This is a genomic window from Mesorhizobium ventifaucium (assembly GCF_935822925.1).
GTDB classification, from domain to species: Bacteria; Pseudomonadota; Alphaproteobacteria; order Rhizobiales; family Rhizobiaceae; genus Mesorhizobium; species Mesorhizobium ventifaucium.
Genome location: NZ_CAKXZS010000024.1, coordinates 56,124 through 99,785 on the forward strand (window position 1 = coordinate 56,124; position 43,662 = coordinate 99,785).

Sequence of the window (43,662 nt, forward strand, 5' to 3'; positions counted from 1 at the left end):
TGCGCGCGCCGCGGCCGGCGTGGCAGGATCGGCCAGCACGGGGCTGTCAATCCCTAGCGCAGCGAGGGCCACCAGTTGCGCCGGCCCGTCGTGCAGGTCCGCGCCGATCCGCCTGAGGTAACGTTCGTTAAGCGCCGTGGCGCGCTGCGAAGCACGTTGCACCCGCAGCCTCAACATTCTGTTTTGAGCAACCAGGACGGAAAGTTCGGCAATGCGCTGCTTCAAGGAGCGGCTCTGCGAACGAATCGTGCGGCTGCCACGAAAAACGATCACCGAAAGACCGAGGAAAAAAACCGCGGTGACGGCTGCGACATCGAACCAGGTCCGAACGAGTGCCTGCCGGAGATCCTTTTCAAAATCGGTGGCGATCTCGTCGAATTCCAAAACAGCCACGACTTCGCCCGACCAAGGCTGAAGCATCGGATTATAGATCTCAAGAAGATGCAAGCCGCTGTCCCTCTCAGCCTGGTCATCATAGTGCTTGTCCAATTCAGCAACTATGTCGCCTGCGAATGCGGCCCGGAGATTGTCGCTGAGTGGAAAGCGCTTCCCGACCAAATCCTTATTGGTAGAATAGAGGATGGTGCCATCGCGGCGCCAGAGCTTGAAGGATTCGAGCCTTGTGCCGAGTGCGCCTTGCCCCAGCGTCTCATCCAGCGCGTGCGCAACGCTCTCGTCGAGCATCTCGCTCCTGCGCATATCGGGAAGCAGCGGCGCGATGACGCTGTCGACGTAGAGAGCGGTGGCAGAAGCCGAGTTGCGGGTGACGGCGGCTTCTATCTGGCTCGTCACGGAAATTCCCACCACGATCATCGCCGACAGCGAGAACAGCCCGCCGGCGAGCAGAAACTGAGTGGCCAGCGACAGTGCATTCCACCGATCGATCAGTCTTGTCGCTCTGTATGGCGCCATATCCCCACCGGCCTGGTCGGCGGCGCGTCGCGCCAGCGGCACGATTCGAGAGAACCAGCCAATCTGTCGTCGAACGACGCTAAGTGACGCCATCTTTGATCTGCACCGATCAATAACAAGGGAACTTAGGGCCTGCGGGCTGGACGAAAACCGCAACCTTGCGGTTTTTTTGCGCAAGCGCGACCGCCCTGGTTGAGCGAGGCAGCAAATATGACGCCTCAACCACGATGCTACCGGCACAGATCGACACCTGTCGCCCCTGGCAGCGGCGGAAGGTGCTGCGTACTTTCACTTCCGGTCGCGCAATGCTCTCACCGCTTGAGTAAGGGTCATCCGATCGTTGCCGTTCTTTTTGATCAGCCTACTGACCTGGCTGGACGAAACGCCATTTTCTCGCGCGAAATGCTCCACCTCGTAATACTGGTCCACCGACAGGCGGTCGCGGTCGAGAAAAGATCGATTTTTGTTGTCGTCCATTTTCGTTTTCCCACTAAAGCTCGTTTGAACATTGGACGCAAACGAGGGACTACCCGCCAAATCGAGGAATGGCGGGTGGTCCCTTATCGGCGCAAAGGGACGTAGCTGCGCAGATACCTCGCCCATCAGACACATCGTTAAGTTCATCGCTCCTCAGCTGACAGCTATCCCAATTGCCAGGAAGGCAATGGAGACAGCGAAGACCGGTGCAAGTAGCCAGCGGGCTTGGTGAACACTATTCTCCATCGATCCCTCCCGTGAACGCACGGCGGGCAACGAGTGCTGGCAGTCGTGGTTCCGGGCCACACTCCATCGTCGCCCTTTGCGCACAACAATTCAGACTTAGGTCCAACGGCACGGCGTCTCTGGTCGGACCGAAGCCCAGCCGCGGAACGTTTGCAGCTGTCTCGTTGTTGAAGGTGAGCTTGGCGCGACGAAGATGCGTCCCAGCGCAAGACAGCTCATCAGGAAGGAAAAACTTATGAGAATGCATCTTTCCACCGCAGCCGCAGGATTTCTGCTGCTGGCAAGTGTCGGCGCCGTGGCTGCCCAGGACGTGATCATCCAGCCCGAACAGGAGACCGTCATCAGGGAGTATGTGAAAAAGAAGCCGCTTGCCTCGGTGAACCTGCTTGGCGTGGAGCTCAATATCGGCTCGGCGCTGCCCGAGACGGTCGAGCTTCATGAAGTTCCCGACGTCGAGTATCGCTACGTCGTCGTCGACAATCGGACCGTTCTTGTTGATCCAGGCACACGCAGGATCGTTAAAATCATCGACTGACTGGATGATTTGGGGAGGGGAAGCCCGCCGCTTGGAGGCGGCGGGCCTTTTGCCGTTCCGCTGTCGCCTACGGTTCATATCGCCAGGGTTCATAGCACGCAGGGTTCATAGCGGGTGAAGCGTGCAGTCGGTGCGGCCGAAACCCGCGGCATCGCCCTTGCGCGCGACGCGTCAGACTTCGGTCCTACGGAAAAGCCCCGCCGAATCGGACCGAAGCCCAGCTAAGGAACGTTTGCGGCTGCCTCAAGTTTGGGTGAGCAAGGCGCGGATGCCGTCCAGCGCAAATGGGCTAACAAGTCATATCACATAAAGGAGGCACTTATGAGAATGCATCTTTCTACTGCAGCCGCGGGACTTTTTCTGCTGGCCAGCGTTGGCGCTGTTGCCGCTCAGGACGTGATCATCGCGCCTGAACAGGAGACCGTGGTCAGGGAATATGTGAAAAAGAAGCCGCTCGCATCCGTGGAACTCCCTGGGGTTGAACTCAATATTGGTTCAACGATACCCGAGACGGTCGAGCTTCATGAAGTTCCCGACGTCGAGTATCGCTACGTCGTCGTCGACAATCGCACCGTTCTTGTTGATCCCGGCACACGCAAGATCGTCAAGATCATTCAGTGACCTGAACGCGAGGGGAGGAGACGCCCGCCGCTTCGAAACGAGCGGCGGGCGACTATGCTATGGGCAGCGTCAAATGCGAACAATCAGCAGACTTTTCGATTCTCGCGACCAAGCAGCGCGTGCCGTTGCCGCGCTTCAGGCGGCAGGAGTTTCCTACGAACAGATCAGCGTCATCGGACCTTACGACGACGAGATCAGGGCTGTCCTGCGCGGTCCGGGCGGTGCCGCGCTTGGCGCGGCCGCTGGTCTGTTAATCGGCCTGGGTGCTTTTGAGGCCACCGGCATGGATCCTGTCGGAGCGGTGGCTGGCCTAACTCTCGTCGGTGGGGCATGCGGCGGCTTTGCTGGTGGGCTTCTCCAGGCATCTGCCGATGTAGCCAAACAGCCGGGTGAGCCGAACGTTGAACAAGGCGTCATTTTTGTGATGGCGCAGGTCGATGAAGAGCAGGCCGACACCGCGCAGGCAGTGCTGGAAAATCCCGTTCCCGTAACGCAACTCGTGGCCACGGTCGGGTGAGATGCGTCGGGTTGGTTGACTACTCGCGGCTTATCGCCCGCGAAGCGCATTCAGATCAGGATTTCCCGCTGAGCCGTCAGTTTCCCTCTGACGGTTCACGAGGCGGGAAGCGTCTGCTCGACCAGATTGACGTAGTAGCGCAGCACGGTCGGCACGATCTCGTCATTGAAGACGTAGCGGTCGCCGTGCAGGCCCTCGCCGGGCCCGACATCGCCGACGCCGATCCATGCGTAGCAGCCGCCTGCCTCGCGGATCATGAAGGCGAAATCCTCGCAGCCGAGGCTCGGGTTGAACTCGGTCGAGACGCTCTCGCTGCCGACGGTGGCGGCGGCTGCCGCGATGGCGCGCGCCGTGGCAATCGCCGTGTTGATAAGCGGCGGATAGCCCTTGTGGTAGTTGAGCGTGGCCTCAAGCGCATGGGCGACGGCAATGCCCCGGGCGATCTCGCCGATCAGCTTCTCGCAACGATCGGAATGACCGGGCTCGAAAAACCGGCAAGTGCCTTGCAGCCAGACCCTGCCCGGCACGATGTTGCCGACATTGCCGCCATGGATCTGGGTGAGGCTGACGACCAGCGCGGTTTGCGGATCGACCGAGCGGCTGACGATGCGCTGAACGGCCTGGACAAAGGCGCCCGCGGCCAGGATCGGGTCGTCGCCGAGCTGCGGCATGGCGGCATGCGCGCCGAGACCCTCGAAGGTCAGCTCGAAATTGTCGACGGCCGCCATCTGTGCTCCAACGCGAGCGGCGATTGTCCCCTGCCCCAAGCCCGGCCAGTTGTGGACGGCATAGATCGCCTCGACCGGGAAACGCTCGAACAGGCCGTCTTTGATCATGCGCAGGCTGCCACCTTCGTTTTCTTCGGCTGGCTGGAAGACGAAGTAGACGGTGCCGTCGAAGGCGCGGGATTGGCTGAGCAGTCTGGCCGCGCCGAGCAGCATGGCGGTGTGGCCGTCATGGCCGCAGGCGTGCATCACGCCCTCGTTCCTGGACGCATAGGGCAAGCCGGTCCTCTCCACAACCGGAAGCGCGTCCAGCTCGGCGCGAAGACCGATGGCGCGTGTGCCCGTGCCGCTGCGCAGGACGCCGACAACCCCGGTGCCGCCGATCCCCTCATGCACCTCGTCGAAGTCGAAGGCGCGCAGTTTCTCGGCAATGAAACGTGCCGTTTCGTTCTCATCGAATCCGAGTTCGGGATTGCAATGGATATGGTGGCGCCAGGCTATGACCTCTGGTGTCAGAGCGGCGATCGGGTCATTGTGCAGCACGATACTCTCCTTTCACGCCGGCAAACGGCGGGTTTGATCCGGGGGATCACGATTAGAAGATCGCACAACAGGCGTCTTGAACCAGATTGACCGCAGCGGGACGAATGACGTGGACGCGACAGAGATCAGGAAATACTGGCGCCATCCCTGCTTTCCTGAGCTTGGCCTGTTCAAGGCGCGCTTCACGCAGCATCGCTACGAGCTGCATACGCACCCAACCTATGTGATCGCGCTGATCACGGCTGGCTGCGAACGCATCCGCATCGGACGCCAAAAAATTGTAGCTCCGGCAGGCACCATTGCGGTTGTCAATCCCGAGGAGTGGCATGACGGGGAACAGGGTGCGGATGAAGGCTGGGCCTACCGGACATTTTATCCCCCGGTGCCGCTGTTGGCGGGCCTCGCCCACGAGCTGGGCAGGGCTGACGCGCCGGTCTTCTCACGTCCGAATATCGACGACAGCGATCTCGCCGCAGCGTTGATGGCAGCACACCAGAGCTCGACCTCACCGGACGCGATGCAAGCCGAGACGTCGCTTCTCGTCGCCTTGAGGTGTCTTATCGTTCAGCATGGCGATTGGAGCGGGCGGGTAGAGGAGATCGAAAGCTCGGGATCGCGACGGAGGTTCTCGCTGTACGAGAACCTCATCGAAAGCGACCTTGGCTCGCCGTTTGACTTGCAACGGCTTGCCGACGCCGCGCGCGTCACCCGGTTCCAGGTCATCCGGGATTTCAAGAAAGCGATTGGTCTGACGCCTGCAGCTTATATCCGCGACCGGAGACTGCGTCGCGCCAGCACCTTGATCGAACAGGGGCTCGGCCTCGCCGAGGCCGCCATCGCGGCAGGTTTCGCCGACCAGAGCCATCTTTCCCGTGCGTTCCGGGCTGTGCATGGCATGACGCCAGGCATGTTCAGGAGAGGCAAAGCTCCGGACTAAAACGATTTTCACATCGAAAATAAAATGATCGGGCAGTGGCAGGACCACCAATGTCGGCGCCGATCGGTGCCCGGCGCAGCTTGCGTTGTCATTTCGCCGCCGCGCCCACCCGGCCCGCAGCGGCGGCCAGCACGGCGCGGTCGCCCTCCGCGCGGTGCGGCGAAGGCGCTGGAGCCGAACGCGACGGCGGTTGCCGTGGCCAGCGTCAGGATTTTCCACATCGCAAGCCCCTTTTGGCCAGGAGCGAAAAGCGCGGCGCGACGGATTGAAGGCCGCCGTCTCAGCGATCATCCGCCAGTCGGCCGGGCAGTGGCTTCAGCGGGTAGTGCGCCCAGTAGAAGGCGTCCGACTGGTGCATGTCGGTCAAAAAATTCTGCGCCTCGGTGAACTTGCCGTCCCGTATGCGAAACATCAGGGCGTAGAGCTGGTCGATCTCGGGACCTGAGCCGACGTTCGACCAGCCGCGATGGATGTCGACGACGAGATCGCCCTCCGCCTGGAAGAAAATCGGCTCAGCCCTAAATTTGCCGTCGGCCAGGCCACGGAAGAAGGCGACCACTTCCTCCGGCCCGCGCTTGTCGCCGGCAAGCGGATGATGGCCGGGAATGCGCCACACGATGTCGGGCGCGAGGAAGGGCCGAACGGCCTCCGGGTTCCCGGTCGCATAGGCTGCGTAATAGTCCTTGATCAGCTGGATGTTGCGGTCTTCCTGCGGGCGGCCGTTCGCGGGGGCGGCGGACACCGCCAGGAGAGCGCCGGCGGCGAGCGAAGCGAGCCTGGTCATCGGTCCTGTCTCCTTGCCTTCGGGCCGTCGCGACAGCGGAGCCCGTTCGTCGGACCAACATGACGCTTCCTGTTCACTGGAAAAACCAGTATAGTTCGACAAGGCTATTTGGAATATCCTCACAATGCGCCTCGACCAGTTCAGCGGCATCGTCGCCTTCGTGGAGGTTGCGGAGGCCAGGAGCTTCACCGCGCCGCCGCCGAACTCGGTGTCGCCCCGGCCTCGCTCAGCGAGGCGGTCAAGGGGATCGAGGAGCGTCTCGGGGTGCGGCTCCTCAACCGCACGACCCGCAGCGTCGGCCTGACCGAAGCCGGCGCCCACTATTTCGACCACGTGCGCCCAGCGGCTGAGGAGATCCGGGCGGCCGGCGCAGCACTGCGCGAGACCCGCGACCGCCCCGCCGGCACGCTGCGCCTGAGCCTGCCGTGGATCGCCGCGCCGCTGCTGATCGAGCCGCTGATGGGGCCGTTCATGGATGCCTACCCGGACGTGCGGCTTAGCCTGATCTTCGACGACAATTTCGTCGATATCGCCGGGCAGGGCTTCGATGCCGGTCTGCGGATCGGCGAGCTTCTCGAGAAAGATATGTCGGCGCGCGGCTGGGCGGGCCGCTGCAGACGGTCGTGTTGGGCAGCCCGGACTATCTGGCGCGTAACGGCACGCCGAAGCGGCCCGCCGACCTCGCCGCCCACCGCTGCATCGCCTTCGCTTTCACCCGCACCCGCGCCATTTCGCCCTGGGAGTTCGTCGTCGATGGACGCCAGGTCGAGTTCACGCCCGACGCACGTCTGGTCGTGAACACACTGCCGCTCTGCATCACCGCCGCCGCGCAAGGGCTTGGCCTGGCCTTCGCCGTCGACGGCCTCGCTGCGCCGCTTCTCGCCTCAGGCGCGCTGGTCAAGGTGCTGGAACCTTTTTGTCCCACCTACGAACCGCTCCACCTCTATTATCCCAGCCGCCGCCTCGTCCCGCCAAAGCTGCGGGCCTTCATCGATTTCGTCCGCGCCAACGCGCACAATTTGCGGATCTGAGTGCACGGCCGCGAAAAGTGGCAATGCAAACGGCAGCGACCCGTCCCGTTGAGCCAACAGTTCCGACTTTCGCGGCAAGGAGCCCGATGCTAGGGCTGCACGTCTTGAATCAGCAACGGATCGCCTTGTGACCGACACCGAACGCCCTCGCCTGCCGCTGATCGAAATCTGCGTCGAAGGCATAGATGGCCTGCTCGCCGCGCAAGCCGCCGGCGCCGACCGGGCCGAGCTCTGTGCCAGCCTCGTCGAGGGCGGCGTCACACCGAGTTTTGGCATGGTGCGCGCAGCCCTCGAACTGGCGACGATCCCGTTCCACGTCATCGTGCGGCCGCGCGGCGGCGATTTTCTCTACAGTGACGCCGAGTACCGTTCGATGCTCGCCGATGTGCGCGCGCTGCGCGAGCTTGGCGTGGCCGGTGTCGTCGTCGGCTGCCTAAATGCCGACGGTACCATCGACGAAAGGCGGATGAGCGAATTGGTGCAGGCGGCAGGACATTTGAACGTCGCCTGCCACCGTGCCTTCGACATGACGCGCGATCCGGCCGAAGCGCTGGATGCGCTGATCCGCAGCAAGGTCGGCCGCGTTCTGACCAGCGGCCAGCGCGACACCGCATTGGAGGGCGCGGCCTTGCTGGCGGACCTCGTCCGGCAGGCGGGGAAGCGCATCATCATCCTCGGCTGCGGCGGGCTCGACCCAAACAACATCGCCGAGGTGCGGGAAAGAACCGGACTGACCGAAATGCACTTCGCCGCACTCAAGGACGTGCCGAGCGCCATGCGCTATCGCAATCCCCGGGTCGGGATGGGCGGCACCGACCTCGACCGCGAGTACCGCAACACGGTGACCGACGCGGCGCTGGTGGCGGTGACGATTGCGGCGGCGAGAGCATGATCCCGAAGCAAGAAAACACGCGAGCACGCTTGCCGATCGACCGGGTCTCGCCGCAGGACGAGCCCGCCATCCTCGCCCTCAACAACGAGCACGCGGCCGAGTTGTCGTGGCTTGAGCCAGAACGCCTGTCCTTCCTGCTCGGCGAAGCGTTCTATGCGCGCCGCGTCGGCGCGCTCGAGGCCTTCATCATGACCTTCGACCAGGACGCCCGCTACGACAGCCCGAACTTCCTGTGGTTCCGCGAGCGCTATCCGCACTTCGTCTATGTCGACCGTGTCGTCGTCGCGCAAGAAGCGCGTGGCCGCGGCCATGCCCGACGGCTCTATGAGGATCTGTTCGACCATGTCTCGCGTGCCGGCCAGACGATCGTCACCTGTGAGGTGAATGCCGACCCGCCCAATCCGGCTTCAGATGCCTTTCACGCAGCGCTCGGCTTCGTCGAGGTCGGCGACGCGGTGATCCACGGCGGCAAAAAGGCGGTGCGCTATTATACCAGGCCGATCAGCGGCTGAGGCGACGGTCCTAGCAGTTGCGGTTTTCAGGGAGCCACTTGTGTCGTGCGTCTCTTCCTTCTCCCCTTGTGGGAGTAGGGCAGCACGTTTACGCTGCTCGCCGACCCAGCCAATTTTTCCTTTTCCCTATTCCCCTACTGACCTACTCCCCACAAGTGAAGAAGGAAGAAGATGCCTTCAGGCGTTGGCGGCAGCCACTGCGCGCTTGGCCATCACCGCGATCAGATTGGCCCGGTAGTCGGCCGAGGCGTGGATGTCGCTCATCAAGTCATTCGCCGGCACTTTCACTCCGTTGAGGGCGGCGGCGTCGAAATTCGTGGCAAGCGCCGCCTCGATTTCCTTCGAACGAAAGACGCCGCTGTCGCCGGCCCCGGTCACGGCAACGCGGACTCCGTCCGCGCCGTTGGCCACGAACACACCGACGATCGCATAGCGCGATGCCGGATTGCGGAATTTTTCATAGGCCGCCTTGGCCGGCGCGGTGAAGGTCACCGCGGTGACGATCTCGCCGTCCTCCAGCGCCGTCTCGAACAGGCCTGCGAAGAATGCGTCGGCGGCGATCTCGCGCTTGTTCGTGACGATGATGGCGTCGAGGGCAAGAAGAGCTGCCGGATAATCGGCGGCGGGGTCGTTGTTGGCGATCGAGCCGCCGATCGTGCCCTTGTAGCGTACCGCCGGATCGCCGATCCGGGACGCCATATGGGCGAGCGCCGGACACGCCTTCTTCAGCTTCTCGTCGCTGGCGACATCGTGATGCGTGGTGGCGGCGTGGATGGTTATGGTGGAGCCCGCCACCTCGATGCCTTTCAATTCCTCGATGTGCGAAAGGTCGACGAGATCGGACGGTGCGGCAAGCCGCGTCTTCATCGCGGGGATCAGCGTCATGCCGCCCGACAAAAGCTTTGCATCGCCGGTCTCGAGCAGCTTGACGGCATCGGCGACCGAGGCGGCACGGTGATAGTTGACTGGGTACATTTGTCTTTCTCCCTTCGGGGGAAAGGAGCGAATAGGGAGTAGTGAGTAGCGAATAGGCCCTATCCCTTCGCACGCTCTTTGTTCCCTATTCGCTACTCCCTATTCGCTATTTGCTTATCAGTGTTTCGTTGCCCGGATCGCTGCCCACACCGTGGACGGCGATGCCGGCATGGCGATATCGGTGATGCCGATGGCGTCGGTGATGGCATTGATGACAGCTGGCGGCGAGCCGATGGCGCCGGCCTCGCCGCAGCCCTTGATGCCGAGCGGATTGCCCGGGCACGGCGTGTTCGAGGTCGAGACCTTGAACGACGGCAGGTCGTCGGCGCGCGGCATGGTGTAGTCCATATAACTCGCCGTCAACAGCTGCCCGCTGGCATCGTAGCGGGTGCCCTCCAGCAGGGCCTGACCGATGCCTTGCGCGATGCCGCCATGCACCTGGCCTTCGACGATCATCGGGTTGATGATGTTGCCGAAATCGTCGGCCGCGACGAACTGGACGATCTCGGTCACGCCGGTGTCCGGATCGATCTCGACCTCGCAGACATAGCAGCCGGCGGGGAAGGTGAAGTTCGACGGATCGTAGAATGAGGTCTCCTTCAGCCCCGGCTCCATGCCGCTTGGCAGATTGTGGGCGGTGTAGGCAGCAAGCGCCATCTGGAACCAAGGCACTTGTCTGTCGGTGCCGGCGACCTTCAAGGCGCCGTTTTCGATGACGATGTCGCCCTCGTCGGCCTCGAGCAGATGGGCTGCAATCTTCTTGGCCTTGGCCTCGACCTTGTCGAGCGCCTTGGCGACAGCCGACATGCCGACGGCGCCCGAGCGCGAGCCGTAGGTGCCCATGCCCATCTGCACCTTGTCGGTATCGCCGTGGACAATGGAGACGCTGTCGATCGGCACGCCGAAGCGCTGGTTGACCAGTTGCGCGAAGGTCGTCTCATGGCCCTGGCCGTGGCTGTGCGAGCCGGTCAGCACCTCGATGGTTCCGGCGGCGTTGACGCGCACCTCGGCACTTTCCCAAAGGCCGACACCCGCTCCAAGACTGCCGACCGCCGCCGACGGCGCCAGCCCGCAGGCCTCGATATAGCAGCTCATGCCGATGCCGCGCAGCTTGCCGCGCTTGGCGGCGTCGGCCTTGCGCTCGGCAAAACCGGCATAGTCGGCAGCCGCCATCGCCGCGTCCAGCGAAGCGGCATAATCGCCGGCATCATAGTTCATGATGACCGGTGTCTGGTGCGGAAACGCCGTGATGAAGTTCTTTCGGCGAAGCTCCGCCGGCGACACGCCCAACTCGCGTGCGGCGGTCTCCATCGCGCGTTCGAGCAGATAGGTGGCCTCTGGCCGCCCTGCCCCGCGATAGGCGTCGACCGGCGCGGTGTTGGTGTAGACGGCGCGCACATTGGCGTGGATCGCCGGAATGTCGTACTGGCCCGACAGCAGCGTCGCGTAGAGATAGGTCGGTACACAGGACGAGAACAGCGACATGTAGGCGCCGAGGTTGGCGATGGTGTCGACCTTCAGCCCGGTGATCCTGTTGTCCATGCCGAAGGCCATTTCGACTGTCGAGACATGGTCGCGGCCATGGGCGTCGGTAAGAAAGCTCTCGGTGCGGTCGGCGACCCATTTGACCGGCACGCCGGTCTTCTTCGAGGCCCACAGGCAGATGATTTCTTCCGGATAGATGTAGATCTTCGAACCGAAGCCGCCGCCGACGTCCGGCGCTATGACGCGCAGCTTGTTCTCCGGCGCGACATTGTAGAAGGCGCTCATCACCAGGCGCGCAAGATGCGGGTTCTGGGAGGTCGTCCAGCAGGTATAGTGGTCCTCGGCCTTGTCGTAGTGACCAAGCGCGGCGCGCGGCTCCATGGCGTTGGGCACCAGCCGGTTGTTGACGATCTTCATGCGGGTGATGTGGGCAGCCGCCTTGATTGCCGCGTTGGTCGCCGTGCTGTCGCCGAGCTCCCAGTCGAAAATCAGATTGCCGTCGGCTTCCGGATGGATCTGTGGCGCACTCCTTTCGAGCGCCTTCGGAGCATCGACAACTGCCTTCAGTTCCTCGTAGCTGATCTCGACCGCTTCGGCCGCGTCGCGCGCCTGCCCCTTGGTCTCGGCGACCACGACGACCACCGCGTCGCCGACATAGCGGACCCTGTCGAAGGCCAGCGGCGACCACGCCCCCATCTTCATCGGCGAGCCGTCCTTGGAATGGATCATCCAGCCGCAGATGATATTGCCGATGCCGTCGGCCTTGAGCTCCTTGCCGGTCAACACGCCGATGACGCCCGGCATGGCCTGCGCCTTCGTAACGTCGATGTTCCTGATCTGCGCATGCGCATGCGGGCTGCGCACGAAGGCCGCATGCTTCATGCCGGGAACCACCATGTCGTCTACATAGCGCCCGGCGCCGGTAATGAACCGCTTGTCTTCCTTGCGCGCTACACGAGCGCCAACACCTTCAATGCCCATCGCAGAAATTCCTCCCGAAAAAGTAGGGGAATAGGGGAGTAAGGCAGTAGGGCAGTAGGGAATTAAGAGCCAGATCGTTTACTCCCCTACTCCCCTATTCCCCTATTCCCTTCATCCCTCATGCCGCTTGCCTGACCTTGCCCTTCGAAGACATCGTCTCCGATGCGGCGAGGATCGCCTTCACAATGTTGTGGTAGCCGGTGCAGCGGCAGATATTGCCTTCGAGCTCGGCCCGCACCGTGGCCTCGTCGAGGCCTTCGGGATGGCGGTTGACCATGTCGGTCGCCGCCATGATCATGCCCGGCGTACAGAAACCGCATTGCAGCCCGTGATGCTCCTTGAACGCCGCCTGCATCGGATGCAGGTCGGCGCCGTCCGCCAAGCCTTCGATGGTCACGACGCTCGATCCTGAGGCTTGCACCGCAAGCATCGTGCAGGATTTTACCGCCTTGCCGTCGACATGGACCACACAGGCGCCGCATTGCGAGGTGTCGCAGCCAACATGCGTCCCGGTCAGGCCGAGATTCTCCCTCAAGAAATGAACCAGAAGCGTGCGGTCTTCGGCTGCGCCGCTGACCCGCTTTCCATTCACTGTCAACGATATCTCCGACATGAAACCTCCCTGGGTGCTATCTTGGTCGTTTTTTTGGCGTCGGTGGTGCCCGAGCCCTCCATCTGTCCACTATTCTTATACCGCATAAAGCCCGTCTTATACCGCATAAAAGCCCGGGAAAAAGTGCCGCGAAATGCCGAGATTGCGAGAATGCAGCTCGCCCCAGAAACCGCCTATTGTACTTTCGGTCACGCAAAGACAGGCAAACGGCGGAGCGAAGCGAAACCACGGTCGCCTGGCGATGCCGCCTTGCGGTCATGAGCGGCAATGGTGCTGGCCAAGCCAATTTCAGCCGATGCCGTGTTTTCTGAGAACCTCCTGCTCGTCGCCTGACACCCAGCCAAATATTTTAGGCTCTCCGGCCAGCTTCTGCACGAGGTAGTGGACGTCGAAATCGATCGTGACGTCCGGTCGGATGAAGGCGGCGGCATAGACCGATGTCATTTCGTCCATGTCGGCATCACCGGCGAGGGATTTCCGGAAAAGCCGCTCGTACCGTTCGAATAGCTTCCTGGCCTGGGCGTCCATGGATCACTCCGCTGTGGTTTTGGATCTGAAGTTTCTGAGCGCTGATGCCGTCAAAAAACAGCAGAAAATTCAATTCCGTCATGTTCGCTCATTGCCAAAGTAGCACTTGAAGACAACAATGACTTCGACGCCGGCGCGCCAGGAGCACAAAAAAGAGCCGCGCACAAAAAGAGCGTCGGAGGAGATGGAGGAGGAAGCCGCTGGCCAGTTCACGGACGCGCTATGCATGCGGCCTATCGGTTCTCACCACCGACGAACCCGACGCGGATGCGTTCGCCCGGGCGGTGGCAGTGGAAGCCGCGGCGATCGATGCTGGGTTTGCCCTGCTGTTTTTCTCGCAAAGCCTCCTCGATGCGGCGGCCCTGTCGGACGCACTGAAGATCAACGCGCCGGCACTCCGCTATGCCGGCTGCTCGACGGCCGGCGAGATTACGCCCAAAGGCCTGGAGGACGGCCAGGTCCTGGCCCTGCTGCTTCCCTCGGCATCTTTTTCGGCAGCCAGCACCATGGTCGAAAATCTGTCCTCATCGGGCATGGACGGGATCACCGGCGAAGTCGAGGCGCTGAGGCGTTCGTTACGCGGCCGCGTCGGACACGAGCGAGCCGACAGCACTTTCGCGCTCTGCCTCATCGACGGGCTGTCCTATGCCGAAGAAGCGGTTACCTCCGCCATCCATTGGGGGCTCGACGATATTCCGCTGATCGGCGGGTCGGCCGGCGATGATTTGAAATTCGAGACGACGCGGCTGATCTCGAACGGCAAGGTTGCCTGCGACAGCGCCATCATCGTGCTGATCACCACGGAAATTCCTTTCCACGTGTTCAAGACCGACAATTTCGTTCCCACCGACGAGAAGCTGGTGGTGACCGCGTCCGACCCCGATCACCGCACCGTGCGCGAATTCAACGCCACCAATGCCGCCGAGGAATATGCCGCCTCGGTCGGCGTAATCCCGCAGATGCTGACGCCGCTGAGTTTCGCTTCGCACCCGGTGGTGGTGAAAGTGGGCGGCGAATTTTACTGCCGCTCGATCCAGAAGATGCACGCGGACGGCTCGCTGTCGTTCTTCTGCGCCATCGACGATGGCGTCGTCCTTTCCATCGCCCGCCCCAAGAACATGGTTGAATCGACGCGTGCCGCCTTCAGGGATGTCGAGGAAAGGCTTGGCGGCATCGACATGATCCTCGCCTTTGACTGCGTCCTGCGCAGGCTCGATGCGCGCAACCGCCAGGTCTTTCGGGAGATTTCGGAACTCTACAAGGTCAACAACGTCATCGGCTTCGGCACCTATGGCGAGCAGTACCGGTCGATGCATCTGAACCAGACCTTCACGGGCATCGCCTTCGGAGAGCGGCAGGCGGCGGAGTAGGAGGTTTTATGCCGCTCAGGAACATCAACGACCTGGAGAAGCTGAAGAAGATTAACGCCGCCCTTGTCAGCCGCGTCGAACGCTCGATGGACCAGCAAGGCAACGCGTTCTCGCTGTTCCAGACCGCGATTTCGCTCGAGAATCGCGTGCGTACGCGCACCGAGGAACTGCACTCGACACTGCGGAGATTGGAACAATCCAACATCGATTTGAGCGCAGCCAAGGAAAACGCCGAACTGGCGAACCTGTCCAAGACCAGGTTCCTGGCCGCCGCCAGCCACGACGTATTGCAACCGCTGAACGCCGCGCATCTCTCCGTCTCGGCGCTCGCCGAAGTGCAGACCAGCGACGAGGGTAAAAAACTGGTCCGGCAGGTCGAGCGGTCGCTGGAGACGATGGAGGATCTGCTTCGCACCCTGCTCGACATTTCCAAGCTCGACGCCGGCGTCGTGCAGCCCGATATCGGCGACGTCAGCCTGGAGATGCTGTTTTCGTCGCTGCGCTCGGATTTTCTGCCGGTCGCCGAATTGAAGGGCCTGACGCTAAAATTCCGGCCGGTCAACGCCGTCGTGCGTTCGGACCGCACCTTGCTGCGCCGCATCCTGCAGAACATCCTTTCCAACGCGCTGCGCTACACCCGCTCCGGCGGCGTACTGGTTGGCACCAGGCATCGCGGCGACACGATCCGCATCGATGTCGCCGATACCGGCTGCGGTATCCCCGACGACCAGCGCGAGGCGGTGTTCGAGGAATTCCACCGCGGCACGATCCCGACCGATGCCGGGCCTGCCGGCGGCGGGCTGGGACTGGGCCTGGCCATCGTGCGCCGCATCGCCGCCGCACTCGGCCATCCCGTGACGTTTTCGTCGAAAGTCGGACACGGCACGATTTTCCATATCGACGTTCCGGTCGGGATCGGCGCCAGCGTCGATGCCATTGCCGGCACCGCCGACATGGAGCGGCCGCGCGGCTACGGTCTGTTCGGTACAAAGGTGCTGCTGGTCGAGAACGACGTCGAGGTGCTGCAGGCGATGACGTCGCTGCTCGAGCGCTGGCAATGCCTGGTGCGCCCCGCCACCTCGACCGATGCTGCGCTCGAGATGCTCGGCGATACGGACTGGGTGCCGGACATCGTCATCGCCGACCAGCATCTCGACGGCGGCGACCTCGGCACCACGACCATCGCCGAGGTCCGCGATTATCTCAGCCGCGCCGTGCCGGCGCTGATCGTCACCGCCGACGGTTCGGAGACCGTCGCCAAAGCCGCTCGCGCCGCCGGCATCGAGCTGATGCGCAAGCCGCTGAAACCGGCACAGCTACGCGCCCTGCTGGCGCATTTGCTGGCTTGATCCCAAAGACATTGGCAGTAGACCGCGAGCGACAAGAAATGGCGCACCCCTCACCGTGATTTCCCGTCCTTCGACGGAAAAGGTAAGTTCTTGGTCAAGGTTGTCGTCCTAACGGGTGCGCCTAAAACCCCGCCTGGCCGCGGAACAGCTCGGCACTGTCGAGTTTCGAAACCTCGATGACGGCTTGCGTCCGGCTGTAGACGTTGAGCTTGCGCAGGATCTCGGAGACATGTGCCTTGACGGTGGTTTCGCCAACCTGCAGCTCGTAGGCGATCTGTTTGTTGAGCAAACCCTGGCGCAGCATCTGCAGCACCCGCAATTGCTGCGGCGTCAATTTGGCAAGGCGCTGCACCATCTCGGCGCGGTCGGTGCTGTTGGCGTCCGGCGGCTGGCCTTCGTAGGTTTCGGGCACGTAGATCGCACCTTCCATCACCGAGCGGATGGCGGCGGCCAGATCGCTTTTGCGCGCCGACTTCGGGATGAAGCCGGCTGCGCCGTAGGACAGCGCTTCGGAAATGATCTTGGGCTCTTCATGCCCCGAAACGATGACCACCGGCAGGCGCGGGTAGCGGGTCCGAAGCTGCAGCAGCCCGTCGAAGCCATGCACATCAGGCATGCTGAGGTCGAGCAGCGCGAGATCGAATGGCTTCGCATCCGCCAGAAGCTCAAATGCCTCGGTGATCGAACGCGCCTCGACAGTGTCGACGTCCGGATAGGCCATTTGCACAGCGCTGTGTAGCGCCTCGCGAAACAGCGGGTGGTCGTCGATGATCAGAAACCGGGCGCGATCGTTGACTGCGGTCATGGCGTTCGTTTCACTTCAAGGCAGGATAGAATAGCCCAGCGACCATGGCCAGATTATTGGCAAATAGTACATCGCCATCCCTGGCCGAAGGACGAAGATGACAATTTCGAGACCACCATGCCTTGCCCGGCCGTCCAAATCGGCCGAATGTGCAGGAATGAGCGACTTCGTCCTGCATAACTACTACCGCTCCTCCACCTCCTACAGGGTGCGGATCGCGCTGGAGATGAAGGGCCTGACCTACCAATATGTGCCGCATCATCTGCGCCATGGCGAGCATCTCGAGCCCGCCTATCTCTCGGTCAATCCGCAAGGACTGGTGCCGGCGCTGATCCTGGGCGACGGCACGCTGCTGACGCAATCGCTGGCGATCATCGAATTTCTCGACGAGACCAGGCCCGAACCGCCGCTTTTGCCGCAGGACGCACTTGGCCGGGCCCGCGTCAGGATGCTGGCGCAGATGATCGCCTGCGACATTCATCCGGTGAACAATCTGCGCGTGCTGACCTCACTGCGCACGCTGTTCGGCGCTGGCGACGAGGACGTCGCCAACTGGTTCCGGCACTGGGTGAACGAAGGTTTCCAGCCGCTTGAAAAGATTCTGGCTTCCTCGGCCGATACCGGGACATTCTGCCATGGCGACACGCCGGGGCTGGCCGACATCTGCCTGACCGCCCAGGTCACCAGCAATGCCCGTTTCGGCGTCGACCTGACGCGCTACCCGACGATCGCACGCATCCGCGCCGCCTGCATGGCGCTGCCGGCCTTCCAAAGGGCGGCGCCGGAGAACCAGATCGATGCCGAGTAGGGCAAGTTGGATAAAAGCATGAGGAATTGCCGATGAGAGCGGTTGTCTTCGAAAAATTCGGCGAGGTGCCGACGATCCAGACCGTTCCCGATCCGGAGCCGGCACTGGGCGGCGTTGTCATCAAGGTCGAGGCGACCGGGCTCTGCCGCAGCGACTGGCATGGCTGGATGGGCCATGACGACGGCATCCGCCTGCCGCATGTGCCGGGCCACGAGCTTGCCGGCGTCGTCGTGGCCGCCGGCAGCCAGGTGACCCGCTGGAAGACCGGCGAGCGCGTCACCGTGCCGTTCGCCGTCGGCTGCGGCCGCTGCTTCGAATGCAGCTCGGGCAACCATCAGGTCTGCGAACACCAGACCCAGCCCGGCTTCACCGCCTGGGGCTCGTTCGCCGAATATGTCGCCATCGACCATGCCGACACCAATCTGGTCCGCTTGCCGGACGAGATGGAATTCGCCACCGCCGCCAGTCTCGGCTGCCGCTTCGTCACCTCGTTCCGCGCCATTGTCGACCAGGGCCGGGTGACACCAGGCGAATGGGTGGCCGTGCATGGCTGCGGCGGCGTCGGCCTGTCGGCGATCATGATCGCCAGCGCCATCGGCGCCAACGTGATTGCCATCGACCTGACCGACGAGAAGCTGGACTTCGCCAGCAAGATCGGCGCGGTGGCGACGATCAACGCCGCCAAGACACCGAATGTGGTCAAGGCGGTCAAGCAGATCACCAATGGCGGCGCGCACATGTCGATGGACGCGCTCGGCCATCCCAGTACCTCGTTCAACTCAATCGCGAACCTGCGCCGGCGCGGCCGCCATGTGCAGGTCGGCCTGATGCTCGGGGACCACGCCAGGCCGCAGGTACCGATGGACAAGGTGATTGCCTTCGAGCTCGAAATCCTCGGCAGCCACGGCATGCAGGCCTACCGCTACCAGGCTATGATGGAGATGATCCGCACCGGCAAGCTGAAGCCCGAACTGCTGGTGGGCAAGCGGATCAGCCTCGACGAGGCGCCCGCGGCCTTGATGGCGATGGGCGGCTTCGAAGGCATCGGCATCGGCGTGGTGACGAAGTTCTAGCCGTGCGGCTCTACCTTCTCCCCTTGTGGGAGAAGGTGGATCGGCGCGCAGCGCCGAGACGGATGAGGGGTGTTGGAAGAAACACGACCTAAAATATCGAAAGATTTTAAGCGGTTACGTCTTCAATGGAGTGATCCGGCCAGCACCCCTCATCCGACCGAGCTTCGCTCGGCCACCTTCTCCCACAAGGGGAGAAGGGAGAAGGGCCGCCGCCTCTATCTCGCATATTTCTTCGCACCGACCACGCAAAGCACCACGGCAGCGGTGACGGCGATCATGGCGGGGCTGACCGGCTCGTGCAGCAGCATTGCCGCTAGGCCGAGGCCGAAGAAAGGCTGCAGAAGCTGCAACTGCCCGACCGCGGCGATGCCGCCTTGCGCCAGCCCGCGATACCAGAACACAAAACCGATCAGCATGCTGAACAGCGAGACATAGGCCAGGCCGATCCAGGCGGCCTTGCCGACATTTTCGAGCGACGGTGGCATGGTGATGAGCGTCAAGGCCAGCATGACCGGCAGCGACAACACCAGCGCCCATGAGATCACCTGCCAGCCGCCGAGTTTGCGCGACAGCGTGGCGCCTTCCGCATAGCCAAGTCCGCACACGATGATTGCGGCCAGCATCAGCATGTCGCCAAGCGGCGACGCCGAGACACCTTGGGTCACCGCAAAACCGGCAACAAGGACGCTGCCAAGGCATGAAAACAGCCAGAAGGCCGATTTGGGGCGATCGCCGCCGCGAATAACGCCGAAGATCGCGGTCGCCAGCGGCAACAGTCCGATGAAGATGATGGAATGGGCCGAGGTGATGTGCTTGAGCGCCAACGCGGTCAGCAGCGGAAAGCCGACCACGACGCCGAGCGCCACGATGGCCAGCGAAAACAGATCCTGCCGTTCCGGACGCTTCTGGCGAAAAACGAGCAGAAGCGCGAGGCCGAGGATGCCTGCCGTGGCAGCGCGGGCGACGGTGAGGAAGGCCGGATCGAAATCCATCACCGCAACCCGCGTTGCCGGAAGCGATCCGCTGAAAATCAGAACGCCTACGAATCCGTTGATCCAGCCGCCCGCCGTCTTGTCCATTGCATGCTCCTGAAGTTCTCGCCCTCTATCGGGCCGGATCTATGGCGCCGCCAGAGACAATGAGGTACAATTTGACAAAACTGTCATGGTAATTTGAGCAGTACGGATGGACGAGCAGACGACGGCAAGTGAGAGCAGCGGGACGCTTGTCGAAAGCGTCATGGCGACGATCAGGCACAGGATCGCCGCGCGCAGCCTGACACCGGGGACACGACTGCCTTCTATCCGGGCTTTCGCGAAGACTATGCAGGTTTCCAAATCCACCGTGGTCGAGGCCTATGAACGTCTTGCCGCGGAAGGCAGCATCCGCTCGCGTCCCGGCTCGGGTTTTTATGCCGCCGGACCACTGGCTCCCTTGTCACTGGCCGAGATCGGCCCCAGGCTTGACCGTGCCGTCGACCCGCTCTGGGTTTCGCGCCAGTCGCTGGAATCCGGCGACGGCGTGCTCAAACCCGGCTGCGGCTGGCTGCCTGCCTCATGGATGCCGGAGGCTGGATTGCGCCGGGCGCTGCGGACAATGGCACGCGGCGATGATGTCACGCTGACCGATTACGGCACCCCGCTCGGACTGCCGCTGCTGCGGCATCTGCTCGCCCGGCGCATGGCAGAGCACGGCATCGAGGCGTCTCCCGACCAGATCATGCTGACGGAATCGGGCACCCAGGCCATCGATCTCCTCTGCCGGTTCCTGCTCGAGCCGGGCGACACGGTGCTGGTCGACGATCCCTGCTATTTCAACTTCCATGCCCTGTTGCGCGCTCACCGGGCCAAGGTGGTCGGCGTTGCCTATACGCCGTCGGGACCGGATATCGAGCTGTTTACGCAGGCGCTGGTCGAGCATCGGCCGCGTCTCTACATCACCAATTCCGCGCTTCACAATCCAACGGGTGCAATTCTGTCGCCGGTCGTCGCCCACCGATTGCTCAAGCTCGCCGACCAATCGGATCTGACGATCATCGAAGACGATATCTTTGCCGACTTCGAACACACGCCCGCACCCAGGCTGGCGGCGTTCGACGGTCTTGGTCGCGTCGTCCATATCGGCAGCTTTTCCAAGACGCTTTCGGCGTCGGTGCGCTGCGGCTTCATCGCGGCTCCGCGCGACTGGATGGAAGGGCTGACCGATCTCAAGATCGCCACGTCCTTCGGCAGCGGACGCCTTGCCTGCGCACTGGTGCTGACGCTGCTGAAGGACGGCAGCTATCGCAAGCACGTCGATGTGCTGCGCACGCGGCTTTCCCGCGCCATGGCTGAGACAAGCACCCGACTGAAGGCGATCGGCATCGTGCCGTGGATCGACCAGCCGACCGGCATGTTCTTGTGGTGCAGACTGCCGGAAGGCGTCGATGCAGCTGAAATAGCCCGCCGCGCCTTGTCGGCCAATGTTGTGCTGGCGCCCGGCAATGCGTTCAGCCTGTCCCAAACCGCCAGCCGTTTCCTGCGCTTCAACGTCGCGCAGTCGGCGGACGAGAGAATTTTCAGGACGCTTCAAGAGGCGATGTCGCGTTGATTTTCGCTGTCACGAAATGCAGGCCTTGGCGCTTCGCCCCTCACGCCCCTGCCCGCCTGCGCCGCCGCTCATAGAGCATAACCAGCGTTTCGGCGGTCAGGGCTGGCTTCTTCTCACCTTCGATCTCGACGATGTTGGCGGCCTTCATCAGATACTGGCCGGGACCTTTATCCTCCATGGACAACAGCGTGATGCGCAGCCTGATGCGCGCGCCGGCCCTGACCGGCGCCAGGAACCGCACCTTGTCGAAGCCGTAGTTGAAGACGGCTTGCGTGTTTTCTGGCACGATGCCCATGTCGAGCGCCAGCGCGCCGATGATCGACAGCGTTAGATAGCCATGCGCGATGGTGGCGCGGAACGGGCTTTGCCGCTTCGCCCGCTCTGGATCGACATGAATCCATTGGCGGTCGCCGGTGCATTCGGCGAACTGGTCGATCCGGCTCTGGTCGACCGTCGTCCAGTCCGACACGCCAAGCTCCTGACCTGTCATCGTCCGGAGCTGTTCGTAGGTCGGCGGCGGCCTCAGCCGTATTTGCGTCATTCCTGCTTTCCCGATCGCTTTCCCTGCCTCCGGACCACGAACCGGCCGCCCCTGTCAATTCGCTGGGCGTGTTCCGCTGCGATATCCTCGGCCGGATCGCGCCAGTGCCGGCTCAAGTGCCGTGTCCAGCGCCGGAAACAGGATTATCGGGCAAGAGGAACTTTGTGCGCCTCGGCGGGCCAAGGACCAACACCAAGGCTTTCACCAGCCGGGATGACGGGAGAAAAGTCCAACTGCTCGGGAGCGGCCTACTTCTTGTCGTAGCCGCTGCGGATTTCCTCCATCGCCTCCTTGATGCGCTCGCGCAGGATCTCGACCGATTCGGTCCCGGATTTCTTGGCCAGCTCGGCCACCTCGCCGGCATTCTTCAATGCGGTTTCGAAGGATTTCCTGGCGAACGCCGTTTGCTTGGCCATCAACTCCCGAGGATCGCCCGGAGCCCTGTAGCTCTGCGCCATGTCGGCGATCTCGTGCAGCGTGTCCTGCAGCATCTCGCGCTGTCGGGAGAGCAGCGACGACGCTCCGGCAGCACTTGCCCTGGCCGACTTTTCCAGTGCTTCGAGGTTCTTGCGATGATGGTTGAGGATCGCGTCGACATCGACGTTCGGCAACTTCAGATCGCGGCCGAACCTGCCGAACATGTCCATGAAGGAGTCGGAATCCGGTCGCTTTGCCATGGTGGCGTCTCCCCTGTTGCTGCGAATGCGGCACCTGAAGAGAACAATAGGGCACTGGAGCCTCACGGTCCATTCGGCCGCGCAATACATCGCGGCTCAGTCGACGAGGAACAGCCGTTCCAAGGTATGGAGCACGACGCCGGCCAGGCCGCCGATGACCATGCTGTTGAAGCGGATAGTTGTCAGGTCCCTGCCGATGTCCATTTCGATCAGCCTGGTCAGTTGGGCAAGGTCCCAGCGCTTGACCTGATCGGCGGCGCGTCAGTCGCTAGAGGGATTTCGATTCGTCCGATTGGCTGGCGCTTGCATTTCGGGGCCGGAGCCGGACAGCTGCCTGACGACGAACGCATAGAAGAGGAGGGATGATGCCGATCCCGCCCATCGGCCCCTTGTCAATTGCAGAACTCCAAGGCCGCCAAAGACGAGCGCAATAAATGGATTCTTGAGAATTCGTAGCGCACCGAACGCATTCCAGAAGTTTTCGGTGGCGGGCCCCAATCCATGGCCTCGCGTCGCCCGGTAGGCGGCCAGACCCAACAGGCCGATTACGGTCGCTCTGCCCCCTTCCAACGCTGGGTTCCTGTCGTCCGCCTTGTCTCCGCTCGGAGCGGGCGGCTCTCGGCGAGGCGGCGGCGAAAATGTCTCCTGCAGGTCGAACACTTCGCCGTTGGCCGCAATTTGGCGAATCGAGGGCAAATCCGTCTTGTGCTCGATGATAAAGCTTCCGGTCATCGGGTTCGCCCTCAAACCGGCAATCTCCGGATAGTTCGAGAGCTTCTCGATTGCCGAGCGGAAATAGGACACGTCGCCGCGGAAATCGGAAACTTTCACCCGAAGGCGCCCCGGCATGGTGTGTTCGACTGTCGCTTTGGGAAGCATGACTCGCCTGCTCGTTGGAAGCCTGTTTGCGCCCCGATGCCAGCTGGTCTTTTCGCCGCACTCCTTTGTATTGCCTTCAGCCTCGCATATCGAGGAGTCTTGCACCAGAGCACTCTGCTCACTGATTATACAGGAGTCTCGGTATGCCGGCAGAATCGTCCTCTCCCCTTTCAATCTCCGAACAAGCCACTGACGTGAGCGCCGGGGACGACCAAATCGCCATCCGGCGCCAGCGTCGCAACCGCGCCTTCGCTAACGGCCTCCTTGGCTCAATGGCAGCAATCGTCGTAAGCACGCATTGGGTCGATAATCCAGGCTTCGCCACATTGCTGCTGCGGTCAGGCGCCGAGGCTGGCCTGGTCGGGGGGCTGGCGGACTGGTTTGCCGTCACGGCGCTGTTTCGCCACCCTTTAGGTGTCCCGATTCCGCATACCGCTATCATCCCGAACAGCAGGGATCGCATTGCGACAACGCTTGGGCGCTTCATCGAGCGGCATTTCCTCACGGCGGACACTGTCCTTGCCAAGTTGCGCAGTGTTGGTGTCGGACACCGCTTCGCCACCTGGATTGCTCTTCCTTCCAGTGCCGATGCGATCGCCGACACGATCGTCGACGCACTACCATACCTGATCCGATCTGCGGGAAGCCCGGACCTGCTGAATTTCGCCCATCGCACGCTTGGCGAGCAGCTTCGGCAAGCCGACTTTACGCCTGTCCTCGGCCGCGTTCTTCATGCGCTGACGGTCAGCGGAGAAGCCGACGTCGTATTCGACCGCGCCATCCAGGTTGCCGAAAAATTACTCCAGGAGAACAGCGGCCAGATCGAAAAACTTGTGCAGGAACGCAGTCGCTGGTGGATTCCGAAAGCCATAGACCGTCGGATAGCTGCCGCGCTTGTTTCAGGTGTGATCGAAGTATTGCACAAGCTGCAGGAGCCTGAAGGTGACGCGCGGCTGAAATTCCGGAAAGCAATTTTGGACCTTGTTCACACCCTGCAAACGTCTCCCGAGCAGCGGGAGCAGATAAATGCAGCCAAAAACCGTTTGCTCGAGCATCCCGGCATTCAGGCATGGCTCGGTTCAATCTGGACCGAGCTGTCAGAGCTTGCTCTACAAGATTTGCAAACGCCCTCGTCGAAGACGCGCGCTAGCCTTCAGCGTGGGCTTTCCCTGTTCGGACAGGCGCTTGCAACCGATGAGGCGATGCAGAAACACCTCGACTCTGCGCTGGAACGCTTAGCGCTTTATATCGTCACGTGGCGCAGCGAGATCAGCTCCTTCTTCAGCGACGTCGTCAGGAACTGGGACACGAAAGCGCTATCTGACCGCCTCGAACTGGTTGTCGGGAGCGATCTCCAATACATCCGCATGAATGGAACCATCGTGGGCGCGCTCGTCGGATGCCTACTCTATCTCGGGACATGGGCGATTTCCTAAGAAATCGCGCCGCCCACAAAGCCTGCGACTGTCATCAAGCTTTTGTGAAAATCTCCTATCTCGCTCGCGAATGGCCGCCTCGGCGGCATCAAAGTGAGCGAATCGAGATGCATCTTCAAAAAACCGCCCGTGTCGTTCACCGCACAGCGGGCCGTCTACGGATCAAAATTCCCGCAGCGCGCTATCAGGTCGCGTTTTTCGCCAATCTGCAGCGAGACCTTCTCGGTGCGGAGGGCATATCCAGCGTGACCGTCAATCCTACGGCCGCAAGCCTGGTGATCGTGCACGATAACAGTGTCGATCCGCTGGCTGCCTGCCGCGGCATTCCGTATCTGACAGTCGAATCGACTCTTCATCCGCTCGTCGTGGCGAATGGTCGGACTGACGGCATGAGCGGGCGCGAACTGGACCTGGTGTTCCTGCTGGCAAAGTTCCTGCCTATCGTCTTCGCGAGGCATCCTGCTGCCCAACTGGCAGAGGTCCTGGCCGAACCGGTACTTCGTGCGGTTGTCGGCACCATGATGCGGCCTCAATCGCATCGATCGTCGACTGTGACGCATGAGCAAGCCGAAGAACCTATGCCGATCGCAGCGTAGGGCGGCGGTGCAATTACACCGGCGCCGGAAGGTTCGCCTGCTCCTTCGCGCGCGTCCACACCAACTCGCCATCGACGGTATCACGTCGCGATTTCATCCATTCCATTGCCAGGAAGGGAAGAGTTCCGCCGGCGAGGGTAATGATGGCGTCTATTCCGGTGATCGGCGCTATTCCGAGAAGCCTTCTGAAAAACGGTATTAGGAGGCAGCCGGCCTGAACGGCCATCGACCCACCAATGATCAGCGAGAGCGCGCGATTGGGCGGTCGCGGGCTGCGATCAAAGAGGCTGTGCCTGTCGGAACGCGATGTGATGGCATGAAGAAGCTGGGCCATCACCAGGCTTTCGAAAGTCATGGTCCTCGTGATTGGAGAATCCAATCCATAGCGCGTGGCGCCGAGAAGGCTCACCGCCATCGCTCCGCCGCTTATGATCGCAGACTGAGCGGCAAGCCGCCCGATTTCACCGCGCCGCAATATCGCCGTGTGGTCTTCTTTCGGTGCCTGCCGAAGAATGTCGGGTTCAGGCGCTTCCATCGCCAGTCCGATGCCGGGCAGCACGTCGGAGATCAGGTTTATCCAGAGGAGCTGCATCGGCGAGAGCGGTGCTCCGATGCCGACCGAAGTACCTGCCAAGACCAGCAGCACTTCGCTGAGGTTAGTGCTGACCAGGTAGCGAATGGTTTTCCGAATGTTGCGGTGGGTCGTGCGGCCTGTTTCGATGGCGGTGGCGAGACCGCCGAGGCCACCGGTGTGGATGATGACATCCGCGATTTCCCCTGCGGCATTCATGCTCTGCTGCTGGCCGATCGCAACGCCCACGTCTGCAGCCTTCAACGCAGGGCCGTCATTCACTCCGTCACCAACCATTGCTACGGTTACACCTGCTTCCTGAAGAGAGCGAACGATTTGCAGCTTTTGCGCCGGGCTGACCCGACTGAACGCATGCGCTCGCCGAGCGGTCTGGGCAAGCTCGCCCGAAGACATGTCTTCGAGGTCCGCGCCATCGACAATCTCCACCTCGCCCCGACCGTTCAGCCCGATAAGCTCGCTAACGGCAGCCGCCGTTGCCTTCTGATCACCCGTGAGCATAATCGTCTGAATGCCGGCCCCGTGCAGTTGGCTCAGCAGTTCGCTGGTACCCGGACGCACCTGATCCGCCATCCCAACAAGCCCGAGCCAGGCAAGATCTCGACCATTATGCCCATTCGGCTTGGAGCCTGTGGCCTGTCCACGCGCGACACCCAGTACGCGAAGAGCCTGAGATGCCATTTCGAGATTTACTTTCCCGATGGCGGCGCGCCGTTCCGGAGTGAGCTCTCGCTCGGTGCCGTCCGGCAAGATTTCGATGCGGCAACGCGCCAGGACCTCCTTCGGGCTCCCTTTCATGGCGGTCAGCGTTCCATCTTCCATTGCATGTTGCGTCACCATGAAGCGATACGTTTCGCTCCTGCGCTGCACGGATATCCGTGCAAAGCGCTTACGCAGAGATGCAACGTCCACGCCACGGTCGAGAGCGGCCTGGACGAGGCAGCCGTCGGTAGGCGAGCCGTTCAAACGCAGTCCTTCTTCCGTCTGAACAATCTCGGCATCGTTGCACAGGCAGCACACTTCCAGCAGATTGCGCAGCGCCTTCTGCGCGCCCCAATCCTCATTGATCGAGTAGGCCCAATCCTCATTGATCGAGTAGGCATTGTCGCCAATCCTGATCGTATCGACATCGATGTGGCCGAGGGTCAGCGTTCCCGTCTTGTCGAAGCAAACGACCCTCGCTGCCGCAAGCGTCTCGACAGCATCCAGCTTACGGATCAGAACACCTTCACGACGCAGTTTCTCGATGCCAAGAGCAAAGGTGGTCGTCGCCACCATCGGCAGACCTTCAGGGACTGCTGCGACGGCAACAGATATCGCCGAGCGGGCCATCTGGAGAAGACCGATCCCGCGCAGCCAGCCCAGAGAGAAAAGGACTGCGCAAGTGCCCAATGTCAGCCAGCCGAGCCGCTGTCCGAGTTTCTTGAGCTCCCTTTGGAGCGGCGTTTCAGGGGAGAAAGTTGCGCCGACCAGCCGCTGTATTCGTCCCGCTTGCGTGAGCGAACCTGTTGCCACCACGATCGCGCGCCCGCCGCCTCCAGTCACGATCGTCCCGCGATAGATCATGTTTGAACGGGACCCAAGAGGCACGTTCATCCGTTCGATAGCACCGACAGTCTTCTGAATGGGTGCGCTTTCGCCCGTCAGCAGGGCTTCACTAACTGTCAAAGCCTCTTCGTTCAGCAGACGCGCATCGGCCGGAACTACGTCTCCTCGTTGCACCGTAAGAACGTCCCCGGGAACGATCTGCTGAACTGGGACAGTGGCAATGACGCCTCCGCGCATAATCTGGGCGGTTTGGGGCCCCTTCGCTCCCAAACTTTGGATCGTCCGTTCCGCACGGCTTTCGGTTTGGTAGCCGATGACGGCGTTCAAGCCGACAACTGCGAGAATCACGGCGGCTTCGAATGCGCCGCCGGTGAGAATGGAGACCGATGCGGCACCAAGAAGCATCGCGACCGGCAAGCTTTGAAATTGGTCCGCAAGAATGCTCGCGCGCGACCGTGGCTGAATGTTTTCGAGGATGTTGGGGCCGGTGCTTGCCAACCGCCGCCGAGCTTCATCTCCTGGCAGGCCGGCGTCTGCCGAAGCCTCCAGCTTGAAACACGATTGTTTTGGCGAAAGCGTATGCCACTCCGGCCCGGCATCGGGCATCTCGCCCGGTGCGATGATCTCACCTCGCAATAAAGCGGCGAGATAGTCGATGATGGGATCAAGGCCTGAGGTTGCGTCAAATTGGACGACGACATTTCCGGTCAGATCGCTGGCGGTGATGCTGGACACGCCAGGCGCCGCGTGGCCTCCCCGCTCCAGCAGAGTTTTGACTGAGCCTGAGCCTTGCAATCCGCCGATTTTCAGCCTGGCCCGACCCGGGACTGATGTATGGATCCGGGTAATGGACACGGCGCTGCGACTATTGGACGACTCGGGATTCCCCGACTCGGCATGCATCCCACGGCACCCTTAAGCTGACTGTTGTACCGAACTCCACCGCAAGAGCTTGCCGGGCAAAACAAATGTGCCCGCGGTGGAATCCTTTGAGGCAACGAGTGGATGGCCTGGCGTGATGCAAAGCCTCACGCCGGTCATGACCCGTTTCAGACAGTATTGATGCTTAGCTGCCAGAAGACTTTTCTGCAGCTTCGCTCTTACGGGCGCGACGCGCGCCGGTTTCGCTCCTGCCTCCATTGTCCGTTTCTCTGGTCGCTTCGGCCATCTCTGTTCTGGCTTCAGCAACCAAGTCGGACGTCATTTCATTCATCTCGGCAACGGCAACTCGGCCTTGGTCGTAAGCAACCAGACCGGCCTTGAGGACCGCTTTCGAAACAGGACGCAGCACGGATACGGCAAGCGGCGCCAAGAAGGCCGCGCCCAACCCGAAGGCCAAACCCGTTGCTATGTTGCCGCCTTTAAATGCGTCTTCGAGTATCGCCATTGAACTTGCTCCTTGTTAGTGCCCCATTCTTCCCACTGGTACAAACGAACCTCCCAAGACTCGCGAACCTCGCAAGACTCGAACCCCAAGACTTCAATCCGACAGCCGCATGTGGATGTCAGGATTGGTCAGCGGATTTCGGTTGCTCAGCCGCGGCTTTACGCGCTTCTTCCACTTCAGCCCGAGCCTCGGCCATGACGTCGCCCGTTCGCTCATTGAGTTCGGCGAAGGCAACTCGCGCTTGATCGTAAGCCACCAATCCAGCCTTGATGGCCGATTTGGCAAATGGCTTGAGGATAGGCGCAAGCATGGGGGCAATGACGCCTGCTCCAATGCCAATCGCCAACCCCGTGACGATATTAGCACCCTTCAACAACGCCATCGTCCTACTCCTTGGAGCTTTGTCGTGACGCGACTGGAGCGCGTAAGGTTGGTCCAACGATTTGCCACCGGGATGGTTCCGCGTGAATATCGAAATAGTCATCAATTTGTCACCCTCCCGTTACATTCACGACGGTCTCTGCAACACGGTCTCTGCAACGAGGGTGGCGACGAGGCCCAGCCAGGCAAAACGGCCCTCGAACGACTTGACGAGGGCAAGATGAGGACACAGCCCAGCGTCGCGCTAGCCACGAACTTGGTGCGCCTGAGTGCTGAAAGCTTGGTATCGTATCAGCATCGAATCGGACGGTGGTCATGGCGGGACCGATTGTGAGATCGCTACTGATTGGTCTCGCGTCTTTATTACGACCACTTCCGGCCAAATGCCCGCCCACTGGCTGCCGCCTCACGCTTTCCGCGGTCACGCATGCAAAGTTGACGAGTTAATTCAGCTATAATGCGCTGCCAGTCTGGAATTATTCCAAGGTATAGGCCATATTGAGCCCAAGCTACTGCCTCGTGAGGACACAATGCGGCTGACACGCCAGACCAACTACGCCATGCGCATCCTGATGTATTGCGCCGCGAATACCGATCGGCTGAGCCGCATCCCGGAGATCGCGGCCGCCTACTCGGTGTCCGAACTCTTTCTTTTCAAGATCCTGCAGCCTTTGGTCGAGCATGGTCTGGTCGAGACGGTGCGTGGCAGGAACGGCGGCGTCAGGCTCGGCCGCCCGGCCGAATCGATCACATTGTTCGACGTCGTGCGCGTGACCGAAGAGAGCTTCGCCATGGCCGAATGCTTCGAGAACGACGCGGCCGAATGTCCGCTGGTCGACAGTTGCGCACTGAATTCGGCGCTGCGCGAGGCGCTCAATGCGTTCTTCGCCGTGCTTGAGCGCTATACCATCGCCGACATGGTGGCGGCGCGCCCCAATGTGCGCCACCTGCTCGGCATCGACATGCTGGTGCAAAGAGCGCCGGCCGCCTGATTCCGGGTCATCGCTGTTGGATAGGTCTGTTGAGATTCAGGTCAGGCCGAGCCGGAGTCGAAGACGGGCGCGAAGCGACCAAACAGGTGGGTTCCGAGAACCGGAACGGAGCGTACGTTTGGGTACGTGAGTACCGGAAGCGCAGGAAACCGCCATTTGCAGGCCGGCATCACCTGAATATCAATAGACCGACTGCGGCAGGACGAACGGCATGTCACCGGCCGGCAGCACGCCGACCCGCAGCCGGCAATCGAACACTTTTTCGATCAGATCGTCGCTCAGCACGTCCTGCGGTGAGCCGGTGGCGGCAAGCCTGCCGCGATGCATGACGAAGATCCGGTCGGAATACATCGCCGTCAAATTGAGGTCGTGCAGGATGGCGACGACGCCGCCGCCCCTTCTGGCGAAATCGCGGGCGATGTTCATGATGATCAATTGGTGCTTGATGTCGAGGCTGGAAACCGGCTCGTCGAAGAAGAGATAGCGCGGTTTGCCGTCGAGGACCGGCGCCCAGACCTGGCAGAGCACCCGGGCCAGCTGCACGCGCTGCTGCTCGCCGCCCGAAAGCTCCTGGTAGAATCGGCCGGCAAAACCGTCGAGATCGACGCGCGCTAGCGCCCGCTCGGGCAGGCGCTCGTCCTCGCCGGGCAGCGCCCCCGAGCGCCCGACGAGCAGGCCGAGCCGGACGATCTCGCGCACCGTGAAGGGAAACGACAGCGTCGTCGCCTGCGGCAGCACGGCGCGCAGCATGGCTGCCTCGACCAGCTTCATCGCCGACAGGTCGCGGCCGTTGATGGTGACCGCACCCGAATAGGCAAGATCGCCGGACAGCGCCCTCAGGAAGGTCGTCTTGCCCGAACCGTTGGGGCCGACGATGGCCGCGATTTCGCCAGGCCGCATGTCGAAATCGACATTGGCGACGATGCGCTTGCCGCCGATCGCCACCGAGACGTCCCGCGCTTCGATCATGCCCGCACTTCGATCATGAAAAGCCCTCTCACAGGTCTCCCACTCACAGATCTAGGACGCCACGCTTGCGCAGCAGGATCCAGAGGAAGGACGGAGCGCCGGCGATCGCGGTGACGATGCCGATCGGCAGCTCGGCCGGCGCCACGATGGTGCGGGCGACGGCATCGGCCAGCAGCAGCAGGCAAGCGCCAAGCAGGGCCGACGCCGGCAGCAAATAACGATTGTCCGGGCCGATGGCCAGGCGCAGCAGATGCGGCACGACGATGCCGACAAAGCCGATGCCGCCGCTGACGGCGACAGACGCCCCGACTGCAGCCGAAGCGCCGATGATGGCAGTGTATTTCAGCCGCTGCACCGGAATGCCGAGATGGCCGGCGGTGGCTTCGCCCAGCGCCAGCGCGTTGAGGCCGCGCGCCAGGAACGGCATCGCCGCCAACGCCAGCACGATCACAGGCCCGACGGAGCCGATTTTCTGCCAGGTCGCGCCGGCAAGCGAGCCGAGCTGCCAAAAAGTCAGTCGCGCAACTGCCGGTCGTCGGCCATGAAGATCAGGATATCGGTCAGCGCCATGGCAAGGGCCGCCAGTGCAATGCCGGCAAGCAGCATGGTGGCGACCGATGTTCGACCTTGCGTGGTGGCGACCTGATAAAGCAGCAATGTCGTCGCCAGCCCGCCGCAGAACGCCGCCAGCGGCAGAGCGAGTGTGCCCAGCACTGAAATTAGTGGCGTCAGCACCGTTGCGCCGAGCACGATGACAGCCACCGCGCCAAGGCTCGCTCCTGCCGAAACGCCGATGAGACCGGGGTCTGCCAGCGGGTTGCGGAACAGTCCTTGCATCACCGCACCGGAGACGGCAAGCGCTGCGCCGATCAGCACACCGAGCGTGACGCGCGGCAGGCGGATGTCGAAGACGATCAGGCGGTCGCGCGCGCTCATCGCCTCAATGCCGGGTGCTGCACCCAACAGCCAATCGCCAATGACGCTGACGGTCGAGGCATCGGATGCGCCTGAGGTCAGCGACAACAGGACGGCAACGGCAAGTCCCAGGCACAAAAGCAGGATGACGATGCGCGCGCGCCGCGAACGATCGCCGTCGGATGCTGTCGCCATAGTGCCCGCACCAGCGATCGATTGATCCACAATCGGGCCCCCGCTCAGTCCGCGGCCTGCCCGCCATAAAGCGAGGCGGCAAGGTCGCGGATGACGTCGGCGGTGCGCGGCCCGAAGCCGAGCAGATAGCCGCCATCCATGCGGACCACCTTGCGCGCCGCACCCGCCGGTGTCGAGCGGATGGACGGGTGCGCGAACAATTCGTCGTCCGATACGCCGGGGCCGGCATTGTTCATCATCAGGATCACGTCCGGCCTGGCGGTGATGACAGCCTCGTCGGACAGTTGCTTGTAGCCAGAATAGCCGTCGATCGCATTGACGCCGCCAGAAAGTCTGATGATGCCGTCGGCCGCGGTGTTGCCGCCGGAAGCGAGAATCTTGCCGCCCCGCATCGACAGCACGAACAGGGCGCGCTTGCGGTCCTTGATCGAGGCGGTCTGCTTTTCGGCGGCCTTCAGCCTGGCGTCGATCTCGGCTGCCAGCGCATTGGCCTTGGCGTCGGCGCCAAGCGCCTTGCCGACGATGCGGATCTTTTCGAGAATGCCTTCACGGTCGTAACGCTCGGGCACCTCGATGAACGGGATGCTCGTCTTCTTCAGCACGTCGACGGTTTCCTTTGGCCCGCTGCCGTGCAGCGCCAGGATGCCCGATGGATTGACCGACAGCACACCTTCCGGCGATAGCTGGCGCATGTAGCCGACGTCCGGCAGCTTGAGCGCCGCCTCGGGATAACGGCTGGTCGAATCGCGAGCGACCAGCCGGTCCTGCTCGCCGAGCGCAAAGACGATCTCGGTGATCGAACCGCCAATGGCCGATCCTCGACGGATCGGCGAAGGCCTCGGTCGCTTCGGCGGCACGGGCCGGCAGCGCAAAGGCCACACAAAGGCATATCGTGGCCCCAACCGCCATTCGAAAAACACGCGCCGGTTCAAGCAAAGCAGCCATTGTCGTTGTCCTCAGGCCGCCGTCGGGCTAGGAATGCGCGGCAGGTTCTCTGCCAGAAACCGCCAGTCCTCGCGCTCGCTTTCGCCTTCATGGCGCTTGCCGAAGAACTGGATGATCATCTTGCCGTCGGCGCCATAGGCTTCGAGAGACGTGACATGGCCGTCCTTGGTCGGCTTGCGCACGGCCCAGACCTCCTGGATGTGGTCCGTCCGCAGATGCAGGTGGAAGGTCTCGTCCAGCACGTTGATCCACGCCCCCATCGGCTTGATCGACGTGATCGGGCCCGAATGGATCTGGATGCAGCCGCGATTGCCGACAAAGCACATGATCGGCATCTCGCCCTCGGCGGCATGATGGAACATGGCGCTGACGGCATCGTTGTCGAGCAGCCAGGCGAAATCCTGGCCAACCATGCGCATCGCCTGGCGGCGGTCGAGCTTCAGTGTCTTCAGCATGCCGAAGAACTGATGCACGTCGGTCAGCCGGCTCCAGCGGTCGCGCAGATCGTCGACGTCAGCGGAAGCGTCGGAAGCCTCGGCCTCGCTTTCAAGCCCGCCTTTTGAAATCGACCCCTCCTCTGATATCGCGACGGTCGACTCCTGGTTCGGCGATTCCAGTTCGCCCACCAGCTTCTGATAGGCATAGAGGTTCGACGCCGGCCGCAGATGCACCTTGTGCACCGCCTCGCCTGCCGCATCGAAGAACTGCAGGCTGCGCCTGATATCGCCGCAGTCGCGCTTTTCGACGGCAAAGCCGTGCGCCCAGACTTTCGGGAAAATGCGCAGGTCGATGTTCTCGCCAAGCACCATGGCATTGTGGTTGCCGGTCACGACCTTGTCGTAGACGCCGATCTTCTCGTGCACAGCGCTTTCGTTGCGCGTCAGCGCCATGACCTCGCCGACGGCCTCGAGGCCGGTCAGAAGATCGTTGACGCGAGGCTCGACGCGGACGACGCCGTCGCCGCAATGCGCGGCGACCAGCTCGGCCTCCGAAATGCCAAGCCGGGCGGCGAGATCGCGCTCGCGCGTCTTCGGATTGTCTGCCCGCGCCCGCCGGATCTCGTGCGGCGCGGGCTTTACGCGCTGGTCCATATTTTTATTACCTACTTGTTGAGGATGAGCTTGCCCTGGCGGGTGATCTTCAGCCGGTAGAGCGCTCCGTGATGCTCGATGCCGATCTCGTGCTCGCCCTGGAACAGGGCGTTGCTGGACAGGGTCCTCACCGTCAACGGAACCCGATCGAAACGAGCCGAAGTGTCGTCGGAACGGCGGACGCGATCGCCAAAGTCATTGCGGCGAACGTCACTGGGCCGAAAGTCATTGGGCCGAAAGTCATTGGGATTGTGCGTGTTCATCTTGGTTCAATCCCTTTCCTGGGCCGGGCCTGGTCGGCTGGCTCGACGCTTGCGTGAAATGCCGATTCATTTCTTGACTTTAATACTCATGTTTATCAGTCAGTGCAATACCGGGCTAGCTGAGTCAAGATTTAAGAAGCCGGACACGTCGAAAAAGCCGGCAAGCGTCAAGCCAGCCAGCATCGAACCAGGACATTTGGAGTTGGGGCATGGGGTTGGCGAATTGGGGTCGGCCGGGTGTGGCGAATAGCAGCCCGGATCCTTGGCATAGAATTCTGGGGCATGGCGTTCTGGGGCATCGACCGATGCCAAACGGAATGGCCGCATTGCTGGCAGGTGCTGCGGCGATCGCGCTGCTAACCCCATCGGCCAATGCTCAGTCGGCCAATGCTCAACAAGCCAATGCCCACCGGTAACTGCAACAGATCAGCAGCAGGCCGAACAGGCGCAGACGCCTGAAGCGACCGGACCGGCCGCGGCAGGCGCAACGCTGCTCGACCAGATCCTGGTCATCAGCCGCACCGGCGAGACGGCAATCGATTCCCTGGCTTCAGCCAGCCATGTCGATCAGGCGCAATTGCAACGCCGCATGGCGACGACGCCTAACGACATGCTGTTGGGTGTGCCGGGTGTAGCGGTCCAGGCCGACGCGAGGCGCGTCAGTTCCTCAATCAACATCCGTGGCTTGCAGGATTTTGGCCGCGTCGCGGTGATCGTCGACGGTGCGCGGCAGAACTTCCAGCGCTCCGACCACGGCCCGCAATCGACCTTCTATATCGACCCGGAGCTCATCAAATCCGTCGACGTCATTCGCGGCCCGGTCGCCAACACCTACGGCTCGGGCGCCATTGGCGGCGTCGTCCTGTTCGAGACCAAGGACGCGGACGACTATCTTCGCGACGGCGAGACATGGGCGGCGTCCGCGACCGGGCGCTATGAGAGCAATGGCGAAGGCTGGACGACCAGCGCTGCCGGCGCCTACGTTTCAACGAAAACTGGGATGTCCTCGGCAACATCGTCTATCGCGACTACGACGACTACAAGAATGGCGGCGGTGACACTGTGAACGGCACCGGCTTCGATGTCTTGAGCGGCCTGCTGAAGTCGACCATCCGCCCCAGCGAAAACAGCGAACTGAAGCTGGGCTGGAATGGCACGAGCGACGGCTGGAACGAAGTCAGCGGCGGAACGCCGGTGAATGATGTCGACCTGGAGGCGAATACCTTCACGGCGCGCTACAACATCACCGATGAGAACAAGAGCTGGCTCGATCTCCACGTCAACGCCTCCTACAACAAGACCAACATGGAGATGACGAGCCTGGTTCCGCAAAACCGGTTTGATCCGGTCACCGGGCTTCCCATCGTCCTGCCGTCGGGCTCGATGTCGACTTTCGATGTCGGCACTTCGGGCATCGACATCTGGAACACCTCGCGGTTCGAGACCGCCGGCATTGCGCATGAGCTGACCTATGGTGGCGACTGGGTTGGCGACGATGTCGAGACGGATGGCGTCGCAGGCGGCGCGAGTTTCTATACCCCTTCGGGCAAGCGAGACGTTTCCGGCGCCTACATCCAGGACAAGCTCACCTGGGACTGGCTCGAAATTATCGCCGGCCTGCGTTACGACAGCTACAAGCTCGAAAGCGATGTCGGCGAAACCTCCGGCGACCGGCTGTCGCCGCGCATCACCGTCGGCGTCTCGCCGTTCGAAACCGCCAGCCTTTCGGGACTGCAACTCTACGGCACCTATGCCGAGGGATATCGCTCTCCGTCGCTGTCGGAAACCCTCATCAGCGGCAACCATCCGGCAGGCGTCAGCTTTCCGATCCTCCCCAATCCTGATCTGAAGCCTGAAATCGGCAAGACCGTCGAATTCGGCGTCAACTACAAGCACGACGACATCGTCGAGGCCGGCGACGCGTTTCGTTTCAAGGCGGCCTACTTCAACAATGATGTCGACGACTATATCGATGGTGTAACGCTATCGGCATTCGACCCGACCAGGGGCTGCCCGTTCGGCCCCGGCATCCCGATCTGCTTCCAGTACCAGAACTTTGCAGAAGCCAGGATCCGCGGCTTTGAAATGGAAGCCGTCTATGACGCCAGCTGGGGTTTCGCCGGGCTTTCCGCGTCGATCATCGATGGCCACACCATCTCTTACGACGGCGAGCGGGCAGACCTCGTCACCGTCCCCTCTTCGCAGGTCACCGGGCAACTCGGCTTCCGCTTTCTGGAGGACAAACTGACCGTCGGCGGCGAGGTGCAGTATAGTGGCAAGCCGAAGCGCAACCCGGTGGCCAAGGACTACACGCTGGTCAACGCCTTCGCCAGCTACCAGGCGACCGACAATCTCAAGGTCGACTTCCGCGCCGACAATTTGTTCGACGTCAAATACACCAACCCGTTGAATGCATCGGCGACTGTTGTAGTTTACGAGCCAGGCGTCACGCTCAAGCTGGCGGCGACAATGCGATTTGGAGGCTGACGACAATGACAAGCGTGACGGCATCGCTTCGCCTGCTGACCTCGGTGCTGGCCATGCCGCTTGCGATGGGTCCGGCGTGGGCACAACAGTCCGCGCCGGCCCCTGCTCTCACGCTTGAGCTCAATGGCGCACAACCCTCCGACAAGGGCTGCCGTCTGACCTTCGTGGTCAACAACACGCTCGGCGCCGATCTCTCGAAGGCGGCGTTCGAGATCGCGCTGTTCAACGAGGCCGGCGTCGTCGACCGGCTGACCGTGCTCGACTTCAAGGACCTGCCGGCGGGCAAGACCAAGGTGACGCGTTTTGATCTTGCCGGCGCCGACTGCGCCAAGGTCAGCCGCGTGCTGATCAACAGCTCGACTGAATGCGCCGGCACCGGCATCAAGCCGGACGCTTGCATGCGCGGACTGAAGACCGAGACCAAGACCGGCATCGCCTTCGGGGTCTGAAAAGACGGTTGGACTGGAGCCCGCACTCGCACGAAACATAGTGGTGTGGTCCGCTGCCTGTTGCCGCTAGGGCAAATGAGGTTGATTTGACAAGTCCGCGCCGGTTGCGGCAGGTCTCGCCGCGAGCCATGCAGAACATCAGTCCCCTCCCCGACGCCGATGGCGAACTGGCGATTGCGCCGACCGGACCGCTTGCGCCGGCCCGACCGTCAGCCATGAGCCGCAAATGGACGGCGGCGATCGTCGCCTCCTGCCTGTTTCATGCCGCGGTGGCGGCCGCTTTTCTCATCGCACCTGCCGGCACGTTTGATGCCGGGGACGCAATCGAGATCGAAGGCGCCGATCAAACCGGCGCCAACGTGGTCGGCAGCGACTTGGATGGTCAGGTCCCGGGTGCGTTGAACGTTACCCTGGTGCCCGACCCGCGGCCAGCCAAGCCTGAGGTCAAGCCCGAGCCGCCTGCCGACCGGCCCACCGGGGACCGGCCCATCAGGGAAATGGCCGCGCAGCCACCCGCGCCCTTGCCGCGGATTGTCGAACAACCCACCGCCGCGCCAGACATGTTGATGGCCGACAGCCCACGGCTGGACGAGCAGAGCGTGGCTCCGAAGGTTGAAACGCCGGCAGAGCCGGCTGCTCCGGCCGAGAGCACCGAGGCGCCCCCTGTCGATGTCGGACAGCCGCCGATCCCGACCGCAAGGCCAAGCTCGACACCAGGTCCTCGCGGAGCCGGCGAAACGAACGGTGCCCGCGGCGCCGCGGATGGCGAGGAACGCGACGCGGTGACGTCCAGCAAGGGCAAGAAGCAGGCAGCGGCAGGCAATGCGATAGAATCCCGCTACAGCGGTGAAGTTCAGAAGAAGCTTGCCCGTGCTAACCGGCGTGTTTCGAAAGCGATACAGGCGAGCGCTCGCAACAATGCCAGGGTCGTATTCGTTGTCATGGCCGACGGCAGCATCAGCGACATACAGCTTGCCGAAAGCTCAGGTTCTACGGAGCTTGATCAATTCGCTTTGACACTGGTGCGCAAGCAAGCGCCGTTCCCTCCCATTCCAACCGAAACTGGCAGGTCAAGTTGGGTGTTTAAAGCGCGGATTGGTCCATTTTAACACCCTGCGCCTCATCGTTTCGGCCACCGTCAACCGTCACAATTCACCAATGCTGAAAGGACCGCCAATGTACATCGCCATGAACCGCTTCAAGGTCCAGAACGGCTCGGAGGAGGCCTTCGAGGACGTCTGGAAGAACCGTGATTCCAGCCTTTCGGAGATGAAAGGGTTCAAACAATTTCATCTGCTGCGCGGTCCGCTCAACGAGGCCGAAGGCTACACGCTGTTCGCTTCGCACACGGTTTGGGCGAGCCATGAGGATTTCGTCGCCTGGACCAAATCCGAGAATTTCCGCGCCGCGCACCGCAACGCCGGCTCCACCAAGCTGCACTATCTCGGCCATCCGCAGTTCGAAGGCTTTTCGGTCGTCGAGGGCGCGTGACATGGCCTCGCCCGCCGCCGGCCAATAGTCGAAGTCGGCGCCGCCCTTCTCCCTTCTCCCCTTGTGGGAGAAGGTGGATTGGCGCGTAGCGCCAAGACGGATGAGGGGTGTTGGAAGGAATGCGGCGATGCCAAGCTGGAACACCCCTCATCCGACCGCTTCGCGGCCACCTTCTCCCACAAGGGGAGAAGGCAGAGTCGCCCCGCTATGCGAAAGCCCCGGCTAAGCCTTACGCCGCGGCCAGCAGGCTGGCGTTGCCGCCGGCAGCCGTAGTGTCGACGCAGACGGCGCGCTCATGCGCATAGGCGGCCGGGTTGAGCACTTCGCTGACCAGCGGCACGATCGGCCCGGCGCGGTCGGCGATCACCTTTCGCACGATGCGAGCGGCCTCGGGCGTGCCGGAAAAGGCGACGACGTCGACACGCAGCGAGCGTGCCTCGACCGGGTCGGGCCGGCCGTCGATGGCCGCCAGCGGCAGGCCCTTGCCGGTCAGTGACGACAGTGCCGCCGGCGCACCCGGCGCGACCGCCAGCACCGCATTGCCGGCCGCCAGCGCCTGGATGGTCTGGGCAAGCAGCGTGTCGGCGTCCGGCCCCAGGCAGAGCACGCGGCCTCGCGGCGACAGCGACAGCGTGTTGGCCTCGCCGGTCGGCCCGGGCAAATCGACCTGGCCGAAATCGATGCTGGCGGCGGCGCCGATGGCCGCGGCACCCTTGCCGCGCAAATGCTTCCTCAGCACGGCAACGCGGTCCGCCCGCGTCGACCAGCCGCCGAGCGCCGGGTCCGGCAGGTTGTCGGCGAGTTCGGTCGCCGTTACCTTGCGGCCGTCAGGAATAGGTGTGCCCGCCTGCGGCCCCTTGCGGAACCGCCTGAGATAGTGCGGCCCGCCGGCCTTCGGCCCGGTGCCGGAAAGCCCCTCGCCGCCGAACGGCTGCGAGCCGACGACAGCGCCGATCTGGTTGCGGTTGACATAGATGTTGCCGGCATGGATGCCGTCGACGAGATGCTGGGCGCGGCCTTCGATGCGGGTGTGCAGGCCGAAGGTCAGGCCATAACCCTTGCGATTGATCGCCGCGATCACCCCCTCGATGTCGTCGGCGTCGAAGCTGGCGAGATGCAGCACCGGCCCGAACACCTCGCGCTCGATGTCTTCGATGCCCTTGACCCGAAAGACATGCGGCGCCACGAAGCGGCCATCCTTCGGCGCTTCGAGCTTGGCGATCAGCCGGCCCTGCAGGCCCATCTTAGTGCAATAGTCGCGGATCGATTTTTGTGCCCCCTCGTCGATGACCGGCCCGACATCGGTCGAGATCCGCCAGGGATCGCCGAGGCTGAGCGCTTCCATCGCGCCCTTCAGCATGTCCAGCATCTTCTTCTCGACGTCCTTCTGCACGTAAAGGACGCGCAGCGCCGAGCAGCGCTGGCCGGCACTCTGGAAGGCCGAGGCCAGGATGTCGCGCACCGCCTGCTCGGGCAGCGCAGTGGAATCGACGATCATCGCATTCAACCCGCCGGTCTCGGCGATCAGCATGGCGTCGGGCGCGGCGGTCTCGGCCAGTTGCTTTTCGATCAGCTTGGCGACCTCGGTCGAGCCGGTGAAGCAGACGCCGGCAATGCGCGGGTCGGCGGTCAGCGGGCCACCGACCGAGGGGCCGTCGCCGGGCAGAAGCTGGATGACGTCTTCCGGCACACCGGCTTGGCGCAGCAATTCGACCGCGCGGAAGGCGATCAGCGGCGTCTGCTCGGCCGGCTTGGCGATAACCGAATTGCCGGTGACGAGTGCTGCCGCAATCTGGCCGGTGAAGATGGCGAGCGGAAAATTCCACGGCGAGATACATGCGATCACGCCGCGCGCCTCGGTTCCGGTTTCGGCATTGGCCGCCTCGGTCGCGTAATAGCGCAGGAAATCGACTGCCTCGCGCACCTCGGCGACGCCGTCGGCCAGTGATTTGCCGGCCTCGCGGGTGGCGAGCGCGAAGAATTCGATGGCGTTGGCCTCATAGAGGTCGGCCGCGCGGTTGAGGATGGCGGCGCGCTCGGCGACCTGGCGTCTTGCCCAGGCCGGTTGCGCCTCCACGGCGATGCGCACGGCGGTCGCAACCTGCTTGGCGGTGGCCTCGCTGACCGTGCCGACCACCTCGTCGGGTTTTGCCGGATTGACAACCGGACACTGCTTGCCGTAGCCGGCGGCACGGGTGATCGGCCTGGCGTGCCAGCGGTCCGGCCCCGCGAATTCAGCCCTGGCCTTGACGATCGCGGCCAGCGTCACCGGATCGGTGATGTCGAAACCCTTCGAATTTCGGCGGGCAGCACCGAAGATCGCCGACGGGCTGGGAATCGCCGGATTGGCGGCCGGACCCTGTTTTTCGACCGTTTCGAGCGGGTCGCGGGCAATATCCTCCGGCTCGACCTCCTCGTCGGTGAGTTGGTGGACGAAGGAGGAGTTGGCGCCGTTTTCGAGCAGCCGGCGGACCAGATAGGCAAGCAGGTCGGAATGCGCGCCGACCGGCGCATAGATGCGGCAGCGCGTGCCCTCGGCCCGCCGCACCGTCTCGTGCAGCGCTTCGCCCATGCCGTGCAGGCGCTGGAACTCGAAGGAGTCGCGATCGCCGGCCATCGACAGGATGGCGGCGACGGTGTGGGCGTTGTGGGTGGCGAATTGCGGATAGATGCGGTCGGTCATCGACAGCAGCTTTTTCGCGCAGGCGAGGTACGACACATCGGTGTTGGCCTTGCGGGTGAAGACCGGATAGCCGTCGAGGCCGAGCGTCTGCGCCCGCTTGATCTCGGTGTCCCAATAGGCGCCCTTGACCAGCCGCACCATGATGGTGCGGTCGTGCTTCTTCGCCAGCGCATAGAGCCAGTCGATGACGAAGGCGGCGCGCGGACCATAGGCCTGGACGACGACGCCAAAGCCGTTCCAGCCGGCAAGCTCCGGCTCGGCCAGCACCCGCTCGATGATTTCGAGCGACAGGTCGAGGCGGTCGGCTTCCTCGGCGTCGACGTTGAGGCCCATGCGCGAATGGCGCGCCGCCAGCGCCAGCGACAAAAGCCGCTCGGCCATCATAGGCAGCATCTTTTCCTTCTGCGTCACTTCATAGCGCGGGTGCAGCGCCGACAGCTTGACCGAGATGCCGTGATTCTGGCGGATGTCGGGGCCGTTGGCGCCGGCGTCGAGCGACGAGATGGCGTCGGCATAGGCCTTGAGATAGCGCAGTGCGTCAGCCTCTGTGCGGGCAGCCTCGCCCAGCATGTCGAAGGAATAGAGATAGCCTTTCTGGGTCATCGGCCGGCCGCGCTTGACGGCCTCGGCAATGGTGCGGCCGAGCACGAACTGCTCGCCCATTTCGCGCATGGCCGCAGCGACCGCCCTGCGGATGACCGGCTCGCCGAGCCGGCGCACCATGGCGCGCAGCGTGCCTTCGATGCCGTCCTCGCCTTCGTCGAGCACTCGACCGGTCAGCATCAGCGCCCAGGTCGACGCATTGACGAAAATCGAGCTCGAGCCGCCCGAATGCGCCGACCAGTCATGCGGCGCGATCTTGTCGGCGATGAGGTCGTCCATCGTCTCGGTGTCGGGTACCCGAAGCAGCGCTTCGGCAAGACACATCAGCGCGACGCCCTCCTTGGTGGACAGGCCGTAAGCGGACAAAAAGACTTCCATCAGCCGCGGATCGGACGAGCCGCGCACCGCCCGCACCAGATCGGCCGCGCGGGCCGAGATTGCCTTGCGCTCTTTCGTCGAAAGCCCTGTCGCCTCGGCCAGCCGCTTCACGGCCTCGTCTTCGTCAGGCAAGTAATTGGCACGGATCTGCTGGCGGATGGCTTCGAGCGCTGGCATGACGGTCCTGTGGAGCGAGCATCAGTGAGCGGTCCGGCGGTCACCGGACCGAATGACGCAAGCTAGCACAAAGCGTAGTTTCGATCGGTCCAAAGAAATCGACAGGATAGGTCGATTGATCTATCATTCGGCCGGATTTCCTCCAATTTGACCAGATATTTGATGACAGAAGACCAATTGGACCGCATCGACAGGAACATCTTGTCGGCGCTAGGCAGCGACGGCCGGCTTTCGATGTCGGAACTCGCGGCAAAGGTCGGCCTGTCGAAGACGCCGGTGCAGGCGCGGGTCAAGCGGCTGGAAAAGGACGGCATCATCCGCGGCTACCAGGCGATCATCGACCGTGAGCGCATGGGCGAAGGCCATGTCGCCTTCGTCCAGGTGAAACTGTCGGACACTCGCTCGGCCGCGCTCGACGCTTTCAACCGCGCCGTGCAGGCGGTGCCGGAGATCGAGCAATGCCACATGATGGCGTCGAGCTTCGATTATCTGCTGAAGGTCCGCACCACCGACATCGCCACCTACCGCCGCGTGCTCGGCGAGCGCATCTCCGCCCTGCCCCACGTCGCCCAGACCTCGACATTCGTGGCGATGGAGACGGTGAAGGATCGGTAGGAGAGCGCTGATGCGGTAACGTCGGCGGGACAGTGCCCCCCTCTGTCCTGCCGGATATCTCCCCCAC

Annotated in this window: 38 protein-coding genes and 5 pseudogenes (1 of these 43 cut by a window edge); 20 read left to right on the plus strand and 23 right to left on the minus strand. The window is 62.7% G+C overall.

The genetic code is table 11. From position 1 onward, the window contains the following. Together NMG70_RS21000 and NMG70_RS21005 are read right to left on the minus strand one after the other, a co-directional pair. On the minus strand, nucleotides 1–912 hold the 5' portion of the coding sequence (locus tag NMG70_RS21000) for a sensor histidine kinase (RefSeq protein WP_254026542.1). 492 nt of this gene lie to the left of the window's left edge; only the first 912 of its 1,404 coding nucleotides appear in the window; the start codon lies at nucleotides 910–912; its stop codon lies off the left edge, out of view. A 288-nt stretch (nucleotides 913–1,200) separates the two neighbouring features. Next, nucleotides 1,201–1,389 (minus strand): DUF3606 domain-containing protein, encoded by a 189-nt coding sequence (locus NMG70_RS21005; protein ID WP_254026308.1) that lies wholly within the window; start codon nucleotides 1,387–1,389, stop codon nucleotides 1,201–1,203. Nucleotides 1,390–1,870: 481 nt separating this feature from the next. Between NMG70_RS21005 and NMG70_RS21010 the strand changes: the two genes are divergently transcribed. The 3 genes from NMG70_RS21010 to NMG70_RS21020 all read left to right on the plus strand — a co-directional run bounded on the left by NMG70_RS21010 (nucleotide 1,871) and on the right by NMG70_RS21020 (nucleotide 3,308). Then, complete coding sequence (locus NMG70_RS21010) at nucleotides 1,871–2,170, plus strand: DUF1236 domain-containing protein (protein WP_254020347.1); 300 nt, start codon at nucleotides 1,871–1,873, stop codon at nucleotides 2,168–2,170. Nucleotides 2,171–2,491: 321 nt separating this feature from the next. After that, the gene (locus tag NMG70_RS21015; protein WP_254026309.1) at nucleotides 2,492–2,791 is read left to right on the plus strand and encodes a DUF1236 domain-containing protein; all 300 of its coding nucleotides are present in this window, start codon (nucleotides 2,492–2,494) and stop codon (nucleotides 2,789–2,791) included. Nucleotides 2,792–2,864: 73 nt separating this feature from the next. Further along, complete coding sequence (locus NMG70_RS21020) at nucleotides 2,865–3,308, plus strand: hypothetical protein (protein WP_254026310.1); 444 nt, start codon at nucleotides 2,865–2,867, stop codon at nucleotides 3,306–3,308. A gap of 95 nt (nucleotides 3,309–3,403) precedes the next feature. On the opposite strand, the gene NMG70_RS21025 is transcribed toward NMG70_RS21020, so the two are convergent. Continuing rightward, nucleotides 3,404–4,576: an amidohydrolase gene (locus NMG70_RS21025; RefSeq protein ID WP_254026311.1), complete on the minus strand. Its 1,173-nt coding sequence runs from the start codon at nucleotides 4,574–4,576 to the stop codon at nucleotides 3,404–3,406. Between the two features lie 76 nt (nucleotides 4,577–4,652). Between NMG70_RS21025 and NMG70_RS21030 the strand changes: the two genes are divergently transcribed. Beyond that, on the plus strand, nucleotides 4,653–5,513 hold the full coding sequence (locus NMG70_RS21030) for an AraC family transcriptional regulator (protein ID WP_254026312.1): 861 nt from the start codon (nucleotides 4,653–4,655) through the stop codon (nucleotides 5,511–5,513). A 280-nt stretch (nucleotides 5,514–5,793) separates the two neighbouring features. Here NMG70_RS21030 and NMG70_RS21035 read toward each other — a convergent pair whose 3' ends face one another. After that, nucleotides 5,794–6,297, minus strand: a complete 504-nt coding sequence (locus NMG70_RS21035) for a nuclear transport factor 2 family protein (RefSeq protein WP_254026313.1) — start codon at nucleotides 6,295–6,297, stop codon at nucleotides 5,794–5,796. 108 nt (nucleotides 6,298–6,405) lie between these two features. Between NMG70_RS21035 and NMG70_RS21040 the strand changes: the two are divergent. The 3 genes and pseudogenes from NMG70_RS21040 (at nucleotide 6,406) to NMG70_RS21050 (ending at nucleotide 8,732) form a co-directional block, all read left to right on the plus strand. Continuing rightward, nucleotides 6,406–7,328 (plus strand): annotated as a pseudogene (locus NMG70_RS21040) (LysR substrate-binding domain-containing protein). A 127-nt stretch (nucleotides 7,329–7,455) separates the two neighbouring features. Further along, complete coding sequence (locus tag NMG70_RS21045) at nucleotides 7,456–8,220, plus strand: copper homeostasis protein CutC (RefSeq protein ID WP_254026314.1); 765 nt, start codon at nucleotides 7,456–7,458, stop codon at nucleotides 8,218–8,220. Further along, nucleotides 8,217–8,732 (plus strand): GNAT family N-acetyltransferase, encoded by a 516-nt coding sequence (locus NMG70_RS21050; RefSeq protein ID WP_254026315.1) that lies wholly within the window; start codon nucleotides 8,217–8,219, stop codon nucleotides 8,730–8,732. The genes NMG70_RS21045 and NMG70_RS21050 overlap by 4 nt, the downstream gene beginning before the upstream one ends. A 177-nt stretch (nucleotides 8,733–8,909) precedes the next feature. Here the strand turns inward: NMG70_RS21050 and NMG70_RS21055 are convergent, their stop codons facing one another. From NMG70_RS21055 to NMG70_RS21070, 4 genes are all read right to left on the minus strand, one after another. Next, on the minus strand, nucleotides 8,910–9,707 hold the full coding sequence (locus NMG70_RS21055; protein WP_254026316.1) for an FAD binding domain-containing protein: 798 nt from the start codon (nucleotides 9,705–9,707) through the stop codon (nucleotides 8,910–8,912). A 117-nt stretch (nucleotides 9,708–9,824) separates the two neighbouring features. Next, nucleotides 9,825–12,173: a xanthine dehydrogenase family protein molybdopterin-binding subunit gene (locus NMG70_RS21060; protein WP_254026317.1), complete on the minus strand. Its 2,349-nt coding sequence runs from the start codon at nucleotides 12,171–12,173 to the stop codon at nucleotides 9,825–9,827. A 118-nt stretch (nucleotides 12,174–12,291) separates the two neighbouring features. Beyond that, nucleotides 12,292–12,786: a (2Fe-2S)-binding protein gene (locus NMG70_RS21065; RefSeq protein ID WP_254026318.1), complete on the minus strand. Its 495-nt coding sequence runs from the start codon at nucleotides 12,784–12,786 to the stop codon at nucleotides 12,292–12,294. A gap of 288 nt (nucleotides 12,787–13,074) precedes the next feature. Further along, complete coding sequence (locus NMG70_RS21070; protein WP_254026319.1) at nucleotides 13,075–13,314, minus strand: hypothetical protein; 240 nt, start codon at nucleotides 13,312–13,314, stop codon at nucleotides 13,075–13,077. Nucleotides 13,315–13,604: 290 nt separating this feature from the next. Between NMG70_RS21070 and NMG70_RS21075 the strand changes: the two genes are divergently transcribed. Both NMG70_RS21075 and NMG70_RS21080 read left to right on the plus strand, forming a co-directional pair. Next, nucleotides 13,605–14,684 carry an FIST signal transduction protein gene (locus NMG70_RS21075; protein ID WP_254026320.1) on the plus strand — a complete coding sequence of 360 codons (1,080 nt, stop codon included), beginning with the start codon at nucleotides 13,605–13,607 and terminating at the stop codon, nucleotides 14,682–14,684. A gap of 8 nt (nucleotides 14,685–14,692) precedes the next feature. Next, entirely contained in the window at nucleotides 14,693–16,033 is a 1,341-nt protein-coding gene (locus tag NMG70_RS21080) for an ATP-binding response regulator (protein ID WP_254026321.1), read from the plus strand. Between the two features lie 121 nt (nucleotides 16,034–16,154). Here NMG70_RS21080 and NMG70_RS21085 read toward each other — a convergent pair whose 3' ends face one another. Then, nucleotides 16,155–16,838 (minus strand): response regulator, encoded by a 684-nt coding sequence (locus NMG70_RS21085; RefSeq protein WP_126106185.1) that lies wholly within the window; start codon nucleotides 16,836–16,838, stop codon nucleotides 16,155–16,157. 157 nt (nucleotides 16,839–16,995) lie between these two features. Here NMG70_RS21085 and maiA point away from each other — a divergent pair, with 157 nt between their 5' ends. Both maiA and NMG70_RS21095 read left to right on the plus strand, forming a co-directional pair. Continuing rightward, nucleotides 16,996–17,646: a maleylacetoacetate isomerase gene (maiA, locus tag NMG70_RS21090; RefSeq protein WP_254026322.1), complete on the plus strand. Its 651-nt coding sequence runs from the start codon at nucleotides 16,996–16,998 to the stop codon at nucleotides 17,644–17,646. A gap of 32 nt (nucleotides 17,647–17,678) precedes the next feature. Then, complete coding sequence (locus NMG70_RS21095) at nucleotides 17,679–18,719, plus strand: zinc-dependent alcohol dehydrogenase family protein (RefSeq protein WP_254026323.1); 1,041 nt, start codon at nucleotides 17,679–17,681, stop codon at nucleotides 18,717–18,719. Between the two features lie 215 nt (nucleotides 18,720–18,934). On the opposite strand, the gene NMG70_RS21100 is transcribed toward NMG70_RS21095, so the two are convergent. Then, nucleotides 18,935–19,798, minus strand: coding sequence for a DMT family transporter (locus tag NMG70_RS21100; RefSeq protein ID WP_254026324.1), 864 nt, complete (start codon nucleotides 19,796–19,798; stop codon nucleotides 18,935–18,937). A gap of 106 nt (nucleotides 19,799–19,904) precedes the next feature. Between NMG70_RS21100 and NMG70_RS21105 the strand changes: the two genes are divergently transcribed. Beyond that, the gene (locus NMG70_RS21105) at nucleotides 19,905–21,308 is read left to right on the plus strand and encodes an aminotransferase-like domain-containing protein (protein WP_254026325.1); all 1,404 of its coding nucleotides are present in this window, start codon (nucleotides 19,905–19,907) and stop codon (nucleotides 21,306–21,308) included. 40 nt (nucleotides 21,309–21,348) lie between these two features. Here the strand turns inward: NMG70_RS21105 and NMG70_RS21110 are convergent, their stop codons facing one another. The 4 genes and pseudogenes from NMG70_RS21110 to NMG70_RS21125 form a co-directional block, all read right to left on the minus strand. Then, nucleotides 21,349–21,849, minus strand: a complete 501-nt coding sequence (locus NMG70_RS21110; RefSeq protein ID WP_254026326.1) for a MaoC family dehydratase — start codon at nucleotides 21,847–21,849, stop codon at nucleotides 21,349–21,351. A 248-nt stretch (nucleotides 21,850–22,097) separates the two neighbouring features. Continuing rightward, nucleotides 22,098–22,526 carry a phasin family protein gene (locus NMG70_RS21115; protein ID WP_254026327.1) on the minus strand — a complete coding sequence of 143 codons (429 nt, stop codon included), beginning with the start codon at nucleotides 22,524–22,526 and terminating at the stop codon, nucleotides 22,098–22,100. Between the two features lie 96 nt (nucleotides 22,527–22,622). After that, nucleotides 22,623–22,781 (minus strand): annotated as a pseudogene (locus NMG70_RS21120) (DUF445 family protein); the annotation flags it as partial. Nucleotides 22,782–22,787: 6 nt separating this feature from the next. Beyond that, nucleotides 22,788–23,405, minus strand: coding sequence for a hypothetical protein (locus NMG70_RS21125; protein WP_254026328.1), 618 nt, complete (start codon nucleotides 23,403–23,405; stop codon nucleotides 22,788–22,790). A gap of 143 nt (nucleotides 23,406–23,548) precedes the next feature. On the opposite strand from NMG70_RS21125, the gene NMG70_RS21130 reads away from it, so the two are divergent. Together NMG70_RS21130 and NMG70_RS21135 are read left to right on the plus strand one after the other, a co-directional pair. Then, nucleotides 23,549–24,841: a DUF445 domain-containing protein gene (locus NMG70_RS21130; RefSeq protein ID WP_254026329.1), complete on the plus strand. Its 1,293-nt coding sequence runs from the start codon at nucleotides 23,549–23,551 to the stop codon at nucleotides 24,839–24,841. Beyond that, nucleotides 24,826–25,437: a hypothetical protein gene (locus NMG70_RS21135; protein ID WP_436798431.1), complete on the plus strand. Its 612-nt coding sequence runs from the start codon at nucleotides 24,826–24,828 to the stop codon at nucleotides 25,435–25,437. The genes NMG70_RS21130 and NMG70_RS21135 overlap by 16 nt, the downstream gene beginning before the upstream one ends. A 13-nt stretch (nucleotides 25,438–25,450) precedes the next feature. Here the strand turns inward: NMG70_RS21135 and NMG70_RS21140 are convergent, their stop codons facing one another. The 3 genes from NMG70_RS21140 to NMG70_RS21150 form a co-directional block, all read right to left on the minus strand. Beyond that, a complete protein-coding gene (locus NMG70_RS21140) occupies nucleotides 25,451–28,309 on the minus strand; it encodes a cation-translocating P-type ATPase (protein ID WP_254026331.1) in 2,859 nt (952 codons plus the stop codon). Between the two features lie 331 nt (nucleotides 28,310–28,640). Continuing rightward, nucleotides 28,641–28,961, minus strand: a complete 321-nt coding sequence (locus NMG70_RS21145; RefSeq protein ID WP_254020371.1) for a DUF5132 domain-containing protein — start codon at nucleotides 28,959–28,961, stop codon at nucleotides 28,641–28,643. 118 nt (nucleotides 28,962–29,079) lie between these two features. Then, nucleotides 29,080–29,343 (minus strand): DUF5132 domain-containing protein, encoded by a 264-nt coding sequence (locus NMG70_RS21150; RefSeq protein WP_254026332.1) that lies wholly within the window; start codon nucleotides 29,341–29,343, stop codon nucleotides 29,080–29,082. A 529-nt stretch (nucleotides 29,344–29,872) separates the two neighbouring features. Here NMG70_RS21150 and rirA point away from each other — a divergent pair. Continuing rightward, nucleotides 29,873–30,334 carry an iron-responsive transcriptional regulator RirA gene (rirA, locus tag NMG70_RS21155; RefSeq protein ID WP_027156154.1) on the plus strand — a complete coding sequence of 154 codons (462 nt, stop codon included), beginning with the start codon at nucleotides 29,873–29,875 and terminating at the stop codon, nucleotides 30,332–30,334. Between the two features lie 180 nt (nucleotides 30,335–30,514). Here rirA and NMG70_RS21160 read toward each other — a convergent pair whose 3' ends face one another. The 5 genes and pseudogenes from NMG70_RS21160 to hemP form a co-directional block, all read right to left on the minus strand. Then, the gene (locus NMG70_RS21160) at nucleotides 30,515–31,303 is read right to left on the minus strand and encodes a heme ABC transporter ATP-binding protein (RefSeq protein WP_254026333.1); all 789 of its coding nucleotides are present in this window, start codon (nucleotides 31,301–31,303) and stop codon (nucleotides 30,515–30,517) included. Between the two features lie 43 nt (nucleotides 31,304–31,346). Then, a pseudogene (locus NMG70_RS21165) lies at nucleotides 31,347–32,446 on the minus strand (FecCD family ABC transporter permease). Between the two features lie 11 nt (nucleotides 32,447–32,457). Beyond that, nucleotides 32,458–33,322: pseudogene (locus tag NMG70_RS21170) on the minus strand (heme/hemin ABC transporter substrate-binding protein). Between the two features lie 47 nt (nucleotides 33,323–33,369). After that, nucleotides 33,370–34,449: a hemin-degrading factor gene (locus NMG70_RS21175; RefSeq protein ID WP_254026334.1), complete on the minus strand. Its 1,080-nt coding sequence runs from the start codon at nucleotides 34,447–34,449 to the stop codon at nucleotides 33,370–33,372. Nucleotides 34,450–34,460: 11 nt separating this feature from the next. Further along, complete coding sequence (hemP, locus tag NMG70_RS33010; RefSeq protein ID WP_367185570.1) at nucleotides 34,461–34,712, minus strand: hemin uptake protein HemP; 252 nt, start codon at nucleotides 34,710–34,712, stop codon at nucleotides 34,461–34,463. A 209-nt stretch (nucleotides 34,713–34,921) separates the two neighbouring features. Between hemP and NMG70_RS33300 the strand changes: the two are divergent. The 4 genes and pseudogenes from NMG70_RS33300 (at nucleotide 34,922) to hmuQ (ending at nucleotide 39,139) form a co-directional block, all read left to right on the plus strand. Then, nucleotides 34,922–37,199 (plus strand): annotated as a pseudogene (locus tag NMG70_RS33300) (TonB-dependent hemoglobin/transferrin/lactoferrin family receptor). A 5-nt stretch (nucleotides 37,200–37,204) separates the two neighbouring features. Continuing rightward, on the plus strand, nucleotides 37,205–37,648 hold the full coding sequence (locus tag NMG70_RS21195; protein WP_254026337.1) for a hypothetical protein: 444 nt from the start codon (nucleotides 37,205–37,207) through the stop codon (nucleotides 37,646–37,648). Between the two features lie 269 nt (nucleotides 37,649–37,917). After that, nucleotides 37,918–38,757 carry an energy transducer TonB family protein gene (locus tag NMG70_RS21200; RefSeq protein ID WP_254026338.1) on the plus strand — a complete coding sequence of 280 codons (840 nt, stop codon included), beginning with the start codon at nucleotides 37,918–37,920 and terminating at the stop codon, nucleotides 38,755–38,757. Between the two features lie 67 nt (nucleotides 38,758–38,824). Then, on the plus strand, nucleotides 38,825–39,139 hold the full coding sequence (gene hmuQ / locus NMG70_RS21205) for a heme-degrading protein HmuQ (RefSeq protein WP_254026339.1): 315 nt from the start codon (nucleotides 38,825–38,827) through the stop codon (nucleotides 39,137–39,139). Between the two features lie 229 nt (nucleotides 39,140–39,368). On the opposite strand, the gene putA is transcribed toward hmuQ, so the two are convergent. Beyond that, entirely contained in the window at nucleotides 39,369–42,980 is a 3,612-nt protein-coding gene (putA, locus tag NMG70_RS21210; protein WP_254026340.1) for a bifunctional proline dehydrogenase/L-glutamate gamma-semialdehyde dehydrogenase PutA, read from the minus strand. A gap of 162 nt (nucleotides 42,981–43,142) precedes the next feature. Here putA and NMG70_RS21215 point away from each other — a divergent pair, with 162 nt between their 5' ends. Beyond that, nucleotides 43,143–43,595 carry an Lrp/AsnC family transcriptional regulator gene (locus NMG70_RS21215; protein WP_254026341.1) on the plus strand — a complete coding sequence of 151 codons (453 nt, stop codon included), beginning with the start codon at nucleotides 43,143–43,145 and terminating at the stop codon, nucleotides 43,593–43,595. The last annotated feature ends 67 nt before the right edge of the window (nucleotides 43,596–43,662 follow it).

Bases quoted from the DNA above. Each gene is read 5' to 3' on its own strand.
- NMG70_RS21195 (WP_254026337.1), top strand. From the start codon at position 37,205: ATGACAAGCGTGACGGCATCGCTTCGCCTGCTGACCTCGGTGCTGGCC.
- NMG70_RS21070 (WP_254026319.1), bottom strand. From the start codon at position 13,314: ATGGACGCCCAGGCCAGGAAGCTATTCGAACGGTACGAGCGGCTTTTC.
- NMG70_RS21150 (WP_254026332.1), bottom strand. From the start codon at position 29,343: ATGGCGTTGTTGAAGGGTGCTAATATCGTCACGGGGTTGGCGATTGGC.
- NMG70_RS21050 (WP_254026315.1), top strand. From the start codon at position 8,217: ATGATCCCGAAGCAAGAAAACACGCGAGCACGCTTGCCGATCGACCGG.
- NMG70_RS21015 (WP_254026309.1), top strand. From the start codon at position 2,492: ATGAGAATGCATCTTTCTACTGCAGCCGCGGGACTTTTTCTGCTGGCC.
- NMG70_RS21080 (WP_254026321.1), top strand. From the start codon at position 14,693: ATGCCGCTCAGGAACATCAACGACCTGGAGAAGCTGAAGAAGATTAAC.
- NMG70_RS21105 (WP_254026325.1), top strand. From the start codon at position 19,905: ATGGACGAGCAGACGACGGCAAGTGAGAGCAGCGGGACGCTTGTCGAA.
- NMG70_RS21010 (WP_254020347.1), top strand. From the start codon at position 1,871: ATGAGAATGCATCTTTCCACCGCAGCCGCAGGATTTCTGCTGCTGGCA.
- NMG70_RS21060 (WP_254026317.1), bottom strand. From the start codon at position 12,173: ATGGGCATTGAAGGTGTTGGCGCTCGTGTAGCGCGCAAGGAAGACAAG.
- NMG70_RS21145 (WP_254020371.1), bottom strand. From the start codon at position 28,961: ATGGCGATACTCGAAGACGCATTTAAAGGCGGCAACATAGCAACGGGT.
- NMG70_RS21035 (WP_254026313.1), bottom strand. From the start codon at position 6,297: ATGACCAGGCTCGCTTCGCTCGCCGCCGGCGCTCTCCTGGCGGTGTCC.
- NMG70_RS21100 (WP_254026324.1), bottom strand. From the start codon at position 19,798: ATGGACAAGACGGCGGGCGGCTGGATCAACGGATTCGTAGGCGTTCTG.
- NMG70_RS21085 (WP_126106185.1), bottom strand. From the start codon at position 16,838: ATGACCGCAGTCAACGATCGCGCCCGGTTTCTGATCATCGACGACCAC.
- NMG70_RS21110 (WP_254026326.1), bottom strand. From the start codon at position 21,849: ATGACGCAAATACGGCTGAGGCCGCCGCCGACCTACGAACAGCTCCGG.
- maiA (WP_254026322.1), top strand. From the start codon at position 16,996: ATGAGCGACTTCGTCCTGCATAACTACTACCGCTCCTCCACCTCCTAC.
- NMG70_RS21175 (WP_254026334.1), bottom strand. From the start codon at position 34,449: ATGGACCAGCGCGTAAAGCCCGCGCCGCACGAGATCCGGCGGGCGCGG.
- NMG70_RS21065 (WP_254026318.1), bottom strand. From the start codon at position 12,786: ATGTCGGAGATATCGTTGACAGTGAATGGAAAGCGGGTCAGCGGCGCA.
- NMG70_RS21135 (WP_436798431.1), top strand. From the start codon at position 24,826: ATGGGCGATTTCCTAAGAAATCGCGCCGCCCACAAAGCCTGCGACTGT.
- NMG70_RS21215 (WP_254026341.1), top strand. From the start codon at position 43,143: ATGACAGAAGACCAATTGGACCGCATCGACAGGAACATCTTGTCGGCG.
- NMG70_RS21160 (WP_254026333.1), bottom strand. From the start codon at position 31,303: ATGATCGAAGCGCGGGACGTCTCGGTGGCGATCGGCGGCAAGCGCATC.
- putA (WP_254026340.1), bottom strand. From the start codon at position 42,980: ATGCCAGCGCTCGAAGCCATCCGCCAGCAGATCCGTGCCAATTACTTG.
- NMG70_RS21055 (WP_254026316.1), bottom strand. From the start codon at position 9,707: ATGTACCCAGTCAACTATCACCGTGCCGCCTCGGTCGCCGATGCCGTC.
- NMG70_RS21125 (WP_254026328.1), bottom strand. From the start codon at position 23,405: ATGCTTCCCAAAGCGACAGTCGAACACACCATGCCGGGGCGCCTTCGG.
- NMG70_RS21005 (WP_254026308.1), bottom strand. From the start codon at position 1,389: ATGGACGACAACAAAAATCGATCTTTTCTCGACCGCGACCGCCTGTCG.
- hmuQ (WP_254026339.1), top strand. From the start codon at position 38,825: ATGTACATCGCCATGAACCGCTTCAAGGTCCAGAACGGCTCGGAGGAG.
- rirA (WP_027156154.1), top strand. From the start codon at position 29,873: ATGCGGCTGACACGCCAGACCAACTACGCCATGCGCATCCTGATGTAT.
- NMG70_RS21095 (WP_254026323.1), top strand. From the start codon at position 17,679: ATGAGAGCGGTTGTCTTCGAAAAATTCGGCGAGGTGCCGACGATCCAG.
- NMG70_RS21130 (WP_254026329.1), top strand. From the start codon at position 23,549: ATGCCGGCAGAATCGTCCTCTCCCCTTTCAATCTCCGAACAAGCCACT.
- NMG70_RS21115 (WP_254026327.1), bottom strand. From the start codon at position 22,526: ATGGCAAAGCGACCGGATTCCGACTCCTTCATGGACATGTTCGGCAGG.
- hemP (WP_367185570.1), bottom strand. From the start codon at position 34,712: ATGAACACGCACAATCCCAATGACTTTCGGCCCAATGACTTTCGGCCC.
- NMG70_RS21020 (WP_254026310.1), top strand. From the start codon at position 2,865: ATGCGAACAATCAGCAGACTTTTCGATTCTCGCGACCAAGCAGCGCGT.